Raw genomic sequence first — 54572 nt, 5'->3', positions numbered from 1 at the left:
ACTGCACCGCGCCGCCCGGGCGCAGCGCCTGTTCGCCCAGCCGGGTCAGGCCGAGCAGGTCCTGGTTGACCGGCACGGCGCTGGACGACGCAAAGGGGTCGACCAGTTCGCGCGCGCGGCGCTGGGCAAAGGCAGGAGTGTCTTCGAGCAACTGGCGGCGCTGCGCGGCGGACAGCAGGGCCAGGCGGTTGGCCAGCAGGATCGTGCGCAGCTCGGGCAGGTCGACGTCGACGTCGACCAACGCGGATTCGAACAGGCCGCTTTGCTGCCAGCGCTGCGCCAGCAGTCGCGCCGGGGCTGCGCTGTCGCCGCCCGCGGGGGCCGCCACCAGCGCCACCAGTTGGCGGCTGAGCGGTTCCTGGATGCGGGCCTCGGCCAGTTGGCGGGTGGCGTCGGCCTGCGCCTGCGGCACCAGTTCCATCAGGTTGGCGGACACGGGCCAGCCGTTGCGGCACTGCCATGCGCCCAGGCACAGCAGCAGCAACAGCCCCAGCTTGAACAGCCGCGGCAGCCAGCGTTCAAAGGCCGAAGGCACGTTGCTCCTCGGGCGTCAGCGCGTCGGCCGCCACGGCGTCGGTCATCTGCAGCACGCTGCGGTCGCCTTGCACTTCACGCAGTTCGATGCGGTCGACCAGCTTGCCGCCGTTGATCTGGATATTTTCGAAGATCTGGCGCAGCAGCACCGAGCGCGGCAGCAGCATCAGCTGCCAGGCGTTGGCGTCGCCGGTGAGCGTCAGGTCGAAGTTCTCGCGCAGGCCGCTGGTGTCGCCAGCCAGCACTGACAGGAACAGGCGGTTTTCGCGGCCGGCGCCGGTATGCTGCGGCAACGCCTGCCAGGCGCCGTCGGGGCCGCGGCGCGCAATGCCGTCGGCGCTGATGCGCAAGTCCTGCGCGATGGGGCTGCGCAGCAGCCAAAGCAGCCCGCGGCCATTGGCCAGGGTGAAGTCCCCTCGGCTGGTCAGCGGCTGGGGCAGCGAGCGCAGGAATTTCTGCTGCACGAAGTGGCCGCGCACGATGGGGGTGGCGCGCAGTTGCTGCTGCAGGTCATCCAGCGTGAAGGCGTGGGCGGCCCAGGGCAGCATGGCCAGCGCGACGCACAGCAGCAGGCGCTGCACGATGCGGTCGGCCAGTTTGGGTAGCCGATTCGGCAACCCCCGCGGCCACAAGCGATCCGGCAGCCCGGTCGGCAAACGGTTCGGCTGGCGGTTCAGCCCGTGATGCGGCAGCGCGTTCGGGTAGCGGTTCATGCGGCGTGCTCCGAGGCATCGCTTTCAAGTTTGCGCCGCACCGCATCCACCAGGGCGGCAGGCGAGGCCAGCTGCATCTCGCGGGTCTGCATGCAGACGGCCACCTGCACGGAGCTGGCCCGGGTCAGGCGCTGGCCGGTCGTGGCCTCGCAGATGAGGTAGTTGATCTTCAAGCGGTTTTCCCATTCGACCAGCTCGGCGCGCACCACCAGGCGCTGGCCGAACTGCGCGGCGTGGGCGTAGCGCAGCTGCAGGTCGATGACCGGCCACACGTAGCCGCTGGCGCGCATGGCGTCATAGCCGTAGCCCAGGCTGTCGAGCAGTTCGCAGCGGGCTTCTTCCAGGTATTTGACGTAATGGCCGTGCCAGACGACGTTGATCGAATCGACGTCGTAGAAAGGCACCCGGATCTCGACTTGCGCGCCCAGGGCGCCGCGTTTACGCATCGTCTTTCCAGAAAGGGTAGAAGTTGAACCATTGCAGCGGCGCCTGGCGGCAGTGTGCGCCCAGGCGGTCGGCGTAACGCTGCGTCCAGTACGCGATCTGCGGCTGGCGCGTGGTGCGCGTCCATTCGATGCCGTCGCTCAAGCGTTCCATGGCCACGCGGTAGCGCGCGCCGTGCCGGGTGCAGAACAACAGGTTGACCGGGCAGCGCAGCAGGCCGGCCAGCAGCCAGGGGCCCTGCGGCAGCCGCGCGGCGCTGCCCAGCAGGTCGACCTGGGTCGTGCGGTCGCCGGCCAAGGGCACGCGGTCGCCGGCAATGGCCAGCCATTCGCCGCGATCCAGACGCTGGGCCAGGTCGAGCATGACGCCCGCATCCAGTTCGCTGACCTGGATCATGCGCAGGCCGCCGCCGGCTTCGTCGAGCAGCCGGCCGAAATGCACGGCGTGCTTGGTGTGCACCAGCACGTTCAGTTTGAGCAGGCCGGATTTTTCGGCCAGTGCGCGGCACACCTCAAGATTGCCCAGGTGCGAACCCACCAGGATCTGGCCGCGCCCCACGCCCATCTGCGCATGCAGGGCGTCGGGGTCGATGATGTCCAGGTCGGCCAGCGTGATCTTGCCCTGCCAGACGTCCAGCTTGTCCAGCAGCGCCTGGGCAAATGCCAGGTACTGGCGGTAGACGGGCAAGGACCGGGGCAGCGGCGCGGCCAGGCCGCCGGCCGCGGTCAGCCGGCGCTGGTAGGCGGTGATGGCGCGGCGCGCGCGCGGGCCGAACGCATAGAAATACAGCACCACGAGCCACACCACGGGCGCCACGGCTCGGCGGCCGATGTTGCGCGCGGCCCAGGCTGTCAGGCGCATCAGCAGGGGGCTGCCGCGTTCGGACTGGTCGGCCCAGTGGGGATCGGCGGCGGTCATGCGCGTACGCCTTTGGTCAACCGGCGCAGCAGCAGCGCGGGCGAGCGCGCCAGCATGCCGAAGAACAGGCGGGCGTGCATGCGGCTGATCAGGACGTTGTCGCGCAGCGCCTTGAAATGCGACACCCCGCCTTCGGGGTAGACCACGCGCGTGGGCAGCCAGGCCATGGGCACGCCGCGCCAATGCAGCCGCACCAGAATGGCGATGTCGAAGTCCATGCGCCGGCCGACCTGCGCGCGGTCGATGACCGGCAGCACGGCATCCAGCGGATAGACGCGGAAACCGCACATGGCGTCGGGAATATCGAGCGACAGGGTATTGATCCAGACCCACACGCGGGTCAGCCAGCGGCCGTACAGGCGGCTGCGCGGCACATCGTCGCCATACACCGGGGCGCCGCAGATGACGGCTTGCGGCTGGTTGCGCGAGGCCTGCACGAAGGCGGCGGTGTCCGTCAGGGCATGCTGGCCGTCGGCGTCGACCTGCAGTGCGTGGCTGTAGCCCAGGCGGCGCGCCGCGCGCAGGCCGTCTTGCACGGCGGCGCCCTTGCCGCCGTTCTCTGGACGGCGCACCAGGTGCGTGTCCGGCCGGGTTGCCAGGGCGTCCAGCTCCGCGGCGCAATCGGGCGCCGAGCCGTCGTCCACCAGCACGCAAGGCAGGCCCAGCGCCGCCAGTTGCGCGTGCACGGCGGCCACGGTGGCGCCATGGTTGTACACGGGGATGACCGCGCAGAGCTTATGCGGCGTCATGGCAGCTTCCGTGCAGCACGCGGCCTGACGAGCAGGGGGCGCCGTCCAGCGTGTAGGCGAAATACAGCTTCTGCTTGCCGGCATCCCAGCGCAGGGCCAGTTCGGCGACGTCGCCGGGGCGCAGCAAGCGCTGGAATTTCAGGGCTTCCATGCCGGCGAAACGCAGCCCGGGTTGCAGATCGCGCTGCGTCAGCGACAGGGCCCAGGTGATCTGCGCCACGCCGGGCACCACGGGCGCGGTCGGGAAGTGGCCGCTGAAGTAGGCCAGGTCGCAGGGAATCTCGACGCGGTAGCGGCGTTCGTCGGCGCTGTCGGCGGGCTGGCTGTCGGCCATGGGATGCAGCGGGCGCTCGCCCGCCGCGACATCGAAATCCGCCTGCGGCATCTTGCCCTGGGCATTCCAGGGCAGTTGGCGCAGCAGCCGCCAACTGCGGGGAATGGCCAGCGAATCGACGTTTGCCGCCAGGTGCAGGCGCAGCGCGTCGACCACGGCGCGGCGGCCCTGGTTGCGCAGCGCGTGCAGGCCGGCTGCGGACAGCGCCACCAGGGCCGTCAGGCGCAACGCGTCCGTGGGCCGGCCGACGCGGGCCTCGGCCACGAAGGGGTGGCGCGCCAGCGACTGTTCGATCATGGGCAGCGCGATGCGTTTTTCTTCGATCTTGACGATACGGTCCAGTCGCCCCAGCAGATGGAAGCCGCCCGCGGTGAGGTCCGCGCCGTCGGCGGTCTGCTCGTCGGCGGCCTCGACCCAGGGCGACGCCACGCGCAGCGCGCCTTGGGCATCCAGGCTGATCGCCACGCCGGGAAGAGGCTGCCACGGGGCGGCGCCGCTGCGCCAGGCCACGGCGCCGGTTTCCGAGCTGCCGTAGATTTCGGTGGGACGCAGGCCCAGCTGCTGCTCGATGGCGTCGGAGACGTCGGCGGGCAACGCGCCGCCCGACGAATAGATGCGGCCCAGGCGGCCGCGCAACTGGGCCCAGTCCAGCCGGTCACCCAGCCGGCGCAGCAGCGCGGGGCTGGCGATCCAGGTGAACGCGGCGTGGCTCAGGCTGGCCTGTTGCAGGTCTTCGGGGTAGTGGCGCTGGCGGCGGTCGATCAGTCGGCCGGCGCACAGGGGCCACAGCACGCGAAATGGCAGGCCATACATGTGCTGCGCCGACACGCTGCCCAGCACCGGGCCGATGGCTTCGGGCCATTGGCGCTGCAGGGCGTCGACTTCGCGCGCCAGCTGGCCCCAGCTTTTCAGGATGTGCTTGGGCGTGCCGCTGGAGCCGGACGTGCACAGCACCAAGGCCTGCGCCGGGTCCAGCGCGGCGGGCGGCAGGGCCGGCGCGTCTTGCAGCGTGTGCAGGCGCCAGGCCGGGCGGGTGGTGGGCGGCAGATCGGTGTCGGTCAGCCAGGCATCGACACTGGCGTCGAGCAGGGCGCAGGTGGCGGGCCTTGCATCGCCGGGCAGCACGGCGGTGATGCCGGCGCGCCAGCAGGCATACAGGGCGGTGGCCAGCTCGGCGGCGTCATCGAACCAGAGCGCGGCGCGGCCGATGGCGCGGGCCTGCAGCGCACCGGCCACCGTCAGGCATTGCGCGGCGAATGCGGCGCGCGGCAGGGGCGGGTCGTCGGCGACTGGCGCGTTGTCGGCGCGCAGCAGCAGATGCGTCAGGGGAATCCAGGCCACCGCTCAAACCGCCTTTGCCGCAGCGGGCCGCAACAGCCATTCGCCGCCCAGCAGCAGGCCCATCAGCGCATAGCTGATGGCGCCGTTGTAGGCCGTCCACCAGGTCCAGGGGGCCCAGGCCGCCAGGGCGGCCGCGATGGCGCCGTTGAGGGCGAAAAACCCGCACCAGACCTGCGTGACCTTGCGCGTGTAGCGCACGCCGGCCTCGGGCAGATCGGGGTGGCGCAGCCGCGCCAGGCGTTCGATGACCGGCCGGCCCTGGCGCAGGCTGGCGCCGAACACGGCCAGCAGCATGGCGTTGATCATCACCGGGTACCAGCGCAGCCAGTCTTGCGAATTCGATACCGCCAGCACCAGGCAGAACGCCACGGCGGCCAGCGGCAAGAGGCGCCCGCCGGGCGTGTCGGCGCCGCGCGTCAGGGCGCGCGCCAGCCACAGCAGGGCCAGCGGCAGCGCCAGCCAGGCCGCGTCGACCCGCCCCAGCGTCGCATGCACGACGAAGGGGTAGGCCAGACCGGCTACGGCCAGTGCGGGCGCCGCGCCTCGCATCATGCGGCGGCGTCCTGCTGCTTCTTGCAGATGGCCTGCACCACGTCTTCGACCGTGCGCACGCTGCGGAAGTCGTTGGCGTCGAGCTTGCGGCCCGTCTGGCGGCGCACGTGGTCGATCAGGTCGATGGCATCGATGCTGTCGATTTCCAGGTCGGTGTACAGGTTGGCCTCTGGCGTGATGCGCTCGGGTTCGATCTCGAACAGTTCGCTGAGCGCATCGCGCAGCGTGTCGAAGATTTCGTCGCGGGTGTGCATAGTCAACTCCAATGCCTTAGTTGCGGCGCTGGGCCGCGACGAATTCGGCCAGGTTGGCAATGCTGGCGAAGTGCTCGCGCATGTTGCGCGTTTCGGGGTCGATCGTGATGCCGTAGCGCTTTTGCAGCGCCAGGCCCAATTCCAGCGCATCGACGGAATCCAGCCCCAGGCCGTCGCCGAACAGATGGGCCTCGCGGTCGATGTCGTCGGGCGTGATGTCTTCCAGGCCCAGGGATTCAATGACGAGCGTCTTGAGCTCGGTTTCCAGTTGATTCATCCAGCTTGCACTCCACTTGCGGCGCGGTTCGCGCTTGTTCGTTATCAGGCGTGTTCGTTATCGGTCTTGGCGGCCGGGAAGATGGCTGCCGGCGTTGAGTCAGGCCCCGCGATGCCGCTGGACGCATCGCGCGTCAGTTCGGCTTCGAAATAGGCGTGCAGGTAGTCGTTCATCTTGCGCCCGGCGATGGGCAGCGGGTGCGCATTGGACCATGTTGCCGGATCAATGTCTTCGCCAACCTGAATGACATAGCGCATGCGGCACGGCGGGATGCGATACCAGGGTTCGCCCTTGGTCAGGCTGCGCGGATTCATGCGGATGACCACCGGCGTCACCACGCGGGCGCCGCGCAACGCGATGGCGCAGGCGCCGCGGTGAAACTGCGGCAGGCGGTCGGGCGGCGTGCGGGTGCCTTCGGGGAAGACGATCAGGGTTTCGCCGTTGCGCAGCACGTCGGCCGCGCGGTCGAACATGTCGAAGCTTTCATCGTTGGTGATGTAGCCGGCGTTGCTGATGGGGCCGCGCGTGAACGGGTTGGTCGCCAGGCCGTGCTTGACGATGCAGTTGGCGTTCTTGACATGGCCCACCAGAAACACCACGTCGAGCAGTGACGGGTGATTGGCCAGGATCATCTGGCCGGGCTTGCCCAGGCGTTCGGCGCCCTTGAATTCGACCGTCAGGATGCCCACCCGCACCATGAAGCGGATGAAGAAGCGGAACGTGCCGTTCAGGGCCCAGCGCGCGCGGCGCTGGCGGTCGGCGGCATTGCCGGGGATCAGGCGCTGCGGCGGGAACACCACCAGGCGCAGCAGCAGTCCGCCCAGGCCGAACATCGTGAAGGCCATGCCGGTGGCGATCAGGCGCCAGAGCCAGAAGTCCTGGCGTGCGACGGCGGGAGCGGGGGAAAGAGGCGAGGGCGTCATGCCGAGCGGGTCCAGAGCCATTGGCGGGCGTGGTTTGCGTGCCGCCAGGTGGGGGTGTGCAACGCCAGGTGGCGCAGCAGGTTCAGCGTATTGGGCCAGGGCTGCGACGCACCGGCGCCGGACGCATCGGTGGCAGCCTTGGCGGACAAGGCCGGGCGCGCGGCCGCTTCGAGCCGCCAATCGGTACCGGCGCGCAGGCGGAAGGCGGCCGCGTACGAGAAGGGCACGTCGTCGATCCAGGGCGCATACGGCGCGGGAGGGCGTTCTTCGGCCAGCACCACCAGCACGTCGGCGTGGCCGTCGGCCAGCAGCAGCCCGGCTTCCAGGAAAGCGTGTTCCAATCCGTCGTCTTCGACCGACAGGGCCACGGATTCGGTGGTTTCGCGGCGTATGATCGACCACTGTCCGGCGATGGCGTTGTGCACCGACAGGCCGAAGGCGGTGGGCGACAGCGGTTCGCCGGCAGCCAGGGATTGCAGCAGGCCGAAATTGCGAGTGGTCTCGCCATGGCGCGAGGCAAATACCAGCGGCATGGGGGCGTGGCCATCAGCCACCGGCCAGGCGCATTCGAACACCGAGCGCGCCATCGGGGTCAGGCGACGGCGCTGCATCGGAGGCAGGAATTCCAGGCGGGGCGGGCAGGTTTCGCCAACGGGACAATAAGGATGTTCAGCCCAATGCTTCCAGCTGCTCGCGTCTTCAATACCCGATGTCCAACCCTGCCACTGCGCGATTGAGAAGGTCAGCATAAGCGCGCGATATTACTATGATCGTAAATAGGTGAATTGTTTTTAGACGTTACTAAGATCTTGTTAACGGCACGTATTTGCCATTTTGAAATATCAATTTGTTACTAAACGGCGTGGGTAATCGGGAACTTGCCTTGTGGTGGGCCAGCCAAAGCGCCGCCCATCAATACCGGCCTGAGCAGCTATCCGCCGACGACGCTCGCCGCGCCCCAGCCATCCGCTCGGCCAAGGCCTGGCTTGACTGGCGCGTCAGCCGCGCGCTGCTGCAAGACGTGCGCGCCGCCAGCGCCGGGCCCCACGCGCTGTCGCTGAGCCATAGTGGCGGCCACGCCCTGTGCGCGCAGGCGCCGGCCGGCCAGGCCGTCGGCGCCGACCTGGAACGCCTGCGGCCACGCGATCTCGACGCCCTGGCCGGCTGGGTGTGCAGCGACACCGAACGCGCCTGGCTGCAGGACGCGGCCATGCCGTTGCGGCAGACGCGCTTCTACCTGCTCTGGACCCTGAAAGAAGCCTTCATCAAAGCCGCCGGGCTGGATTTTCCGGCGGACATGGCCTCGGTCGGCCTGGCGCCCCAGCCGGCGGGCCAACCGGCGCTGCGCCCGCCGCCCGGGCGCTGGCGGGCGGCGGTCTGGCAACTGGGCGACGATTGGGTCGCGGCTGCCGCCTGGCAGATCGCCGCGGGCGCACCGGACCCGGGTATCGACTGGCGCGCGGCGGCCGGCTGCGAGCTGCCGCCGCTGCGGCCATTGGGCCAATGGGAGGGCGGTGCCGGCTGAACCGCATCAGGCAGTTTTGCCTCGCGCATTTAAAGATGTATTATTAATGCATGTTTAAAATCGGATGTCCGGCAACCCCGCCGGATCCATCCGCAGCGCAAGGAGCAGTCGATGTTGAGCCCGCAGATCCGCGCCCTGGTCAAGGCCACGGCCCCCGTCCTGAAGACCCATGGGGTGGCGTTGACCCGCCATTTCTACGCCCGCATGTTCGACGGCAACCCCGAACTCAAGCACGTCTTCAACCAGGGGCACCAGGCCGGCGGCGAACAGCAGCAGGCGCTGGCCGGCGCGGTGGCCGCCTATGCCGAGCACATCGACGACCCGTCGGTGCTGGCGCCGGTGGTGACGCGCATCGTGCACAAGCACGTCAGCCTGGGTATCCGCCCCGAGCATTACCCGATCGTGGGCCGCCACCTGCTGGCGTCCATCCGCGAGGTGCTGGGCGAGGCCGCCACCGATGAACTGGTGGACGCCTGGGCGGCCGCCTATGGCCAGCTGGCCGACATGCTGATTGCCGAAGAGGCCCGCCTGTACGCGGATTCGGCGGCCAAGCCGGGCGGCTGGACCGGCTGGCGCGCCTTCCGCGTGGTGGGCAAACAGCCCGAAAGCGCGGACATCACCTCGTTCTACCTGGCGCCGGCCGACGGTGGCACGGTGCCCGACTACCGTCCCGGCCAATATGTGTCGGTGCGCATCTTCGTTCCCGAACTGGGCCTCATGCAGCCGCGCCAATACAGCCTGTCGGACGCGCCGGGGCAGGACCGCCTGCGCATTTCCGTCAAGCGCGAACCCGCGGGCGCAGAGACGCCTGCCGGCCGCGTTTCCAACGCGCTGCATGACCGCCTGCAGGAAGGCGGCGTGCTGGACGTGGCCCCGCCGCAGGGGGATTTCCACCTGCGCGCAGACAACGCCGCGCCGGTGGTGCTGGTCAGCGGCGGGGTGGGCCTGACGCCTATGATGTCGATGCTGAACCACCTGGTGGCCACCGACGATCCGCGCCAGATCCGCTTCGTGCACGGCTGTCGCAATGGCGCGGTGCATGCCATGAAAGACCACGTGAACGCAGTGGCCGCCGCGCGCGGCAACGTGCGCAAAGCGGTGTTCTACGAAGAAGTCGCCAGCGGCGACCAGCCGGGGCGCGACTACGACCATGCCGGCCGCGTCGACCTGCGCGCCATCCGCGACCAGGCCATCGTGCCGGACGCCGACTACTACCTGTGCGGCCCGGCCGGCTTCATGCGGGCCCAGCGTGAGACGCTGCTGGCCCTGGGGGTGGCGGCGGACCGAATCCACGCCGAGGCCTTCGGCAGTGGCGGCGCACCCGCCTGACCGGTGTATCCTGGCGCCCATGCAACTGACCCGATTCACCGACTTCGGCCTGCGCGTCCTGATGTACCTGACGCAATGCCGCGACCGGCCCGCGGCGGTCACCATTCCGGAGATCGCCGCGCGCTTTGATGTGTCGCGCAACCACCTGGTCAAGGTGGTGCACTTCATGTCGCAGCGCGGCTGGGTCAGCACGTCGCGCGGCAAGGGCGGCGGCTTGGCGCTGGCGCATCCGCCGGGGCAGTACCGGTTGGGCGACCTGGTGCGCGAACTGGAACAGCAGGGCCCCCTGATCGACTGCCGCGAGCCGCCCTGTGCGCTGGACGGCGCCTGCCGCCTGGCGGGCGTGCTGGCGCAGACGCTGCAAGCCTTCTACGAGGCGCTCAACGGCCATACGCTGGCCGACCTGGTGCGCGACCCGACGGCCGCCGCCATCATCAAGCTGCATCGCGCGGCGTAGGCCTGCGCCTGTCGCGGCGGACGGCCGGCCTTGTTGTCCGCGGGTTGTCAGTCGCTTGGGCCGGGTCGCGCCCGCCAGGCCCATGAGCCTGGGTTATGGCCACCCCGAACCTGGTGATTTGCTACCGTTCGTCTCACCCTCCAGAATAGAAAGGTTGCCAATCTTTTATTTGGATGCAGGTATGCGCGTGTGCGTAATCGGGGCCGGGGTGGTGGGCGTGACGTCGGCCTATTTCCTGGCGCGCCAGGGACATGACGTGGTGCTGGTGGACGCGCATGCCCATCCGGCCGAGGTGTCCAGCTATGCCAATGGCGGCCAGCTCAGCTACAGCTACGTGGCGCCGCTGGCCGGGCCAGGGGTGCTGCCCAGTGTGCCCGGCTGGCTGCTGCGCAACGATTCGCCGCTGCGCTTTCGCCCGCGGCTGGACCCCCACCAATGGCGTTGGAGCCTGCAATTCGCGCTGGCCTGCCGCGCGTCGGTGGCGCGCGATTCCACCGCGCAACTGCTGGCGCTGTCGTATCTGAGCCGCGACGCCATGCACACCCTGCTGGAACAGGAAAACCTGGAATTCGGCCATCTCAAGAATGGCAAGCTGATTGCCTACCGCAGCGCGGCCTTGCTGGACAAGGCGCGCGCGCTGGTGGCCTACCAGGCCGCCCACGGGTCCGACCAGCAGGTGCTGGATGCCGCCCAGACGCTGGCGCGCGAACCCGCGCTGGCCGGCATGGGCGCCAGCCTGGCGGGCGCCGTCTACACGCCCAGCGAAGAGGCGGGCGATTGCCGCCAGTTCACGCAGGCCCTGTTCGACCGCCTGCAAGGCCTGGCCAATGTGCAGTGCGCCATGTCCAACCCGGTGTCGGGCCTGCAACGGGAAGGCCGCCGCATCGTGGCCGTGCACACCCGCGACGGCGACATCGGCGCGGACGCCATCGTGCTGGCCACCGGCATCGGTACGCGCGACCTGCTGCGGCCGCTGGGCCACGACGTGCCCTTGTATCCGCTGAAGGGCTACAGCCTGACCGTGCCGCTGGCGGGCGACGACACCGTGGCGCCGCGCATCAGCGTCACCGACTACGAACGCCGCATCGTCTACGCCCGCGTCGGCGGGGTGTTGCGCATTGCCGCCATGGTCGACATCGGCAGCGGCAACGCCGACATCGACCCGGTGCGCATCGCGCTGCTCAAGCGCCAGGTGGCCGAAGCCTTTCCGGCGCTGGACCTGGGGCAGGCCATTCCCTGGGCCGGCCTGCGTCCGGCCACGCCCACGGGCAAGCCGCTGATCGGCCGCAGCCCGGCCGCGGACAACCTGTGGCTGAACATCGGCCAGGGCGCGCTGGGCTTCACCCTGGCCTGCGGCAGCGCGGCGCTGCTGACGGCGCGCATGGCGGGGTTGCAGGCGCCGCTGGACGAGGCGATGTTCCGGCCCTGACCGCGGCGCGATCCTGGCTGGCGTCGCCGCCTCGTGACGGCGGGGCTGGCGAAATGTCCATTTCAAGATAGTCTGTGCCAGTTCATCGGCAGACGGGCGCGCGGGCGCTCAATAGGATGGCGGTCATCTGCGGGTCGGGCGTGCGCCCGGCCAGCGGATGTGCCGATTCCCCTCCTGCGAGTGAACTCATCATGTCCTACCTGTTTCCATTGTTCGCCATCCTGTTCTGGGCGGGCAATGTCATCGTCTCCAAGATGGCCGCCAGCGCCATCTCGCCCACCGCCATCACCTTCTACCGGCTGATCCTGGCGCTGGCGATCATGAGTCTGTTCACGGCCGTGCCCGCCTGGCGCAACCGCAAGACCATCCTGCGTCACTGGCCCAAGCTGGCGCTGTACGGTGCGCTGTCGTCGGCCTTGTTCCAGGCCCTGTCGTACCGCGCCGCTGAAACCACCACTGCCACCAACATGGCCATCCTGACCGCGCTGATTCCGCTGCTGAGCATGCTGCTCAGCGTGGTGATCCTGCGCGATCCGCTGACGCTGGGCATGGCGGCCGGGGGCGCGCTGTCGTTCCTGGGGCTGCTCTACCTGGTGGGGCAGGGCGACATGCTCAGCGTGTTCCAGCACGGCATCCACGTGGGCGACGGCCTGATGCTGCTGGCGGCGTTTTCCTATGCGCTGTACGGCGTGCTGCTGCGCCACTGGAAGGTGCCGGTGCCGGCGTGGCAGTCCACCTTCGTGCAGTCGATCTTTGCGTTGTTGTACATGCTGCCGCTGTACCTGCGGGTGCCGGCAGCGCAGGCGGCGCTGGACATGAAGACGATTCCGTTGATCCTGTATGCCGGCATCTTCTCGTCGGTGCTGCTGTCGTTCCTGTGGATCGAAGGCGTGCATCGCCTGGGGCCCAACCGCTGCAGCATCTTCATCAACCTGCTGCCGCTGTTCACCGCGCTGGCCGCCTTCGTGTTGCTGCGCGAGCAACTGCACGGCTATCACCTGCTGGGCGGCGCGGTGACGCTGGCCGGGGTGTTGCTGGCGCAGACGGTGCAGCGGCCCTTGTTCGGCCGCGGCCGGGCGGCGGGGCTGGCCGCCGGCAAGGTCTGACGCAATCGGTTCTGGCCGCGCGGGATTCACTCCTGTTCAAGACAGGTCCGCGCGGCCCTTCCATAGTGGCGCTTTTCGCACGGAGCGCCCATGAGCCTATTCCAGAAAACCGCCATCACGCTGGCGCGCAGCCCGGGCATCGGCCGGGCCATGCGCGGCCTGGCCGCCCGGACCTCGCTGGCGCGGCGCTTCGTCGGCGGCGCCGACATCGACCAGGCCGTGCGCACCGCGGTCCGGCTGCGCGAAGCGCATGGCATCCGCGCGTCCTTGTTCTACCTGGGCGAATACGTGGCCGACCCGGCCGCCATCGAACACAACGTGGGCCAGGCGATCGAGGCGGCAACGGCCCTGGGCCAGGCGGGGCTGGATGTGCACGTCTCCATCGACCCCACCGCCATCGGCTACATGCGCGACGACGCGCTGGGCGCTGGCAATGCGCGGCGCATCGCCGACCGCGCGCGCCAGGCGGCCGGCGGCGGCCGCGATTGGGTGGTGCTGGACATGGAAGATTCGGCCATCCGCGACCGCACCTGCGCGCTGCATCGCACGCTGCTGGCGGCAGGCCTGCCCATCGGCCTGACCTTGCAGGCGCGACGCCGCCGCACCCCCGAAGACCTGGCCTGGGCGATCGGCCAGCGCACCTCGCTGCGGTTGGTGAAGGGCGCCTTTCCGGAACGCGCGCTGGACCATCCGGGCCGCGCCGCCATCGACCACGCCTATCTGGACAGCGCGTCCATCATGTTGTCGCCCGCCGCGCGCGCGGCCGGCTTTCTGCCGGTGTTCGGCACCCACGACGACCGCCTGGCCGGCGCCATCATGGCGCTGGCCCGCGAGCGCGGCTGGGCGCCCGATGCCTTTGAGTTCGAGATGCTCTACGGCGTGCGGCCCGACTGGCAACTGGCGCTGCGCCGGCTGGGCTATAACGTCAGGGTGTATCTGCCGTTCGGCGCCGACTGGTGGCCCTATGCCATCCGCCGGGTGGGCGAAAATCCCCGCAATGCCTGGCTGCTGGCGCGGTCGCTGGCGTCGCAGGCCGACTATTTCGGATAGCCGCCATCATCCTCACGGCGGTGTGCCCTGTTTTTCCTGGCGGTCTTTCGATGGCGGTTTCCCAACATATCTGGCATTGCGGCGCGGGCCTGCCCGGCGACGTGCTGATTGCCGACCTGCGCGCCTACCGCTTCGACGCCCACTTTCACGACGCCTGGTCCATCGGCGCCATCGCCCGGGGGCGCTGTACCTTCACCGTGCGCGGCGACGCCTTCGAGGCGGGCGAGGGCGACCTGGTGGTGATCGCACCCGGGCAGGTGCATACCGGCGGCACCTCGGCGGGCTTGCTGGCGTACCGCATGGCGTATATCGAGCCGGCCTGGTTTCGGGACCATGCGTGGGCCTTGCGTGAGAACGGCCTGGCGTTGCCGGGGCCGGTTATCCGCGACGCAGCGCTGTGCGATCAATGGCTGGCGGCGCTGGCGCCGGATGAAACCGACGACGCCGTGCGCCGCGGCCGCTTGTCGGCGGCGTTGTTCGCGTTGTTGGCCGCGCATGGGCAGCCGGTGGGCGAGGCGATGGACAGGGGCAAGGCAACGGGTTCGACCGAGCCGGATGTCTGTGCGCTGCTGTTCGAACGCATGCGATCCGATCCGGCCTGCGCGCCGGACCTGGAGGCGCTGGCGCGGGCCGAAGGCAAGCACCGCAGCACGCTGGTCAAGCAGTTCGCGCGGCGCTATGGCCTGCCGCCGCAGGCCTGGCTGCGCAACTGGCGAGTGGCGCGCGCCCGTGCGCTGCTGCGTGGCGGCTTGCCTTTGGCGCAGGCCGCGGCGGCGGTCGGGTTCGCGGACCAGGCCCATCTGACGCGGGTATTCAAGCAGGTCTACGGCAGTCCGCCGGGGGTGATGAACCGGTCGGCCGCCCGCGCAATGGGGCTATAGGCATTCCTATAAATCATGTGATGAGCAACGAATAATCGGTTGAATCGGGTGTTTTCTCCGGATTTAATCGAGTTGTTCGCCAGGTTTCTTTGCTTGATCGATTGATAGAAAGGAATGTGAAAATGGAAGCTCAACGCATCACCTTGAGCGCCGCGGACGGGGTGGCGCTGGGCGGCTATATGTGGCGCCATGCGGATGCGGCCGCGAGCGGTGCCGATCCAGAGGCGGCCGGGTTCGACGCCATCCGGCCTGATGAAGATCAGCCTGATGACGCTGAACCTGGGGTAGCCCGGCGGCCCGTCGTCGTCATCAACGCGGCCACTTCCGTGCGCTGCCGCTACTACGCCCGCTTCGCCGCCTACCTGTACCAGCACGGCTTTGACGTCGTCACCTACGACTACCGCGGCATCGGCGAGTCGCGTCCGGACTCCTTGCGCGGCTTCCAGGCCTCGTGGATGGACTGGGGCGAGCAGGACTTCGAAGCGGTGCTGCGCTTTGTCGCGGCGCATTTTCCAGGCCAGCCCGTGGACGTGGTGGCGCACAGCATCGGCGGCTTCGTCACGGGCCTGGCGCCGTCCGCGCAGGGCTTGCGCCGCATCTTCACCATGGGTGCGCAATACGCCTACTGGCGCGATTACGCCGCAGGGCATCGCCTGCGCATGCTGGCCAAATGGCACGTGGCCATGCCGCTGCTGGCCGCCAGCCTGGGCTACTTCCCGGGACGCCGGCTGGGCTGGCTGGAAGACACGCCGCGCGGCGTGGTGCGGGACTGGAGCTTCATGGGCCCGCGCTTCGAGACGCGCGGCGGGCCGGCGGGCGCACGCCGCGTAGCCGCGATGGCGGCGGTCACGGCGCCCATCCTGGCGTTGAGCGTGACCGACGACGAATTCGGCACCGAAGCCGCCATCGGCCGGCTGCTGGGCTATTTCACGGGTAGCGCGCGCACCCATCTGCGGCTGGCCCCCGCCTCGCTGGGGCTGGACGGCATCGGCCATTTCGCCTTCTTCCACGAACGTTTCCGCGACTCGCTCTGGCCCATCGCCCTGGGGTGGCTTACGCGGGGCGAGCGTCGTCTGGCGGGGGCGACCCCCATACGTTGCGACTGCGTGGCGTCTCTAACCGGTAGTCCGAGTATTTCCGCGTGAAGAACTCGGCGCCCAGGGTTTCGGCGGCCTGCAGCGGGCGGCGCGGGTCTGCCGCGATCTCGCCGCGGCTGTTGCCCGACCCGTGCACGCAGCCGACGAAGTCCGCGTGCGTGTAGCGGGCAAATTCCTGCAACTGGTGCACCACGCCTAGCACCGCGCCAGGATAGGTCTCTTCCGACGCCACAGCCAGGCCCAGGCGCTTGCCGGCCATGGCGGCCTTGACCCGTTCCGGTTCCGGGCCAGTGCCGGCGTAATGCGTGAACGAGCGGTCAAAGAACGCCTTGGTCTGGGCCGACATGCCATACCAGTACAGCGGCGTGCAGAACAACACGCCGTCGGCGGGCAGGTAGTGGTCCAGGAACAATTCGGCATAGCGGTCATCGGGCGCCGACGCGCGGCGCAGGTCGGGCAGAAAGCCCTGGATGTAGTCGTCCAGGAACAGCAGCGTGGCGGACGTGCCCGCCGCTTGCGCGCCGCGTCGGGCGGCGGCGCCCAGGGCGGCGCTGTTGCCGTCCCGGCGCGGGCTGCCTGCCAGGATCAACAACTTCAACTGATGATTTGAATTCATGTTCAGTGCCTCGAATGAAGGAAAGGTGGGCGGGCCGGCAAAGCCACCCCGACCGTGGACTAAATGTAGGCACCTGCCCGGGCCGCGACAAACGAGCATTTCTCGCCTACGATGAATTGAATTCATCTACGAGGGCCTCCTCATGTTTGCCTCGTTGCCCGTCACGGCGCTGCGCACGTTCGAAGCCGCCGCGCGACTGCGCAGCTTCAAGCTGGCCGCAGCCGAGCTGTCCGTCACGCCCACGGCGGTGTCGCACCAGATCAAGGCGCTGGAGCGCCATGCGGGGGTGGCGTTGTTCGACCGCGTGCCGCAGGGCGTGCGACTGACCGACAGCGGCGCGCGCCTGTTCGCCAGCGCGCACGGCGCCTTGCTCGATATTGCGCAGACGCTTGACGCCCTGCGCCCGGCCAGCGCGGCGGGGACGCTGACGCTGTCCACCACCCATTCCTTCGCGGCGTTGTGGCTGGTGCCGCGGCTGGGGCGCTTCTACCAGGCGTATCCGCAGTACCAATTGCGCCTGTCGGCCCAGGCCGAAACCATCGACCTGCTGCAGGACGCCAGCGTCGACGTGGCGATCCGCTACAGCAGCCGGCGCTATCCGGCGCTGCACGCGGCCTGCGCATTGCAGGAATGGTTTGGCGTCTATGGCGCGCCGGCGGTGGTGGCGCAGGCGCAGCGCGCGGGCCGAACCCGGCCCGCGCTGGTGACCGTGCGCTGGCGCGACTCCGCGCTGTATGAAGACGGCTGGCAGCAATGGTGCGCGGCGGCCGGGCTGCCGGCGTGGCGCAAGCCGGCAGCGGTACACGCCTATGAGGAAGAACACTACGCGCTACAGGCCGCCATTGCAGGGCAGGGGCTGGTGCTGGCCAGCTCGGTGATGGTGTCCGACAGCGTCAAGGCCGGCACGCTGGTGCCGTTGCTGCCCCAGGTCAGCGTGCCGGGGGCCGCCTACACCGCCCTGTGCGCGCCGGGGCGGGAACGGCATCCGCCGGTCAAGGCGTTCCTGGCATGGTTGCGGCAGGAATTCAAGGGCTAAGGTCCGGAGGGCAGATCTCGCGCCGACGCTCCAAGAGCGCGTGCATGTGTGGCCCGGGCAGGTCGGTATGGGTGGTCGTCGTTCAAGCCCGCGCCGTTCGTGGCAGCAGCGGCAGCGCCGCCAGCATCAACCCGCCTGCCACCCCCCACGCCAGCGGCCAGGACGCCGCCGCCACCAGGTGCGGCAGCGCCAGCGGCGTCAGGAACAGCCCCAGATAGACGCACGTATTGGCCAGCCCCAGCGCGGTGCCGGCGCGCTGCGCGCCGGCCAGCGTAGCCAGTTCGGTATAGGCCACGCCATGCCAGGCCGATACGCAGATGCCCGCCACCGCCAGCAGCACGGCCACCGCCGCCACGGCGGCGGGATCGGTCGCCGTGTCACGCACGGCCCACGCCACGCCGGCCAAGGCGACGAACAACGCGAAACCCAGCCAGATGCAGCCGCGCAGATAGGCGCGGCGGTTGCCGCGGCGGTCGGTCCAGCGGCCGCTGGCGATGCGCGCCACCATCGCACCCACCTGCACCGCCACCATCACCGCGGTCAGCGTGGCGATGCCCGCGCCGCTGTAGTCGTGCAGGAACACGGTGGCGAACGTCAGCACCGCGAATTGCGGGCTGCACAACAGGCCGATGGCCAGCGCGGCCCGCCAGACGCGGGCATCGCGCAGCGGGCTGGAGGGCGCCGGGTGGGCCGGGTGCGAGGCAGAGCGCGTGTCGGACGATGGGGCTTGGACGCGGGTCGCACCAGCAGGAGGGGCGCCGCTGAACGTCCGGCCAGCAATCGTGGCGCGAGCCGGTGTGGCCGACGCCCGATCCGGCTCTCGCAGCCATCCCAACGTCAACAGCGCAGCCCCCGCGCACAGCCCGCCCAGCAGCCCGAACACCGCCGCAAAGCCGACCTGCGAGGCCAGCCACGGTAGCACCAGTGCGCCCAGCCCGCCGCCCAGCGGCACGGCGGTCTGGCGGATGCTCATGGCCAGGCCGCGCTCGCCCTCGTCGAACCACGCCATCACCGCGCGGCCGCTGGCGCCGTTGACGCTGCCGCCCATCACGCCCACCAGCAGCAGGCCCAGCGCCAGCAGCCACAAGGCCGGCGCGGCGCCGTGCACGGGGGCGGCAAACACGCTCATCCAGGCCAGCGCCACCGCTGTAGCGCCCAGGCCGCCCAGCAGCACGGGCCGGTCGCCCCAGCGGTCGGCCAGCATGCCCCAAGGCAGTTCGAACAGCGCCACGCCCAGCCCCATCAGGCCAAGCGCCAGGCCCAACTGGTCGTTGTCCAGGCGATAGCCCGAGCGCATGAAGACCGCCGTGGCGGGCAGCCCGGCCGCGGCGGCCGAAAACGCCGCATTGGCGGCCACGCCCACCGCCAACACCTTCCAGCGATGGGTCGGGCGAAGGGGGGATGAGGCGGGCAGGGCGGCCGAGGCGGACAGGGTGGACAGGGACATGGCGCGTTCCAGGCAGGATTGACGCGTTTCAGTCTGCGCTCGTAAGATGGTTCTGAAAATCAGGAAATTTTCAACTAAAGGTTTTGAAAAACAGGACGATCATGCGATCGATCACTTTTGACCTGGACGTGCTGCGCAGCTTCGTGGCCGGCGTCGAACTGGGCAGCTTCGGCCGCGCGGCCGACCGGCTTGGGCGATCCACGTCCGCCGTCAGCGCGCAGTTGAAAAAGCTGGAAGACCAGGCCGGGGTGCCGCTGCTGCGCAAGGCCGGCCGCGGCCTGGCGCTGACCGACGCGGGCGAGACCATGCTGGCCTACGCGCGCCGGTTGCTCGAATTGAACGACCAGGCCGCCGTGGCGGTGCGCGGCGCGCAGTTGCAGGGCCAGGTGCGCCTGGGCCTGCAAGAGGACTTCGGTGAAATCCTGCTGCCGCAGGTACTGGGCCAGTTTGCGCGCGCGCACCCGCAGGTCCGCATCGAAGCGCGCGTGGCGCGCAATGCCGACCTGCTCGAACGTATCGCCGCGGGCGAACTGGATCTGGCGTTGGCGTGGGATGTCGATGCGTCGCAGCCGCACGCAACGCGGTTGGCGGAACTGCCGATGTGCTGGATCGGGCCGGTCGCCTCTGGCCTGGCCTGGGCGGGCGCGGCCAATGCCTTGCCGCTGGTGGCCTTCGAGGCGCCATGCCTTTTTCGCAGCCGCGCCACCGACGCGCTGGACCGCGCCGGCATCGCCTGGACGTCGGCGTTCATCAGCCCCAGCCTGGCGGGCCTGTGGGCGGCGGTCAGCGCGGGCCTGGGCCTGATGGTGCGAACCCCGCTTGGCCTGCCCGCCAGCCTGCGCGTGCTGGCGCCGGGCGAACTGGGCCTGCCGCCATTGCCCAGCCTCACGCTGTCGCTGTACGGCGCTCAGCGTCAACCCGGCCCTGTCGCCGCGGCCCTGGCTGACATCGTGCGCCAATGCGTGCGCGACAGCGTCGCCGCCTTGCCCGCCACGCCCGGCCTGCCGGCCAGCAATGTCTCGTCCGCACCCCAGCCACGGGCCCTCTCGGCCTGACTGGCCGCTACGCCATCACGGAGGCACGACGCCTTGAACCGATTCCAAGAAATGAGCGTGTTCCTGGCCGTGGCCGAAGCCCGCAGCTTTGCCGCCGCCGCCCGCCGCCTGGCCATGTCGGCCCCCGCCGTCACCCGCAGCGTTTCCGCGCTGGAACGCCGGCTGGGCGCGCTGCTGCTGGTGCGCACCACCCGCAGCCTGCGCTTGACCGAAGCCGGCGAACGCTACGCCCAGGACTGCCGCCGCATTCTCGAAGACGTCGACCAGGCCGACGACGCGGCCGCCGGCGCCATGGCCGCGCCGCGCGGGTCATTGCACATCACCGCGCCATCCCTGTTTGGCGAGTTGCACGTCATGCCTGCCGTGCTGGGCTACCTGCGCGAACATCGCGAGGTCTCGGTGCGCGCCTTGCTGGTGGACCGCGTGGTGAACCTGCTGGATGAAGGCGTGGACGTGGCCGTGCGCATCGGCGCGCTGCCCGACTCGTCGCTGACCGCCATCGCGGTGGGGCACGTGCGGCGCGTCGTCTGCGCCTCGCCCGCTTTCCTGCAGCGTTTCGGCAAGCCGGACACGCCCGACGCGCTGGCGCAGTTCTGCACCATCACGGCCGCCATGGAAGGCCGCGGGCCGCAATGGCGTTTCCTGCAGGACGGCCAGCCGCGGCGCCTGCCGATGGCCTCGCAACTGACGGTCACCTCGTTCCAGGGGGCGATCAAGGCAGCCTGCGAAGACTGGGGCCTGACGCAGGTCGTGTCCTATCAAGTGGCCCGTCACCTTGCCAGCGGCGCACTGCAAGTAGTGCTGCGCGACTACGAACTGCCCCCGATACCGGTACACGTCGTCTACCCCGAAGGCCGCAAAAGCTCGGCCAAGGTCCGCAGCTTCGTCGATTTCTGCGTTGACGCGTTGCGGCGAGACCTGGCGGCGCTGCCGGGTTGATTGCCGATACCCACTTTTTTTCGCAATAGTGTCTTGCGCCCGCTGGCGGTTCTCTGGCGGGCCGGGCCGGTTCAAGATGGAAGCCCGTTTCCATTCTTGAGATTGCGCCATGTCCTCCGCTTCCCTGACGTTCTACAGCTTTCCCCTGTCTGGCCACGCCCACCGCGTTGCGCTGATGCTGTCCCTGTTGCAGGTGCCGCACCGCGTGGTCGAGGTGGACTTGCGCAGTGGCGCGCAGAAGCAGCCTGACTTCCTGACGCTGAATGCGTTCGGCCAGGTGCCGGTCATCGACGACGATGGCGTGGTGGTGGCGGATTCGACCGCCATCCTGGTGTACCTGTGCAAGCGCTACAACGGCCAGGCCTGGCTGCCCGAAGACGCCGTGGGCGCGGCCGCGGTGCAGCGCTGGCTGTCGGCGGCGTCCGGTCCGTTGGCCGGCGGCCCGGCCGCGGCGCGCCTGGTCACTGTGTTCGGCGCGCCCTATGACGTGCCGGCCACGCTGACGCGGGCCCACGCGCTGCTGGCCGTGATGGAACACGAGCTGGCTGCCACCGGCTACCTGGCGGGCGCCACGCCCACCATTGCCGATGTGGCCTGCTATGCCTATGTGGCGCATGCGCCCGAAGGCAATGTGTCGCTGGCGGCGTATCCGCAGGTGCGCGCCTGGCTGGCGCGGATCGAGGCCTTGCCGGGCTTCGTGCCGATGGTGACCACGCCCGTCGGGCTGCTGGCAGCCTGATGCCGCGGCCAAGCGTGTGACACCGCCAAGGAACCCACCATGAACGCTACCATCACAGACCCGGCCCCCGCCGCGCCCTGGCATGCCGGCGAACGCCAATTGCAGGCCCATATCGGCATGGCCGAGCGCATGGCGCAGGTCGGCGCCAAGGTGATTCGCGACTACATGCCCGACCAGCACCGGACCTTCTTCGAGCAGTTGCCCTTCGTGGTGGCCGGCGCGGTCGACGCGCAGGGCGATCCGTGGGCCGGCGTGCTGGAAGGAGAGCCGGGCTTTCTGCGTTCGCCAGACCCGACGACGCTGCGCGTGGCGGCCGTGCCCGACGCCGATGATCCGCTGTCCGCGGGCCTGGGGGCAGGGCAGGCCATCGCCTTGCTGGGCATCGAGCTGCACTCGCGCCGCCGCAACCGCATGAACGGACAGATCAGTGCCTGGGACGGCAAGCGCTTCGATATCTCGGTGGGCGAGTCCTTCGGCAACTGCCCGCAATACATCCAGGCGCGCGAATTCTTTTTCTCGCGTTCGCCCGCGCTGCGCTTTCCCGGCGTGGGGCATGAGCGTGCAGCATTGAACGAGGCCGACCGCGCGCTCATCGCGCAAGCCGACACCCTGTTCGTGACCAGCTACGCCGACACCGAGCCCGCCGGGCGCCGCGTCGATGTGTCCCATCGCGGCGGCAAGCCGGGCTTTGTGCGGGTCGATGGCAATACGCTGACGGTTCCGGATTTCTCTGGAAACCGCTTCTTCAACACGCTGGGCAACCTGGTGATCAATCCGCGCGCCGGCCTGCTGTTCATCGACTTCGAACGCGGCGACGTGCTGCAGCTGTCGGGCCGCGCCGAAGTGGTGTTGGACAGCCCGGAGATCGCTGCCTTCGAAGGCGCGGAGCGCCTGTGGCGGGTGCATGTGCAGCGGGTGCGCGCGCGGCCCGGGGCGTTGGCCCTGCGCTGGCGCTTCAACAGCTATTCGCCGACCGCCCTGGCGACGGGACACTGGCCGGGCGCGGTAGCGGCGTAGCCGAGTGTGCATTGCGCCCGCATTGCATCCAGGCGATCAGTTGTCGACCTTCTGCACCAGCGTGTCGTCCGGCCCCAGCAAGCGGCCATCCTGGGCGCGGATTTCCAGCCGCTTGACGGGCTGGCCGCGCTTGCGGTCGATCAGTTGGGAATGGGCTTCGGCGGGGCCGTAGTAGTGGTCTTCGCCCCATTGGCGCAGGCCGACGATGACGGGAAACAGCGCCTGGCCTTTTTCCGTCAGCACGTATTCCTGGTAGGCGCTGCCGTCCGAGGCCGGCACCGTGGCCAGGATGCCGTGCGCGGCCAGCGTGCGCAGGCGGTCGCTGAGGATGTTCTTGGCCACGCCCAGGCTTTTCTGGAATTCGCCAAAGCGCCGCAGGCCGTCGAACGCATCGCGCACGATCAACAGCGACCACCAGTCGCCAATGGCGTCGAGCGAGCGCGCCACCGGACAGGAAGCGCCTTCAAGGCTGGTGCGTTTGACCATGTCGTGCGGACCTTTGCCGGCCGATGCGGCACTGGGGAAGGGCGTGCGGCCCTTCGGTTGGACGTCAACGTGAATCGCGAATTTGTAGTTGCATTATAAAACCTTAAGGCCTAGCATTCTGGTTTTGTTATGAAACCAATTGAGGCTCCCATGCCAGAACGATCCGACCCCCCGTCCGCCGCCCGCCTGCCCACCGCCGTGGTGCTGCTCCTGGCCGTGGCCTGTGCCCTGAGCGTGGCCAACGTGTATTACGCCCAGCCCTTGCTGGACGCCATGGGCCGTGAATTCGGCCTGGATGAAGGGGCGGTGGGCATCGTGGTCACCGCCACGCAGGTGGGCTGCGCCCTTGCGCTGCTGCTGGTGGTGCCGTTGGGCGATCTGCTGGACCGGCGCCGCCTGATGCTCGGGCAACTGGGCCTGCTGGTGCTGGCGTTGGCGGCGGTGGCCGGGGCGACGAATTCCCCCTGGCTACTGGCCGGCATGCTGGCGCTGGGCCTGCTCGGCACGGCCATGACGCAGGGCCTGCTGGCGCTGTCGGCCGCCCTGGCCGCTCCGGCCGAACGGGGCCGGGTGGTCGGGGCGGCGCAGGGTGGGGTGGTGATCGGCCTGCTGCTGGCGCGCACGCTGGCCGGCGCCGTTGCCGACCTCTGGGGGTGGCGCGCCGTGTACCTGGTGTCCGCCGTGTTGGCCGCCGCCTTGGCGCTGGTGCTGGCGCGCTGGCTGCCGCGCCGTGAGTTGCCGACGGCCGGCCTGCGCTACGGCGCGCTGCTGCGCTCGCTGTTCACGTTGCTGGCGACCGAGCGCGTGCTGCAGGTGCGCGGTGTGATCGCGCTGCTGATGTTCGCCAGCTTCAGCGCTTTCTGGACGGCGCTGGTGCTGCCCCTGAGCGCGCCGCCGCATTCCCTGACGCATACCGCGGTGGGCGCCTTCGGGCTGGTGGGCGTGGCCGGCGTGCTGGTGGCGGCGCGCGCCGGTCGACTGGCCGACCGTGGCCTGGGCCAGCGCACCACCGGGGCGGGGCTGGCGCTGCTGTGCCTGGCCTGGATACCCATTGCGTTCCTGGACCAGAGCCTGTGGGCGCTGGCGCTGGGCGTGCTGCTGCTGGACATTGCCGCGCAGGCCTTGCACGTCACCAACCAGACCATGATCTTCAGCATCGGCGCGCAGGCGCACAGCCGGCTGGTGGGCGGCTACATGATGTTCTATGCGGTGGGCAGCGGCCTGGGGTCGATTGCGTCGACCTATGTCTACGCGCACGCCGGCTGGCTGGGCGTATGCGCGCTGGGCGCGGGGCTGGGCCTGGTGGCCGCCGTGTTCTGGGCCGTGACCTTGCCGCGCAAGGCGGCCATGCCGGCGGCCTGCGCGACGTCTCGCGGGTGAATCGCGCTTTATTCGGGCTTGAATCGCACTTTGGTCGCGCTTGAATCACGCAGGCGGCGAGCGGGCCGGCCTGTGCCGGCGCCGCCGTTCAGTGGTGTTCCAGCGTATGCGAGATCGCCGCCACCTGCCGCGCAAACGCCGGGTCGGCGCGGTCGCGCGGGCGGGGCAGGTCGATGGCGTAGTTGCCCGCGATGTTGGCCGGGCGGCCGCCCAGCACCACGACCTTGTCGGCCAGGAACACGGCTTCTTCGATGTCGTGCGTCACGAACAGTACGGCCGCGCCCGACGCCTGCCACACCCGGATCAGCTCTTGCTGCAGGTTGCGGCGGGTAATGGCGTCGACCGCGCTGAAGGGTTCGTCCATCAGCAGCAGGTCGGGCTTGACCGCCAGCGCGCGGGCGATGCCCACGCGTTGCGCCTGCCCGCCAGACAGCTGGTGCGGCCAGCGGCGGCCGTAGTCGGCCAGGCCGGTCAGTTGCAGCGCCGCGTCGACACGGCGCTGGCGTTCCGCGCGATCCAGGCCCAGGCCTTCCAGCCCATAGCCGACATTGCCGCCCACGGTGCGCCAGGGCATCAGGCGGCTGTCCTGGAACACCACCGCGCGGCTGCGGCGTCCGGGCCGCGCCGGCGCCTGAAAGCGCACTTCGCCCGAAGCGGGCTCGGCCAGCCCGGCCGCGGCGCGCAGCAGCGTCGACTTGCCCACGCCCGATCCGCCCACCACCGCCACGAAGCTGCCGGCCTCGATATCCAGCGACAGGCCCTGGATGACGGGCGCGGCGGCGCCGGGGTGCTGGTAGGACAGCTTGGAAAACTCGATTACGGACGCCATTGCAGCACCTTGCCTTCGACAGCGGAAAACGCCAGGTCGCAGATCGTGTAGACCAGCGAGATGATCAGCATGTACACCACCACCGCGTCGTAGGCGCCCACGCCCGCGGCGGCGTTCATTTCCTGGCCCATGCCGGGCACGCCCAGCAGTTCGGCGGCGATCAGCGTCATCCAGGCCTGGCCGATGCCGGTGCGCACGCCCGACAGCGCGCCGGGGGCAATGGCGGGCAGCGTCACGGTCAGCGCGCGCGCCACGTAACCGCCGTGGCCGAAGGCGCGCGCCAGTTCATAGAAGCGCGGGTCCACGTTGCGCACTGCGCTGTAGGTCGCGAAGTAGTTCACCCAGAACACGCCGATGGCGATCACGAACGCGGCCCCGGCATGGCTGACCTTGAACCAGGCGATGGCGAACACCACCCAGGCCAGCGGCGGAATCGGCCGCAGGATGCGCGCCAGGTAGGCCTGCATCAGATCAAAGCGCGGCAACGTCGCGGCGGCCAGGCCGACGGCAAAGCCCAGCGCCGTGCCCGCCGCCAGGCCCCAGAAATAATGCACCAGGCTCGAACCGATGGCGGGCAGCAAGCGGCCCGACTGCCATTCCTGCATCAGCGTGGCCGGCAGCGCGAACGGGTCGGGCAGGGTGCCCGGGGGCGCCCACTGCCAGATCAGCGCGGCCTTCCAGATGCCGATGAAGATCGCCAGCCCTGCAATGCCGTAGGCGGCGCGGCGCGCGGCGGCATGCCACGGCGGCGTTTCGCCGCGCGGGCGCTCCGCCGGGGCGGCATAGGCCTGGGCGGTCTGGCTCATGGCTTGGCGGCCTTGTCGAAGAAGCGCGTGTCGAACAATTGCTTCACGTCCACCGGCGGCGCCTCGACCGTGCCCAGGCTGGCCTGGAAGGTCTGCAGCTCGGCGGTGGCGTTGACGATGGCGTGCGGGTCCGCCACGAACTGGTCGTGCGAACTGCGGATGGCCTTTTCCACCAGGGCGCGGTCCAGGCGGCCGCCGCCCACATATTTCTGCACGTGGCCGGCGGCGCGCGCCGGGTCGTTCTTGAGCAGGGCCGTGGCGGACAACTGGGCGTTGACCAGCTGCTGCACCACCTCGGGGTGATCGGCGATCAGCTTGTCGCGCACCAGCAGCACGGCGCCGGGCTGGTTCGGAAACAGTTGCGAGCCGCGCGCCACCACGCGCGAATCCGGCGCACGCGTCAGCACCGTGGTCACGGTGGGCTCCAGAATGGCCGCGCCGTCGATGGCGCCCGTCAACAGCGACTGCTGGATCTGCGCCTCGCCCTGGTAGATCAGGTCCAGGCTGGCCGGATCGGCCTTGATCTGCTTGCGCAGCCAGTATTGCAGCGCGGCTTCGGGCACCGCGCCCTTGGGGTAGCTGGCGATGACGGGCTTTCTGCCCTTGTCCTTGGCAAAGCGTGCAAAGGCGGTGGCCGGATCGCCCGACGCGAAATACGGCGCCAGCGCACCCAGCGCCACCACGTTCACCTGTTCCACGATGTTGGACGCCACCACCTTGATGCCGGCGCCCTTGGCGCTGGCCACCAGCGCCGGGCCGATGCCGACGTAGGCCACGTCCAGCTGGCCGGCCAAAAGCGCCTGCGTCAGCGCGGGGCCGCTCTGGAACTGCACCAGCTTGGGGGCGGGGGCGCCCTGGGCCTGCAAGGTGCCTTCTTCCAGCGCCACGAACAACTGCGCGTCCGGCAGGATCGGCAGGTAGCCGATTTCCAGCGCGGGCGGCGCGGCATGGGCGGGGGCAACGGCGAAAGCGGTGGCGATGAGGGCGGCGGAAAACAGCTTGCGAAGCATGGGGAAGGGTCCTGTACTACGCCTTGATACGGCTGGCGTCTTGCCTGCGGGCAGTGTCCGCTTAATAATTTTAGATATGTTTATTTCTTTTCTTTATTCTTTTTGGTTATATGTTTAACCGCGCCGTCCCCCATGAAAAAAGACCGCCTTGGCGGTCTTTGAGGGGAGACGATCGGGGCGATTCAGGGCTGGACCGCGTACTCGATCGACCCCGCCACCACCGCCGCCAGTCCCGGCGCCTGCGTCAGCTTGTGCAGTGCGTAGGTCTGGGCCGTGGCGATCTTGGCCTGGTGAAAGGCCGGGTCTTCGGCCTGGTGGTCCAGCGACGCCAAGAGCGCGCGCGCCATCTGCCAGCCCGCCAGCACGGTGCCGGCCAGCAGCAGGTAGGGCACGGCCGAGCCGAACACGGCATTGGGATGCGCGGCGGCATTGGCCACCACGAAATCCACCGTGTTGGCCAGCGCCAGGCGGCCCTGGCGCAGCGGCGTCAGCACCAGCCGGGCGGCCGGTTCGCTGCGCGCTTGCAGCGCTTCTTCCGTCTTGCGGATCTCTTCGATCAGGGCCTGCGCCACCGCGCCGCCATCGCGCAGCGTCTTGCGGCCGACCAGGTCGTTGGCCTGGATGGCGGTGGTGCCTTCGTAGATGGTCAGGATGCGGGCGTCGCGGTAATACTGCGCGGCGCCGGTCTCTTCGATGAAGCCCATGCCGCCGTGCACCTGCACGCCCAGGCTGGCCACGTCGATGGACGCCTCGGTGCACCAGCCCTTGACGATCGGCACCAGGAATTCCTGCACCGCCAGGTGGCGGGCGCGGGCGGCCGGGTCGGCGCTGGCGTGGGCCAGGTCGGCGTGGCCGGCGGTGTAGTAGGCCAGCGCGCGGCCGGCTTCGGTCAGCGCACGCATCGTGCCCAGCATGCGGCGCACGTCGGGGTGATGGATGATGGTCACGGATTCGCGCGACGACCCGTCCACCGGGCGGCTCTGCACGCGATCTGCGGCATACGCCAGCGCGTGCTGGTAGGCGCGGTCGGCCACCGCGATGCCCTGCACGCCCACCGCAAAGCGGGCCGCGTTCATCATGATGAACATGGCGTCCAGCCCGCGGTTTTCCTGGCCTACCAGGTAGCCGATGGCGCCGCCCGCATCGCCGAACTGCAGCGTCGCGGTGGGGCTGGCCTTGATGCCCAGCTTGTGCTCGATCGACACGCAGGTCACATCATTGCGCGCGCCCAGCGTGCCGTCTTCGTTCACCAGGAACTTGGGCACCAGGAACAGTGAAATACCTTTCACGCCCTCGGGCGCATCGGGCAGGCGCGCCAGCACCAGGTGCACGATGTTCTCGGCCAGGTCATGTTCGCCGTAGGTAATGAAGATCTTGGTGCCCGAAATCCGGTAGCTGCCGTCGCCCACCGGCTGCGCGCGGCTGCGCAGCAAGGCCAGGTCGGAACCTGCCTGCGGTTCGGTCAGGTTCATCGTGCCGGTCCATTGGCCTGAGATCATCGGGCCGATGTAGCGCTCACGCAGCTCGGGCGAACCGGCCGTCAGCAGCGCTTCGATCGCGCCGTTGGTCAGCAAGGGGCACAGCGCGAACGACAGGTTGGCCGCGTTCAGCATTTCGGCGCAGGGCGCGCCCAACAGGCCCGGCAGGCCCTGGCCGCCATATTGCTCGGGATGCGTCATGCCCTGCCAGCCAGCCTCGGCGTACTGGCGAAATGCTTGCTTGAAGCCCGGCGCCGTCGTCACCGCGCCGTCTTTCCAGGCGCTGGGTTCGCGGTCGGCAGGGTGGTTCAGCGGCGCCAGCACATCGGCGGCAAAGGTCGCGGCCTCTTCCAGCACTGCCTGGGCAGTGTCCGGCGTGGCTTCGGCGTATTCGGGCAGCGCCGCCACCTGCGGCAGGCCCGCAAGGTGGTTCAGCACGAACAGCATGTCTTTCACGGGGGCTTGGTACGTCATGGCGTAGCGCTCCTGGCGTGTGGAAGGGGAATCAGGTGGCATCGATCGCGCGGGTGGAACCCACCGCCGCGCGCAGTTCAAACTTCTGGATCTTGCCCGTGGACGTCTTGGGCAGCTCGCCAAAGCGCACCGCGCGCGGCACCTTGAAGCCGGGCAGCAGCAGCTTGCAGTGGGCGATGATCTCGGCCTCGGTCGCACTGTGCCCGGGTTTGAGTTCGACAAAGGCGCAGGGCGTTTCGCCCCATTTCGGGTCCGGCATCGCCACCACCGCCACCGCGGCCACGGCGGGATGGCGGTACAGCGCGTCCTCGACCTCGATGCTGGAGATATTCTCGCCGCCCGAGATGATGATGTCCTTGCTGCGGTCCTTGATGCGGATATACCCGTCCGGCGTCATCACGCCCAGGTCGCCCGTATGAAACCAGCCGCCGCTGAACGCGTCTTCGGTGGCGCGTTCGTTCTTCAGGTAGCCCTTCATGCAGATATTGCCGCGGAACATGATCTCGCCCACGGTCTGCTCGTCGGCCGGCACTTCCTGCATGGTTTCCGGGTCGCGCACCGAGACCCCGGCCTGCAGGTGGTAGCGCACCCCCTGGCGGGCGGTCAGCGCAGCCAGTTGCTCGTCTTCGAGCGCATCCCAGGCTTCCTGGCGGGCGCAGACGGCGGCCGGGCCGTAGACCTCGGTCAGCCCATACACGTGCGTCAGTTCAAAGCCGATTTCCTTCATCTTTGCGATCACCGCGGGCGCCGGGGCCGCGCCGGCCACCATCGTGCGCACCGTGTGGTCGATGCCCGCCCGCATCTCGGCCGGCGCATTGGCCAGCGCGCTTTGCACGATGGGCGCACCGCAGTAGTGCGTCACGCCTTCGCTGCGGATCAGGTCGAACACCGTCTTCGGATCGAACTTGCGCAGGCAGACATTGACCCCCGCGCGCGCCGCCACCGTCCAGGCGAAGCACCAGCCATTGCAGTGAAACAGCGGCAGCGTCCACAGATACACCGGGTGCTTGGGCATATCCCATTCCAGGATATTGCTCACCGCGTTCAGGTAAGCGCCGCGGTAGTGGTAGACCACGCCCTTCGGATCGCCCGTCGTGCCTGACGTGTAGTTCAGCGCAATCGCATCCCACTCGTCCGCCGGCGGCTGCCAGTCGAAGCGGGCAGGGGCCGCCGCCAGGAAATCCTCGTAATCCGTCGCGCCCGGCAACGTGGCCGGCGCGCTGTCCAGGTCGTGCACCGAAATCACCGTCAGGTGCGGGAATTCCGCGCGGGCGCGCTGCGCCACGTCGGCGTATTCGGTGTCCACGATCAGCGCCCGGGCCTCGCCGTGGCCCAGCATGAACAGCACGCTGGGGGTGTCCAGCCGGGTATTCAGCGTGTTGAGCACCGCGCCCAGCATGGGCACCCCGAAATGCGCCTCGACCATGGCGGGAATATTGGGCAGCATCACCGCCACCGTGTCGCCGCGGCCAATGCCGGCCGCCGCCAGCGCCCCGGCCAGGCGCTGCACCCGTTCATAGGTCTGGGCCCAGGTGCGCCGCACCTTGCCGTGCACCACCGCCAGGCGCTGGCCGTACACTTGCGCCGCTCGGGCAATGAAATCCACCGGGGTCAGCGGCTCATAGTTGGCGTCCCGGCGCGCCAGGCCGTGTTCGAACATGCTGCTCATCGTTGTCTCCTGTCGGGCGCGGGGCGCGCCCGGATAGCCTGTGTGCGGAAAGCGTGATCGGAATCGCGGATCTTGCTGTCCGCGTGGGTCCGTTCTTTTGCTGTGTCCCGTTGCCGTATCCCGCTGCTTGCGAGTAGCGTATCCGTCGCCGGAGAAACCTGTCTGTCGCCTGCATGACAGACCTTCCGCGCACGTGCCAACTGCTAGTTTTACACGGTTCTTTCCATGTCCGATGTTTCAAACGCTGTTTCCGCCAACGCGCTTGCCGAGCTGTTCGGCGCCTGTGCCTGGTTCGGCGCGCTGGACGCCCCGCATCAAGCCCTGGTCCTGGCCACGTCGCATGCCGACCACGTCGCCAGCGGCGCCTGGATCGCGCGCCGCAACGCGCCGTCGGACTACTGGCTGGGCGTGCACGCCGGCCTGCTGAAGCTGGCCATCTATAACGAATCCGGGCGCAGTTGCACGTTCTCCGGCGTGCCGCCGGGCGGCTGGTTCGGCGAGGGCAGCGTCATCAAGCGCGAACTGCGCAAATACGATGTGGTCGCCCTCCAACCGTCGCTGGTCCTGCGGGTGCCGGTCGATACCTTCCACGCGCTGCTGTCGGCCAGCCTGCCGTTCTCGCACTTCGTGATCGGGCAATTGAACAACCGGATGGGCGAATTCATCGCCTCGATCCAGAATCATCGGCTGCTGGACGCCGATGCCCGCGTGGCGCAGTCCCTGGCGCAGCTGTTCAATCCGCAGCTGTATCCGTCCACCGACCTGACGCTGGCGATCTCGCAGGAAGAACTGGGATACCTGACAGGCCTGTCGCGCCAGCGGGTGAACCAGGCGTTGCAGACGCTGGCGGACCAGGGAATCCTGGGGCTGGCCTACAACCAGATCCAGGTGCTGGACCTGGGGCGGTTAAGGCTGTTCGGGGCGGATCAGCTTTGAGCGTAGCGCCACTGCGCCGGCAGCGAACGGGCCTTGAACCTGGATGCCGCTACAGGAATTTCTTGATCATGAAACCCACCAGCAGCGACAGGCCCGCGCACAGCCCAAGCGTGCCGGCATAGCAGATCAGCCAGATCCGTTGCGCTTCATCACGCGGGTCGCGGGCGTCCTGTCGCTTCGCGGACCGGCCGAGCCGTTGAATCAGCGCCACCAGCCCGCCCACCAGCACAAAGCCGCCAACCAGGGCAAGCAGCATCAGCAATTCGACAAGGCGGAACGACACGGCGCCGAAACCGCTGGCTTGCAGCCAGGTAGACAGCCGGGTCAGGTGCGACAGCGGCCCGAACACCAACACCAGCAACGCGGCGCCTGCCACGAGCAGAAACAGGCGAACCAGGGCTACCGCCCGCGCGGGCCTGGGCGGGGGCTCGTCCGGCTTCCCGGTAGGCGTCTCGCTCGTCGATTTGAATTGAAGGCCATATTGATGGCGAAAGCTGCGGAGTTGAATCCAGGGCAGGGCGACGCAGGCAACGCCCAGGACCATCAGCTGATTCAACACGTCCTCGGCCGTAAACCCGGCGTCGGGCCAATAGCGGTTGACCAGGATCAGGGCCCCCAGGAAAAGCCCCAGGAAAAGGGCCACGATCACGGGGACGACGCATAGCGCAAACAGCATTGCCCGGGTTTGGGGTTTGATCATGTTGATCGGTCCGATGCAGATGCCATCACCGAATCCAGCGTGATCGACTGCAAGAAGCCGTGAAGGCGATCAAGCCGGGCGGTGGTAGACCGCCTCGACGTTGTAGCCGTCGGGGTCCAGGATGAAGGCGCCGTAATAATGCGGGTGATACTGCGGACGAAGGCCGGGCGCGCCGTTGTCCGTGCCGCCGGCTTCCAGCGCCGCCCGATGAAAGGCATCGACCTCGGCCCGGCTGCGGGCCCGAAAGGCCACATGCACGCGCGGGGTGCTGGGCGTGCCGGGATGAATCCAGAATTCACCGCCCGGGGCGCCGGACTCGTCCGGCTCGCCCACGCCAAAGCCCATGCCGGTAGGCAATGCCTTGCGTGGCACATATCCGATCGCCGCAAGCGCGCTCAGGTAAAACGCCCGACTGCGCTCGAAGTCGCTCACGTTGATTTCGACATGGTCCAGCATTCGCAGCTCCTTGAGAGAGTGTGGGGAAACCCCGGCCGGTCAGCATAGGCTAACGAGCTGAACAGGAACGCTTCGATTTGCAACGCGCGGGCGGGGCCAGGCTAGGGTTCCACCAACGGCCAAACCTCAACCACCCCCTGCGCCACAGCACACGGCGTGCGCGACACCAGCGCTATCGCCTCGGCCAGGTCGGCCGCCTCGATGATGGCAAAGCCCGCCACCGGCAAGGCTGATGCCATGTAGGGCGCCGCGGTCGTTTCCACCCCCGACGCGTCGTGATTGCGCACCTGCACCGGGGCGCCGGCAATACCCATCAAGACGCCTTGGCGCCGCAAATCGGCATCGTGCGCGTGGGCGGCATCGCGCAAGGGGGCGGCGGTGCGGTCGTAGCCGGCCTGGTCTCCGTAGCCGATCGTGATGAACTTGGGCATGCGGGTCTCCTGAAAATGCGGGAGGCCGGCCTGGCAGCTAGCGCGCCGTGCTCTCCCATTGCACATGTTCAATGCGGTTGCGGCCGTTGTTCTTGGCCACATACAACTGTTGGTCCACGGTCTTGATGAAGGCATCCCGCGTGCCGTTGCCGTCAGGAATCAGGGTGCCCGCGCCCATGCTCACCGTGACGCGCCGGCCGTGGGGCGACAGCGCATGCATGATGGCTTTCTTTTCCAGCAGCCGCTGGCAGCGTTCGGCCACTTTCAGGGCGGTCGCGGCATCGGCCTCGGGCAGCAGCACGACGAATTCCTCACCGCCGTAGCGCGCCACGAGATCGCGCGGGCCATCAAGCGCCAGGCTCAGCGTCTGGGCGATATCCACCAGGCATTTGTCACCCTGGGTGTGGCCGTACAAGTCGTTGTACTGCTTGAAGAAGTCCACGTCGAGCAGCAAGATGGACAGGGGTTGGCGTTCTTTGCCGGCCCGTTCCCATTCCAGTTCGAAACTGCTGTCAAAGCGGCGCCGGTTGGCAATATTGGTCAAGCCGTCCTTGAACGACAGGGCTTCCAGCTCTTTTTGCAGGCTCAGCAACTGTTCTTCGGTCTTCTTGCGTTCGGTAATGTCGAACATGAAGCCGATCAGCGCCTGCACTTCGCCTTGCTCATTGCGCATCACATGGACGACGTCGCGAATCCAGACGTAGCCGTTGTCTTTGGTCAGGGCGCGGTAGTCGGCTTCATGGTCGACGCCCGCCTGGGATTGCGAAACGCAGAAATTGACCACGTATTCGCGGTCTTCGGGGTGCATGCGCATGGCCCAGTCTTCGACGCTGACCCAGCTGTCGACGCTCCAGCCCAGCAATGCCTCGATCTGCGGGCCGATATAGGCGAATTTCATGGACGCCCAATCGATTTTCCAGGGAATCGCCTTGGTCGACTCCAGCAAGGTCTTGTATACCGCGTTGTCATTCAAAAGCGTGCTTGCGTCGGCCATGCCCCATCCGTCCTCGATCCACGTGAACAATCACTGTAGCCTGAAGCCCGTTCGCGCGGATTAGAATCCGGCGATTCCATTCCTGTTTTTCCGCGCCATGCCGCTACCTCCGGAACCGTACGCCCCTCGCCACATTGCTCATCTGGACACTTGGCACAGCGAGAGCCATGCGACCAAGATCTACACCATTCACTGCGACTCGGACAACGCCGGCCCAATCCTGTCCGACTCGGTCATTGCGTCGGTGCGCGTCGCCGTGGACGCCGTCCTGGCCGAGCAGGCCGCTGACCCGCGTAGCCATGGCCTGGGCTTCTGCATCGCCCACGTCGGCGAAGAAGCCGTCTGGCTGCTGCTGGATTGGTGGATTTCGGGCGGTATCGTATGCCAGCGCATGCTGTCGGCGCCGCTGGCCGATCCCGGCCGCTTCACGCCTGTCACGGCGCCCGCGCTGGCCTGCGTCTGGGAACTGGTGGTCACCGCGCACGAGCGCGATGCGTGGGTGCGGCACATGTTGACCGCCCGGCCTGATGCCCAGGCCTATCTGGATGACATCCTTGCGGCTGGGCGGTATTGACGCCGCCTTGGGGCATGCGCCTCTTCATGCTCGCCTCAAGACTCGCAGACCCAGCCCAAGGGCTCGTGTTGCGCGGAAAACTGCAGCGACGGCCAGTAGCCGTCCATGAACCAGGCATCGTCAAGCGGCGCCAGGTGCAGGACATAGCCGCCATCAGCGGCCAGCACCAGGTCGGACGGCGCGAAGCCTTGCAGGAAGGTGTCCGGCGGCGCGTCCGGGTCGGCGGGTTCGCGGCCGGCTTCCCATAGGTAGCGCAGGGCCGCGTCGGTGCGCACGGGCAGGGTATCGGCCATGCGCACGGCCTGTTCGAGCAGCGACGCCGCCGATTGCGGGTCTGGCGCCAGCAGCACCAATCTAAGGCGGCCGCCGTGGGCCGCCGCGCAGTCCCGCCAGGTTTCCTGGGCGGCAATGCCGTCGTGCGTGCAGGGCTGCATGGCCGTCTGGCCGGCGTTCGAGCGATCGGTGTCCGTCATCGGGTTGTTCCTGTAAGGTCAGGGCGCCAGCCCGAATTCCTGCCTGCGGTCGAACAGGAACAGGCCTTCTTCATCCCACCCGGACGACCAGCCGCCCAGCCACAAGCGCATGGCGGCCACGGTGGGGTCATCGGCCGGCGCGGTCAGGCGGCTGCACAGCGGCCAGACGATCCAGCTGGAAACGTCATAGGTGGTGGCCAGGCGGTATAGCGGCTCGGAGAGAAAGTAGTACGCCGCGGCCCCCGCCTCGCCCGATTCGTTTTCCGCCATGTCATCCATCGCATCGCGCACGTCGACAAAGGGCGATTCGGCACGGGAATAGGCGTCGTTCAAGGACACCGCCGGGCGGGCCAGTATGCGCACCGGGCCGGCAGGGTCGGGCGTCTCGAAACCCGCCCGCCGGGTGATATCCACGCCCTGGCGCAAGATCGTCGTGGCCTGGTCGGCATCGATGGCCTGGGCCGGGGTCGAGAGATACGCTTCGATGCGGGCCAGCAGTTGATCTGCGCGGGGCAGGATCGCAAAGGCCCGCTTGCGCGCGTCCGCACCGCTGGGCCAGTCGCCCGACCAGAAATTGAACAGCAGGCGAAAGTCATGGTCCAGGTCCGGCAGGGGATCAGGCACGCCTTTGTCATCGGCTACTTCGTCCGGGTGATCGTCGTAGGAATCCAGGATCTGATGCCAGTGACGTTGCCATGCCAGGGGATCCTGCGGGACCGGCGTGCCGGCAGGTGGCGTTTGATTCGGCTTGCCCTCAAGAGAATTCACTGCGATCTCCGCAAGATATTGTCGAGAGATTATCGCTTGCCGGCATGCGCGGCGGCTGCTGGGGCATGTCGCCAGCTTCGGCCTCGCCGAACCCGCTTGACCTTCCCAGCGTAGCCATCTTTACGCTGGCGATATTGTCTTTTTCAGAATCGCCAGGGGCGACGCCATGCCGAAAATCACCGTTCTTGCCCATCCCGACCTCGCGCCCGGCGGCGCCGTGCTGGACGTGCCAGCGGGCATCTCGCTGTGCGAGGCCCTGCTGGATCACGGCATCCCGATCGAGCACGCCTGCGAGCAAAGCCGCGCCTGCACGACGTGTCACTGCATCGTTCGCCAGGGGTTCGACACGCTCAATGCCGTGGACGAGTCCGAAGAAGACCTGCTGGACCGCGCCCGGGGCGTCGAGCCGCAGTCACGGTTGAGCTGCCAGGCCATCGTGGGGGCCGAGGACCTGACCATCGATATACCGAAGTACACGGTCAATCACGCCAGGGAGACCTGAGCGGCGCAGGCACGCACTGCAAGCGTGCGCAAAGGCAGGCGGATCGACACGCCGCGACGGCCGTGAAAAATGTTTGAAATTGTTTTCCGGCTGGGAATCAAGCGGCCTGAAATTGTAGTCTGGCAAGATATTGGCCTGCCGGCGGGTTCGCGCGGCCGAATTCATCTTGTTCGTCTTGTCCGTAGAGGAGATCTCTTAGTGGTTCTATCCGCAACGATAGTATCGATCGCTTTCCCGTTTCGCCAGTTTGCCGCCAGCGTGTGGCGGCATAGGCGAGGCAGGCCGTGGCTGGCGCTGGTGATGGCGATGATGCTCAATTGCGTGGCTTTATCCTGGCAGACCGATGCCAGGGCGGCAACGCCGCTGTTGCCGGCCGCGGCGGCCCCGGCGCCTGCCGCGACCGCTGCCCCCAGCGCGCTGTCTCCCGCCGCGCTGGCCGATCTGCTCGACAATCCCGACGCGCGCAAGGCCCTGGTGGATGCGCTGCGTGCGCAGGCGGCGGGGACGGACCCGGCCGCCTCGCGCGCGGCCTCGCAAGCGCCGCCCGCGCAGGCAACGCCCGGGTTGCAGGAGCGCATGGCCGATGATGTGCAGCGCTTCCTGACCGGCGTGGCCACTGACATGGGCCAGGGCGTGGAAGACATGGTGGCGCTGGCCTCGGGGCGCAGCCTGCGCATGGACAGCGGCACGGCGAGCCATGCCTTGATGCCGCTGCTGCTGGCGGCGGTGGCCACGATCATCGCCTTCCTTCTGTTGCGCCTGATCGCGATGCGCATCTACACGCGCATCGACCATTGGGTGGCGGAACATGGCAGCAAGCCGGCCGTCCCGCCCGCGCGCGGCGCGCCGTTGCCCATCCGTGTGCTGGGCCGGCGGGCGGGCGCGATCATCGGGGCCTTGGCGATCGACGTGGGCGTCGTGGTGCTGGCGGCGATGGCCGGCGGCGCGGCTGCCCTGTGGGGCACGCCGGGGCGCGGCTCGCTGGACACGCTGGCCGCCGTATTCCTGCGCGCCTTCGTGTCGGTCGAGATCATCAAGGTGGTGATTCGCACGGTGTTCGCGGTGCGGCACCCGCACCTGCGGCTCTTGCCGATGGCCGACGCATCCGCCAAGTACTGGAATGGCTGGCTGGTGCGCATCGTGGCGGCGGCCGGGTATGGCACGCTGCTGATCGATCCGGTGATGTCGGCCACGCTGTCGCCCGCGCTGGGCCGGCTGGCCGGCATGGTCATCATGCTGGCGGTCTATGTGTACGCCGTGCGCACCATCTGGCAGAACCGCCAGGCCGTGCGCGAGCATCTTGACCGCCGCGCCGCGGGGGCAGCCACGTTTCTGGGCGCGCGGCTGCATTTCCTGTCGCGCATATGGCATGTGCTGGGCATCGGCTACTTCACCATTCTGCTGGTGGTCAGCCAGGTCGACCCCACCAACGCGCTGCCCTTCATGGCCCGGGCCACGGCGCAGACGCTGCTGGTGATCGGCGTGAGCAGCCTTTTGATCCTGCTGTTGAACGCCTTTCTGGCCAAGCCCATCCGGCTGTCCGACGACCTGCGCCAGCGCCTGCCGCTGCTGGAAGCGCGCGTGAACGCCTACGTGCCGGCCTTGCTGAAGCTGGTCGGCTGGATCATCCGCATCGTGGCGGTGTTGCTGATTCTGGACGCGTGGCGCGCCTTTGACCTGTCGCGCTGGCTGGCGTCGGACGCCGGGGGCGCGGCGATCAAGGTGACGCTCAATATCGTCATCGTGCTGCTGATTGCGGCGCTGGCCTGGACCGTGATCGCCAGCATCATCGAACATCGCCTGAGCCAGCGCGAAGGGCGGGGCATGCCCAGCGCGCGCGAGCGCACGCTTCTGGCGCTGTTTCGCAATGCGGCGCTGATCGTCATCGTGACGATGACGCTGATGGTGCTGCTGTCGCAGATCGGCATCGACGTCGGCCCCTTGATTGCCGGTGCCGGCGTGGTGGGCCTGGCGATCGGCTTCGGCGCACAGAAGCTGGTGCAGGACATCATCACAGGGGTGTTCATCCAGCTGGAAAACGGCATGAACGAGAACGACGTGGTACAGGTCGCGGGCGTGTTCGGCACGGTCGAGAAGATGACCATCCGGTCGGTAGGCATACGGACGCTGGACGGCGGCTACCACCTGGTGCCGTTCTCGTCGGTGGACGTGGTGGCCAACCACATGCGCGACTTCTCGTACCACCTGGGCGAATACACCATTGCGCACCGCGAAAGCGTGGACGACGCCATCGAGCATCTGCGCGCGGCGTTTGCCGAGCTGATGACCGATTCGGTGCTGGGGCCCGAAATCCTGGAAGAGATGACGGTGGCCGGGGTCACGGCCGTCAACGACAAGGGCGTGACCATCCGCATCCTGATCAAGACCACGCCGGGCATGCAGTGGGCCGTGCAGCGCGGCTACAACCGCTTGCTCAAGAAGCACTTCGACGCTGCCGGCATCGAGCTGCCGTACCCGCACACGGTCGTGTACTTCGGGCAGGACAAGCGTGGCTTCGCGCCGCCGGCCAATGTGGCCGTGCAGACCGAGCGCCCCGACGAGGGCGGCAACGCCCGGGCGGCAGGACACACCCGCCGTCCCCTGGTGTCGGAATCCAGCACCGACGATTCGGCCGAGGTCCTGGGCAATGAGCTCGAAGCGCGTCAGGAAGCCGAAGACGAGGCACCGCGCACGTAGCGGTGAAGCGGACAGGAGCGGGTTTCAGGGCAGCCGTGGATGGCTTGGCTGCCAGGGAGCCCGCCACTTACGCCATGATGGCCGGTTCAGTGGGTTGGGCGGAAACGCCGTAAGGGACGTCAGCCCATTCGATCCGGTTGCGGCCCGCCGCCTTGCCGCGGTAGAGCGCGGAATCGGCTTGTCGCAGGGCGTCTTCCAGCGCCTGCACGCCATGGAAGTGCGGCGAAATCCCGATGGTGACGGTGCAGCGCAGCGATTGCTCGGATCCCGCCACCTTGATGGCCTGGCTTTCAATGTTGGCACGCAGGCGTTCGGCCAGGAACGTGACGCCTTGCGTGTCGGCATCCAGGAAGATGGCCACGAATTCCTCTCCGCCGATACGACCCGTCAGATCGCCGCGACGCACGGTGGCGCGCAACAGGTCGGCCACCTGGCAGATGACTTCATCCCCGGTCTGGTGGCCGTAGGTATCGTTGATGCGCTTGAAATGATCCACATCCAGCAATAGCAGGCAGGCCGGCGCGGCATGCCGTGCGTTGAAGTACTGCTTGAGCGCATCCACCAGCCCTCTGCGATTGAGCAGGTTCGTCATGGGGTCGCGCGCCGCAATATTGCGCAGGCTGTCGGTCAGGCGCCGCAGCACCAGCCAGACGATGGCGGGCGGCACGATGGTGGCCAGGGTGGACATGTAGATGTAGAAGATCATCTGGAAGCGGCTGTCCATGTGCAGCGCATCCAGGCCATCGTCCACGATCTTCATGAACTTCAGCGCGTTCAGGACACAGATGCCGCCGATCAGCAGCGAGAAAAAGATCATTTCTCCGTACAGGTCCTTGGCAAACGTGCGCACGCCGTAGATCACGGTCAGGGTCATGGCAAAGAACAGCACGGTCGCCATCGCCGCCAGCATGGCGTAGCGGGCGGCGGGGCCGGCGCTTGCTTGCACCCACCATTGCGCCAGGCCGTAGGCCACGGCAAAGGCGATCAATGGCCGCCACAGGGGAACCTGGCGCCCAAAGAAGCGCATGGCGCCCAGCCAGTACGCAATCGGGGCGGCGAGCGTAAGAATATGGTTGACGACGCTCATCAGGCTCCAGGCCGGCCCGCCTTCGAGCAATTGCAGGATGTAGGCCGACCCCAGCAACAGGTTGCCCACGGCAAAATAATCCATCCCCATCCGGTTGCCGGGCAAGCGACGGCTGATCAACAAGAACATGCCGGAAAAGCACAACAGGTGTGCGCACAGCATGGCAACGAGCGTAGAGGCAACCATAACGGGGAAGGGGGAGAGGGGACGCGGAATTCCGGCTGGGGCGCTAGCTGGCGGCCATGCGTTACCAGACTTTCCACCAGGGTTTGCGGGGCGAGGGCGCATCCGGGGGCGGCATATGTTCGGGCGCCGCACCGGGTTCAAAGACCCACGTGCCGGACGGGTCCGTGATGACCTGTATTTCCTGACGAAAGTCCGCCAGCTTGGCGAAGAAATCCTTCGCTTCTTCCGGAATGGGCGACGTCACGCCCAGCGGCTCGTCCGGTCTCAGTGTCGCAAGCTTGATTTCGGCTCGGCCTGCGAACGTGTAGCCGGGCAGGTCGCCGTCCGACTCGTGAAGGGGAGGAACGAATCCGATCTGCCTGAAAAGCGCGAAGGTCTGCTCGACATCGGGTTCGACAAAGCCGGCATCATCGCCGTCATCCGATAGGTGGGTCATGGGAAGTCTCGTCGATGAATGGCCAGGTCATTCGCCCTGCAACGCGCGCCGCAGCGCCGCCCGGGCCAGGATGCGGGTGGAATCAAGCGTTGGCAGCGCGCAGTTGCCGTCGTTCAGCACCAGCGGCAATTCGGTGCAGCCCAGCACGACCGCGTCGCAACCGGCGTCGCGCAGCCGCGTCACCACGCCTTGCAGCAACGCGACCGACGCCGGCCGGAAATCGCCATAGACCAGTTCGTCCATGATGATCCGCGCGAGCAGGTCGCGGTCGGATGCCGGCGGGCGCACGCATTCCAGGCCCTGGGCCGCCAGCTTGTCGGGGTAGACGGGGCTGTCCACCAGCCAGCGCGTGCCGGTGATGCCGATGCGGCGATAGCCGCGTTGGGCGGCTTCCAAGGCGACTTCTTCGGCGATGTGCAGCCAGGGCAGGGGCGATTGCGGCAGCACGTGGCCCAGCGCCTGGTGAATGGTGTTGTCGGGGCAGATCAGGAAGTCCGCACCCGCGCGCGCGAGCTTGCCGGCCGAGGACAGCATCAGCGCGCCCACGCCGGCCAGGTCGCCCTGGTTGAGGCACGCCACATAGTCGGCCAGCGAATGGGTGTGCAGCGAGACTTCGGGATGGGCATGCGGGCCCAGTGCCTGCGCGCCTTCGGCGCAGATCGTGCGATAGCACAGCGCGGCACCTTCGGCCGAACAGGCGACGATGCCGATGTGCAGGGGCGGGCGGGACGTCATGCGAGGCTTCTCCTTGCGTATGCGGGTCTGCGCCTGGCGGCGGCGCCACGATGGCGTGCCAGGCAAGCGCTGCCGCCGTGTTACTCAACCGTGCTCTTGGTCAGCGCCCGCACATGCCGGGCGATGCCGCGGAACTGTTCGGCCATGGCGTCCTGCTGCGCCTGCGGCAGCCGCGACAGGAACAGCTCGTCAATCGCCGGCCCGTAGATCTTCCACATCTTGCGTCGCAGCGCCAGGCCTTCAGGCGTGATGCGGGCGTAGGTCGCGCGGCGGTCTTCGTCGCTGCGGAACCGTTCGACCAGCCCGGCGGCTTCGATCCGGTCCATCAGCCGAGTCAGGTTGTAGCGCGCGATGACCATGCGTTCGGCCATCTCGAACATGCGGGCGGTGCCCTGCGGCGCGCGTTCCAGCGCCCACAGCGCGTCGTACCACGCGAGCGGTGGCAGGTCGGCGGCGGACAGTCTTTTTTCGATCTCTTCCACCACCAGCGCATGCGCGGTCAGAAAGAGGCTCCACGCGTCGGGCTTGCCCGTGGCCATGCGGTCGTTCCTTGTCTGGAGATTTTGCTGCCGCGATTGTAGAGGCGGCGGCCGGCAAAACCGCCAACAGTTGCACTTGCAATTGTTCGGGAACCTTCATACGATTGCAATTGCACATTATGCAAATGCAATTCACGATATGAAATGAAGGCGCCGGTGCTTTCCGTCCAGGCGCCGCTTTCCCCAAAGGAGCAAGCCATGGAAACCGAGATCGAACCTATCGACGCCGACCCCCAGGAAACCCGGGAATGGCTGGACGCCATGCAGGCCGTGCTGGCGCACGAAGGCCTGCCGCGCACGCACTACCTGCTGGACCAGCTGATCAACCAGGACCGCGAGCGCCTGGGCGGCTACGCCGCGCCGGGCGCCACGCCGTACGTGAATACCATCGGCGTGGCGGGGCAGGCGGCGTTTCCGGGCGACGTGGGCATCGAATCGCGCCTGGACGCCTACCTGCGCTGGAACGCGATGGCCATGGTGCTGCGCGCCGGCAAGACCTCGGGCGTGGGCGGGCACATCGCTACCTACGCGTCGGCAACCACCCTGTATGAAACCGGCTACCGCCATTTTTTCCGCGCGGCCACGCCGGACTACCTGGGCGACATGCTGTATATCCAGGGGCATTCGGCCCCGGGCATTTACGCGCGTGCCTACCTTGAAGGGCGCATCTCGGAAGACGAGCTGGATCGCTTCCGGCGCGAGATCGGCGGCGGCGGACTGGCCTCGTATCCGCACCCGCGCACCATGCCGGGCTTCTGGCAGTTTCCGACGGTGTCGATGGGGCTGGGGCCGCTGATGGCGGCCTACCAGGCCCGCTACATGCGCTACCTGGAAGACCGCGAACTGATCCCCGCGCAAGACCGCCGGGTGTGGGGCTTTCTGGGCGATGGCGAACAGGATCAGCCCGAAACGCTGGCGGCCGTGGCCATGGCCGGGCGCGAGAGACTGGACAACCTGATCTTCGTGGTCAATTGCAACCTGCAGCGGCTGGACGGCCCGGTGCGCGGCAACGCCAAGATCATCCAGGAACTGGAAAGCGTGTACCGCGGCGCGGGCTGGAACGTGATCAAGGTGGTGTGGGGCGGCGGCTGGGACGCGCTGCTGGCGCAGGACCACGACGGCCGGCTGCGGCGCCGCATGATGCAATGCGTGGATGGCGAATACCAGGTGTTCAAGGCGCGCGGGGGCGCCTATGTGCGCGAGCATTTCTTCGGCGCGGACCCGGTGCTGCTCGAACGCGTGGCGCACCTGTCCGACGACGAGATCGGCGCACTGAACCGGGGCGGGCACGACCCGGTCAAGGTGCATGCGGCCTACGCGCAAGCGCTGGCGCACCGCGGCCAGCCTACCGTGATCCTGGCCAAGACGGTGAAGGGCTACGGCATGGGCGCGGCGGGCGAGGCGGCCAATACCAACCACCAGCAAAAGAAGATGGCGGACCCCGCGGTGCGGGCGTTCCGGGACCGCTTCGGCATTCCGGTGGCCGACGAGCGGCTGCCCGAGATTCCGTACATCAAACCAGCGCCCGGCAGCGCTGAACAGGCCTATTTCGACGCGGGTATCCAGCGCGCGGGCGGCCATCTGCCGCGCCGGCCCGCCGGCCCGGGGCCGCAGGCCATGCCGGCGCTGGCCGCGTTTGCCTCGCACCTGAAGGGCAGCGACGGGCGCGAGTTTTCCACGACCATGGCCTTCGTGCGCATCCTGGCGCAGCTGCTGAAGGACCCGGACATCGGCGCCAAGGTGGTGCCGATCGTGCCCGACGAATCGCGCACCTTCGGCATGGACGGCATGTTCCGCCAGGTGGGCATCTATTCGCACGTGGGCCAGCTGTACACGCCGCAAGACGCCGACCAGCTCAGCGTCTATCGCGAAGACCGCCGCGGCCAGATTCTGCAGGAAGGCATCAACGAATCGGGCGCGATGTCGTCATGGATCGCGGCGGCCACGGCCTACAGCACGCACGGCGTGGCCACCATTCCGTTCTATATCTTCTATTCGATGTTCGGTTTTCAGCGCGTGGGCGACCTGGCCTGGGCGGCGGGCGATATCCGCGCGCGCGGCTTCCTGCTGGGCGCCACCTCTGGCCGCACCACGCTGGAAGGCGAAGGGCTGCAGCACGACGACGGCCACAGCCACGTGCTGGCCTCGGTGATTCCGTCGTGCATCGCCTACGACCCGGCCTATGCCTACGAGATCGCGGTGATCGTGCAGGACGGCCTGCGCCGCATGTATCAGGAAGAGGAAGACGTCTTCTACTACCTGACGCTGATCAATGAGAAGACCGCGCATCCGCCGCTGCCCGAAGGCGCCGAAACCGGCATCCTGAAAGGCATGTACCGGCTGCGCGAGGGCGGGCCGGGCGAGGTGCGCGCGCAGTTGCTGGGCAGCGGGGCGATCCTGGCCGAAACCTTGGCCGCCGCCGATCTGCTGCAACAGGACTACGGCGTGGCGGCCGACGTCTGGAGCGTCACCAGCTATTCCGAGCTGCGCCGCGACGGCCAGGAAACCGAACGCTGGAACCGCCTGCATCCGCTGGACGCGGCGCGCCGCGGTTACGCCGAAAGCTGCCTGGCCGCCGCCGCCGGGCCGGTAGTGGCCGCGACCGACTACATGAAGACGGTGGCCGAGCAGATCCGTCCCTTCGTGGCGGGGCGCCGCTATGTGACGCTGGGCACGGACGGCTTTGGCCGGTCGGATACGCGCCAGGCGCTGCGGGCGTTCTTCGAGGTGGACCGACATCACATCGTGCTGGCCACTCTGAAGGCGCTGGCCGATGACGGTGTGTTGCCGGCCGAGCAGGCGGCGGATGCGATCCGGCGCTACGGGCTGGACCCGCAAGCCGTGTCAGCGGCGCTGCCTTGAGTCGGCGCTAAGGCAGGGCAGCGTCAGGGCAGGGCGGTGTCAAGGCAGGGCGGCGGCGCGGCATGCGCTGGCCGCCCTGTTTCCTGGCAGAAACCGCGCCCTCAGGCGCGGCGCGCCAGCAAGGCCCAGATGCCCGCGGCCGACAGCAGCGCGCCGCCGCCCAGGTTGAAGCCGCGCTGCGCCCTGGGCGAGGCCAGCAGGCGGCGGGCCGAACCGGCAAACAGGGCGTAGACGGTGGCATTGATGCCGGCGCAGGCCACGAAGGTGGCCGACAGCGTCCACAGCTGACGGGTCACGTCGCCGGCCGGGTCGATGAACTGCGGCAGGAAGGCCACGAAGAAGATGATGCCCTTGGGGTTCAGCGCGGTCACCAGGTAGGTGTTGGCGAACAGCTTCCAGCGCGAACCGGCGGCATCGGCCTGCGGCAAGGTGGCCGGGGCCACGCCGGCCCGCAGCAGCTTGAAGCCCAGGTACAGCAGGTACAGTCCGCCCACGGTCTTGACCACGGTGAACCAGAACGCCGACGCCGACAGCAACGCGCCCAGGCCCAGCAGCGACAGCGCCAGCGCGGTGGAATCGCCCAGCGTCACGGCAAGCACCAGCGGCAGGCGAGCGCGCTTGCCATGGGTGATGGAATAGCTGATGACGGTCAGGATGGTGGGGCCGGGCAGCATCACCAGCAGGGCGGATGCGCCCAGGAAGGCCAGCCAGGTTTCCAGCGACATGGGTCTTGCTCCAGAGTAGGGGGCGGCGGCGTCGCCCTGGCGGCCAATGTATCGCAAGGCGTGGGGCGATGGGGCGGGTCCAGGGTCAGGTGGTGCAAAATACAGGTTTCCCGGACAGTGAACGCGGCGCCGCAAGGCGGCAGCGAAGGAAACACCATGGCATTCGATTTTGACCTGTTTGTGATCGGCGCGGGCTCGGGCGGCGTGCGCGCGGCCCGTTTTGCGGCCGGTTTCGGCGCCCGCGTGGCCGTGGCCGAAAGCCGCTACCTGGGCGGCACCTGCGTCAACGTGGGTTGCGTGCCCAAGAAGCTGCTGGTCTACGGCGCCCACTACAGCGAAGATTTCGAACAGGCGCATGGCTTTGGCTGGACCGCCGGCCAGCCCAGCTTCGACTGGGCCACGCTGATCGCCAACAAGAACCGCGAGATCCAGCGTCTTAACGGCATTTACCGCAATTTGCTGGTCAATAGCGGCGTGACGCTGCTCGAAGCCCACGCCCGCGTCAAAGATCCGCACACCGTCGAGGTCGACGGCAAGACGTACACCGCCGCGAACATCCTGGTGGCGACCGGCGGCTGGCCGCAGGTGCCGGACATTCCCGGCAAGGAACACGCCATCAGCTCGAACGAGGCCTTTTTCCTGCCGGCGCTGCCCAAGCGCGTGCTGGTGGTGGGCGGGGGTTACATCGCGGTCGAATTCGCCTCTATTTTCAATGGCATGGGCGCGCAGACGACCCAGCTGTACCGCGGCCCGCTGTTCCTGCGCGGCTTTGACGGCGCGGTGCGCGAGCACCTGCGCGACGAGCTCACCAAGAAGGGCATCGACCTGCGCTTCAATGCCGACGTCGCCCGCATCGACAAGCGCGCCGACGGCGTGCTGGCCGCCACGCTGAAAGACGGCTCGGTGATCGAGACCGACTGCGTGTTCTACGCCACCGGCCGCCGCCCGATGCTGGACAACCTGGGCCTGGAAAACACCGGCGTCAAGTTCGACGACAAGGGCTTCATCGCCGTCGACGACGAATACCGCACGGCCGAACCGTCGATACTGGCGCTGGGCGACGTCATCGGCCGGGTGCCGCTGACGCCGGTGGCGCTGGCCGAGGGCATGGCGGTGGCGCGCCGCCTGTTCCGCCCCGAGGAATACCGCAAGGTGGATTACAAGCTGATCCCCACCGCCGTGTTCAGCCTGCCCAACATCGGCACGGTGGGCATGACCACCGAAGAGGCGCGCGAGGCCGGCCACGAGATCAAGCTGTTCGAAAGCCGCTTCCGCCCGATGAAGCTGACGCTGACCGAGTCGCAGGAAAAGACGCTGATGAAGCTGATCGTCGACGTCAAGACCGATCGCGTGCTGGGCGTGCACATGGTGGGCCCGGATGCCGGCGAGATCGTGCAGGGCATCGCCATCGCGTTGAAGGCGGGCGCGACCAAGCAGGTGTTCGACGAAACGATCGGCATCCACCCGACGGCGGCCGAAGAGTTCGTGACGCTGCGCACGCCGGTGGCGAACTAGCCCGCGCCGGGTTTGGCGGTGCGGGGGCTTGGCGCGGACATCGTCCGCGCTACAGCCGTTCGATCATGGCGCGCGCCGCAGCCGGCGCGCGTTCCTTGGCGCCATTGATGAAAAATGCAAAGACGTCCTGCGGCTTCGCGCCGCCGGGGGCCTTGTGCATGCCGACGCGCGGCAGGTCGGCCGGGTCCGCACCGCGCGCCCAGGTATGCAGCCGCTCGGCCCAGGCGTCCAGCACTTTGGGCGCGTAGCCGGCCTTGAAGGCGGTGCTGGCGCGCATCAGCCGCGCATAGACGAATGCGCCGGTGCGGTCGGCCAGCGACGGGTAGTCTTCGCTATCGGTATAGACGGTGGCGGCGCCATGGCGGCGGGCCAGGTCCAGGTATTCCTCGCAGGCAAAACTGGGGTGGCGCACGTCCAGCACGTGGCGCAGCGGCAGGCCGTCGACCGCATCGGGCAGCAATGCCAGGAAGGCGCCGAAATCGTCCGGGTTGAACACCTTGGTGGGCGCGAACTGCCACACGATGGGCCCCAGCTTCGGGCCCAGCTCGGCGATGCCGCCGTGCACGAAGCGATGGATGGATTCACCCGCGCCGGCTAGTTCGCGGCGATTGGTGGCGTAGCGCGAGGCCTTCAGCGAAAACACGAAATCGTCCGGCGTCTCGTCGCGCCATTTGGCGAAGGTGGCCGGCTTCTGGCTGCTGTAATAGGTGCCGTTGATTTCGATGGCGGTGAGCTGGCGGCTGGCGTATTCGAGCTCGCGGGCGTGGGGCAGGCCTTCGGGATAGAAGGCGCCGCGCCACGGGGCGTAAGTCCAGCCGCCGATGCCGACCCGGATGGCGGCCGGCTTGTGCGCGGCGGGCGATTTGCGCAGGGGCATGGGCGGGGTCCTTTCCGATGTTGCGGGGCGTCTCTGCCACTCTATCCCTGACGGGCTGCGCATCCCATCCGTCCACATTTAAAACCGCGGATTGTCAGCGATTGTTCAGCCGGGGTGTTGCCCGGATGCCGCGTCGGGTGGGTGCAACCCGGCGGCGCAACAAAAAGCGTGCTGTTCCGATACAGATTTCAGATAACGTGCAGAGCACTCCCTTCACTGCCGTCCGGCGCGCGCCGGTTCATCATGCCTGACATTGCCAATCTTCTGACGTTCGCCCTGGTCGCCCTGGGCATGGTGCTCACGCCCGGGCCCAACATGATCTATCTGGTGTCGCGTTCGATTTCGCAGGGCCCCAAGGCCGGGCTGATTTCGTTGGGCGGCGTGGCGGTGGGGTTCGTGTTCTACGTGCTGTGCGCGGCGTTCGGCATCACGGTGCTGCTGATGGCGGTGCCATATGCCTATGATGCGCTGCGCTTTGGCGGCGCGCTGTATCTGCTGTACCTGGCCTGGCAGGCGGTGCGCCCGGGCGGACGGTCGCCGTTCCAGGTGCGCGAACTGCCGGCCAGCAGCCCGCGCACGCTGTTCTCGATGGGGCTGGTGACCAACCTGCTCAATCCCAAGGTGGCGGTGATGTACGTGTCGCTGCTGCCGCAGTTCATCCAGCCCGATCACGGCAGCGTGTTCACGCAGTCGCTGGCGCTGGGCATGACGCAGGTGGCGGTCAGCCTGTCGGTCAACGCGGTCATTGCGATCATGGCCGGGTCCATTGCCGGTTTCCTGGCCGGACGGCCGCTGTGGATGGTGGTGCAGCGCTGGCTGATGGGCACGGTGCTGGCCGGCCTGGCGCTGCGCATGGCGCTGGATTCGCGCCGTTGATGGCCGCAGCGCAATCGCAGCTGTCCGGCTGCTGCTGGCCTGGCGAGGCCTGAAAAACCGCCTTACCCGCGTGCCGCCCTCGCCAGCTTGCCCAACTGCTTGACCAGCCCCGGGAAACGATCGGCGCTGGTGTTGCCGTAGCCGATCACCAGGCCGTTGTCCTGCGGCTGCGGCGTGATGGCGAAGGTCGACAGCGCGTTGGGGTTCATGCCCAGCTTGCGGGCCTGTTCGACGATGGCGCGGTCCGGGATGTCGGGCGGCAGACGCACGGTCAGGTGCAGGCCGCTGTGGCCGCCCAGCACCTCGTGGTCCACCCCCAGGTGCTGCGCCAGCGCGTCGCGCAGTGCCGCCTGGCGGTCGCGGTACAGCCGCCGCATGCGGCCCAGGTGGCGCGAGAACTGGCCGTTTTCGATGAAGGCGGCCATGGTCAGCTGTTCCAGCCGGTGGCCGCCGCGCAGCATTTCGATGATCGACGGCATGGCCGGCCCGGCAATCGCCTGCGGCAGCACCAGAAAGCCCAGCCGCAGGGCCGGGAACATGGTCTTGCTGAAGGTACCCACATACAGCACCGGGGCGTCGGGCAGCAGGCCCTGCATGGCGGCGATGGGTTCGCCCTGGTGGCGGAATTCGCTGTCGTAGTCGTCTTCAATGATCCAGGCGCCAGCCTGGCGGGCGCGTTCCAGCAGGTCCAGCCGGCGCGCCAGCGACAGCACCGCGCCGGTCGGGTATTGGTGGGTGGGCGTGGTCTGGATCAGGCGCGGGGGCTGCTTGTCCCAGGCGTCATCCGAAATGGCGATGCCATCGGCGTCCACCCGCATGGCGACCACGTTCAGGTCGCCCGCATGAAACGAGGCCTTGGCGCCGCGGTAGCCGGGTTCTTCCAGCCAGGCGGTGTCGCCCGGATTGGTCAACAGCTGCACGCACAGGGCCAGCGCGCCTTGCGCGCCCTCGGTGATGACGATGCGGTCGGCGTCGCAGCGCACCCCGCGCGACACGCGCAGGTATTGGGCAATGGCCTCGCGCAGCGCCGGTTCGCCCACGGGCGGGCCGTAGCCCAGGGTGGCGGCGGGGGCGGCCTGCAGGGCGCGGTCTTGCGCGCGGCGCCAGGCATTGATGGGAAACTGCGTCAGCGCCGGGGTGCCGGGGGTGAGCGGCAGCGCGCCGTCGTTGGGCGCGCGGGTGGCGACGATGCGCGACAGCCGCTGGGCGGTGCGAAACGCCGGCGCCTCGGGCGCGGCGGCCTGCTTGGCGGCGCTGGCTGCTGCCGCCGACAGGGGCGCGACCCGGGTGCCCTGGCGGTCGGCGATGACATAGCCTTCGGCCGTCAATTGCTCGTAGGCGATCAGCACGGTGTTGCGGGAAATGGCCAGTTCGTCGGCCAGCACGCGCGAGGCGGGCAGTTTGCCGCCGGCCGGCAACTGGCCGGCCAGGATGGCCTGTTTCAGGCGCAGGATGAGCTGGCGCTGGCGCGGCAGCGCGCCGGGCCCGCGCGCCAGGGGGCTGGACAACAAACCGGCACCGTCTATCATGGCTCTATTAAATTCAGGAATCGTGGTGCTTTTTATCATGCCACGATTTCGCTATCGTGAGTGCATGCCAGGGCCGGTTGCCATCATGCAACGGCCCGGCTTGCGTCGCCACCGCCGGCGGCGTTTTCCAACCTGGATGAGGCCAGCAGCATGCAACCCCGCGTCAATGCTTACCAACAACCCGTCGGCCCCGACTTGCCTGACTGGACGCCGCGCCCGCGTCCGCCGGTCACGCCTATCGAAGGCCGCTACTGCCGGCTGGAACCCCTGTCGGCCGAGCGCCACACGGCCGACCTGTTCCATGCCTTCAGCCAGGCGCCGGACGGCAGCGACTGGACCTACATGACCGCGGGCCCGTTTCCCGACGAGGCCTCCTACCGCAAGTTTGCCGAACAGCACCAGGCGCAGCCGGGCAGCGATCCGCTGCACCACGCCGTCATCGATCTGGCCACGGGCCGCGCGGTCGGTTCGCTGTCGCTGATGCGCATCGACCCGAACCATGGCGTGATCGAAGTGGGCCACGTGGCGTTCTCGCGCCTGCTCAAGCGCACCCGCATCGCCACCGAGGCGCAATTCCTGCTGATGCGTCGCGCGTTCGACGAGCTGGGCTATCGCCGCTATGAATGGAAGTGCGACAGCCTGAACGCGCCGTCGCGCTCGGCCGCCGCCCGTCTGGGCTTTCAGTTCGAGGGCATATTCCGCCAGGCCATCGTGTACCGCGGCCGCAGCCGCGACACGGCCTGGTTCTCGATCATCGACAGCGAATGGCCGGCCCTGCGCGCCGCCTACGAACGCTGGCTCAGCCCCGACAACTTCGATGCCCAAGGCGGCCAGCGCCAGGGCCTGGCTGACCTGATCGCCCAGGAAAAGGCCGCGTGCGCCTGATCCCCGTGGCATTGGCCCTGTTCTGGGGCCTGAACTGGCCGGCGGTGAAGATCGTGCTGTCGATCTGCCCGCCGTTCACCCTGCGCCTGTTGGGTCTGGGCAGCGGGGCCTTGCTGCTGCTGGCGCTGGCGCGCGCCAAGCGGCTGCCCCTGCTGCCGCCGCGCGACGCGTGGCTGGGCATCGTGGTGGGCGGCATCCTGGCCGTGGCGGTGTTCAACCTGGCGGTGGCCTGGGCGCAGCTCAGCACCAGCACGTCGCGCGCGGCGGTGCTGACCTTCACCATGCCGATGATGTCGGCGCTGTTGGCCTGGGCCGTGCTGGGCGAACGCCTGGACCGCCGCCGCGGGCTGGCGTTGCTGCTGGGCGGGGCAGGGGTGGCGGTGCTGGCCTGGCCGGTGCTGCACGCCGTTTTCGCAGAACACGACCTGGCCGCCGCGCGCGGCCTGGTGTTTCCGCTCACCGCCGCCTTCGGGTGGGCCGCCGGCACGGTCTACCTGAAGCGCTGGCCGGTGAGTGGCCACCGCATCGTCATCACGGCCTGGCAGTTGGCGGTAGGCGCGGCCTGCGCCTTGGCCGGCGTGCTGCTGGCCGGCGAATCGTTTCCGGTGCAGGGGTGGGATGGCCGGGTGGCGGCGGCGCTGACCTTCCATATCGTCCTGGGCACGGCGGTGGCCTACTGGCTGTGGTTCGTGCTGAGCGAACGGGTCAGCGCGACAGTGGCGGCGCTGACCACCCTGATGGTGCCGGTGGTGGGGGTGCTGGGCGCGATGGCATTGGTGGGCGACCGCCCGGCCCCGGCCGATTGGTGGGGCTTTGCGCTGGTGCTGGCGGGGGCGGCGCTGATCGTGCTGAACCTGGGGGCAAAGAAAAGCCCGGCGCGCGCGCCGGGCTAGAAAACCGGCAAGGGTCAGGCTCAGGCGCGCGGCGGCCGCCGAAACTTCTCGCGCAGCAAGCCCGCGCCGCTGACCAGCGAAATGCCCGCCAGCACCATCACGGCGCCGACCACGAAGGCGCCGTCCAGCGGCTCATTCAGGATCAGCACGCCGAACGACACGCCGAACAGCGGCGTCATGAACGACAGGATGGACAGGCGCGAGGCGAGATAACGGCGCAGCAGCCAGAACCACGCCAGGTAGCTGGACAGCGCCACCACGACCGACTGGAACGCCACGCTGAGCACGGCCGCCTGCGTATAGCGGATGCCAGCGTTGCCGGTGGCCGCGGCATAGCCCAGCAGCAGCACCGCGGCGACCGCCATCTGGTAGAACAGGGTCTTGGCCGGCGCGGCTTCCGACAGCGCGGTGCGGCGGATTGCCACCGTGGTGGCGCCCCACAACAGCCCGGCCAGCAAGCCCAGCGCGTCGCCCAGCAGCATGTCGCTGCCGCCGGCTTGCGGTTTGCCGTTGCCCAGGAAGGCCACAGCGATGCCGCCGAACGCCACCGCCACGCCCAGCCATTGCAGCGGCGCCATGCGTTCTTCGGGCATGCGCCAGTGCAGGCCCAGCGCGGTGAAGATCGGCGCGGTGTACAGGAACACGGACATATGCGAGGCCGTGGTGTAGACCAGCCCCTGTGCGACCGCCAGGAACTCCAGTCCGAACAGCAGGCCCACCAGCAGGCCGGCACCCAGGGTGCCGTCGCGCAGCGCACGCCCGCCTTCGGCCCGCCACACCACCACCGCCAGCACCAGCGCGGCAAAGGTCGAGCGCAGCCCGACCTGCATGATGGGCGAAATGTCGGCGGCCACCAGCTTGATGGCGATCTGCTGGAACCCCCAGCAGATGCACAGCAGCAGCATCACGCTGGTGGCCAGCGTGTCCAGCGGACGGCGCAAGGGCGTCATGGCTGGCCCCGGTTCAAGGCAGTTCGGCGGGGTAGCTGTCCAGCGCCAGGCCGATCTGCTGGCGCAGGTCCCATTCGGCCAGGGTGGCTTGCACCGGGCCGAAGAACGCGCCGTCGCGCGTCACGAACATGGCGGGCAGGTGAAAGACTTCATAGCGTTCGACCAGGCCGCCGTTTTCGCCCGCATCCACCCAACAGACGCGTTCGACCGGCAATTCCAGCTTGGGCAGCTGTTCGCGGGCAATGCGGCAGGTGCCGCAGGTGCGGCTGTGGAACACCAGCAGCGACAGCCCGGGGGCGTCCAGCAGGTAGCGGTCGGCGGTGCTGTCGTTCAGTTCAATCTGTTCCATGGCGTCCGTGGGGGTCTGGGTGGCGCAAGCTTAGCGAGACAGTACTCGATCCAGTTCCAGCACCGTCTGGTACAGCACGCGTGTGCCGTCCAGCAGTTGGGCCGGTTCGATCCATTCTTCGGGGCAGTGGCTGCGGCCGTTCAGGCAGGGGATGAAGATCATGCCGATGGGGCCGGTGGGCGCCATGTAGACGGCGTCGTGGCCCGCGCCGCTGGGCAGGCGCATGCTGGCGTAGCCCAGCTGGTCGGCGGCGGCCTTCACCGCGTCCATCACCAGCGGCGCGCAGTCGGTGGGCTGGGCGCGGCTCAGCTGGGTGAAGCCGGCGGTCAGGCGCAGCGCCTTCAGGTCGTCGGCCACCGAGGCCATCAGCGTTTCGGGAAATGCGTCCAGCACCGCATTGCTGTCGCTGCGCATTTCCAGCGTCAGTTCGACACGGCCGGGCACGGCGTTGGCGGCGTTGGGCGTCATGGCCAGCTTGCCTACCGTGGCCACCACGTAATGCGGATTGCCGCTGGCGGCGCTGGCCTGGCGGCTGGCGGCGTCGATGAGGCGGGCCGCGCCCACCAGGGCATCGCGGCGGATGTCCATGGGGGTGGTGCCGGCGTGGTCGGGCTGGCCTTCGACCACGATCTGCACGCGGCGGATGCCGACGATGTTGGTGACCACGCCGATGGGCAGCTGGCGGCTTTCCAGCACGGGGCCC

58 protein-coding genes (1 of these 58 running past the window's edge) are annotated in these 54572 nt (G+C 68.4%); 23 read left to right on the top strand and 35 right to left on the bottom strand.

Annotated features, from left to right (window positions below; genetic code table 11):
* The 11 genes in view from HV798_RS09230 to HV798_RS09180 are tightly spaced (at most 44 nt apart) and all read right to left on the bottom strand, a layout consistent with a single transcriptional unit that may run on beyond the window.
* Positions 1 to 535, bottom strand: the 5' portion of a protein-coding gene (locus tag HV798_RS09230) for an MMPL family transporter (RefSeq protein WP_175192522.1). 1793 nt of this gene lie to the left of the window's left edge; the window shows 535 of its 2328 coding nt (coding positions 1-535); its start codon is at positions 533 to 535; its stop codon lies beyond the left edge, outside the window.
* Positions 519 to 1247: an outer membrane lipoprotein carrier protein LolA gene (locus HV798_RS09225; RefSeq protein ID WP_246288657.1), complete on the bottom strand. Its 729-nt coding sequence runs from the start codon at positions 1245 to 1247 to the stop codon at positions 519 to 521. Before HV798_RS09225 ends, HV798_RS09230 begins: the two co-directional genes overlap by 17 nt.
* On the bottom strand, positions 1244 to 1693 hold the full coding sequence (locus HV798_RS09220; protein ID WP_175192521.1) for an acyl-CoA thioesterase: 450 nt from the start codon (positions 1691 to 1693) through the stop codon (positions 1244 to 1246). Before HV798_RS09220 ends, HV798_RS09225 begins: the two co-directional genes overlap by 4 nt.
* Positions 1686 to 2609: a lysophospholipid acyltransferase family protein gene (locus tag HV798_RS09215; protein WP_175192520.1), complete on the bottom strand. Its 924-nt coding sequence runs from the start codon at positions 2607 to 2609 to the stop codon at positions 1686 to 1688. Before HV798_RS09215 ends, HV798_RS09220 begins: the two co-directional genes overlap by 8 nt.
* A complete protein-coding gene (locus tag HV798_RS09210) occupies positions 2606 to 3358 on the bottom strand; it encodes a glycosyltransferase family 2 protein (RefSeq protein WP_175192519.1) in 753 nt (250 codons plus the stop codon). The genes HV798_RS09215 and HV798_RS09210 overlap by 4 nt, the downstream gene beginning before the upstream one ends.
* Positions 3345 to 5033, bottom strand: a complete 1689-nt coding sequence (locus HV798_RS09205; protein WP_175192518.1) for an ApeI family dehydratase — start codon at positions 5031 to 5033, stop codon at positions 3345 to 3347. The genes HV798_RS09210 and HV798_RS09205 overlap by 14 nt, the downstream gene beginning before the upstream one ends.
* Positions 5034 to 5036: 3 nt before the next feature.
* Entirely contained in the window at positions 5037 to 5585 is a 549-nt protein-coding gene (locus tag HV798_RS09200) for a COG4648 family protein (RefSeq protein ID WP_175192517.1), read from the bottom strand.
* Entirely contained in the window at positions 5582 to 5839 is a 258-nt protein-coding gene (locus tag HV798_RS09195; RefSeq protein ID WP_025135429.1) for an acyl carrier protein, read from the bottom strand. The genes HV798_RS09200 and HV798_RS09195 overlap by 4 nt, the downstream gene beginning before the upstream one ends.
* Positions 5840 to 5855: 16 nt before the next feature.
* Positions 5856 to 6116: a phosphopantetheine-binding protein gene (locus tag HV798_RS09190; protein ID WP_025135430.1), complete on the bottom strand. Its 261-nt coding sequence runs from the start codon at positions 6114 to 6116 to the stop codon at positions 5856 to 5858.
* 44 nt (positions 6117 to 6160) lie between these two features.
* On the bottom strand, positions 6161 to 7039 hold the full coding sequence (locus HV798_RS09185; RefSeq protein ID WP_246288655.1) for a lysophospholipid acyltransferase family protein: 879 nt from the start codon (positions 7037 to 7039) through the stop codon (positions 6161 to 6163).
* On the bottom strand, positions 7036 to 7788 hold the full coding sequence (locus HV798_RS09180; RefSeq protein ID WP_175192516.1) for a beta-ketoacyl synthase chain length factor: 753 nt from the start codon (positions 7786 to 7788) through the stop codon (positions 7036 to 7038). Before HV798_RS09180 ends, HV798_RS09185 begins: the two co-directional genes overlap by 4 nt.
* 134 nt (positions 7789 to 7922) lie before the next feature.
* Here HV798_RS09180 and HV798_RS09175 point away from each other — a divergent pair, with 134 nt between their 5' ends.
* The 8 genes from HV798_RS09175 (at position 7923) to HV798_RS09140 (ending at position 15961) form a co-directional block, all read left to right on the top strand.
* A complete protein-coding gene (locus tag HV798_RS09175) occupies positions 7923 to 8564 on the top strand; it encodes a 4'-phosphopantetheinyl transferase family protein (protein WP_246288653.1) in 642 nt (213 codons plus the stop codon).
* Between the two features lie 111 nt (positions 8565 to 8675).
* The gene (gene hmpA / locus HV798_RS09170; RefSeq protein ID WP_175192514.1) at positions 8676 to 9893 is read left to right on the top strand and encodes an NO-inducible flavohemoprotein; all 1218 of its coding nucleotides are present in this window, start codon (positions 8676 to 8678) and stop codon (positions 9891 to 9893) included.
* A gap of 19 nt (positions 9894 to 9912) precedes the next feature.
* Positions 9913 to 10350, top strand: coding sequence for an Rrf2 family transcriptional regulator (locus tag HV798_RS09165; protein ID WP_175192513.1), 438 nt, complete (start codon positions 9913 to 9915; stop codon positions 10348 to 10350).
* A gap of 181 nt (positions 10351 to 10531) precedes the next feature.
* Positions 10532 to 11779: a D-amino acid dehydrogenase gene (locus HV798_RS09160; RefSeq protein ID WP_175192512.1), complete on the top strand. Its 1248-nt coding sequence runs from the start codon at positions 10532 to 10534 to the stop codon at positions 11777 to 11779.
* A gap of 191 nt (positions 11780 to 11970) precedes the next feature.
* Positions 11971 to 12885 carry a DMT family transporter gene (locus HV798_RS09155; RefSeq protein WP_175192511.1) on the top strand — a complete coding sequence of 305 codons (915 nt, stop codon included), beginning with the start codon at positions 11971 to 11973 and terminating at the stop codon, positions 12883 to 12885.
* Positions 12886 to 12975: 90 nt separating this feature from the next.
* Positions 12976 to 13935, top strand: a complete 960-nt coding sequence (locus HV798_RS09150; protein ID WP_175192510.1) for a proline dehydrogenase family protein — start codon at positions 12976 to 12978, stop codon at positions 13933 to 13935.
* A 50-nt stretch (positions 13936 to 13985) separates the two neighbouring features.
* Complete coding sequence (locus HV798_RS09145) at positions 13986 to 14816, top strand: AraC family transcriptional regulator (protein ID WP_175192509.1); 831 nt, start codon at positions 13986 to 13988, stop codon at positions 14814 to 14816.
* Positions 14817 to 14938: 122 nt separating this feature from the next.
* Entirely contained in the window at positions 14939 to 15961 is a 1023-nt protein-coding gene (locus HV798_RS09140) for an alpha/beta hydrolase family protein (RefSeq protein ID WP_175192508.1), read from the top strand.
* On the opposite strand, the gene HV798_RS09135 is transcribed toward HV798_RS09140, so the two are convergent.
* Complete coding sequence (locus tag HV798_RS09135) at positions 15870 to 16529, bottom strand: flavodoxin family protein (RefSeq protein WP_175192507.1); 660 nt, start codon at positions 16527 to 16529, stop codon at positions 15870 to 15872. The two genes, HV798_RS09140 and HV798_RS09135, sit on opposite strands and share 92 nt — an antisense overlap.
* Positions 16530 to 16671: 142 nt before the next feature.
* Here HV798_RS09135 and HV798_RS09130 point away from each other — a divergent pair, with 142 nt between their 5' ends.
* Positions 16672 to 17565 (top strand): LysR substrate-binding domain-containing protein, encoded by an 894-nt coding sequence (locus HV798_RS09130; protein ID WP_175192506.1) that lies wholly within the window; start codon positions 16672 to 16674, stop codon positions 17563 to 17565.
* Positions 17566 to 17647: 82 nt separating this feature from the next.
* Here the strand turns inward: HV798_RS09130 and HV798_RS09125 are convergent, their stop codons facing one another.
* On the bottom strand, positions 17648 to 19012 hold the full coding sequence (locus HV798_RS09125; protein ID WP_175192505.1) for an MFS transporter: 1365 nt from the start codon (positions 19010 to 19012) through the stop codon (positions 17648 to 17650).
* A 101-nt stretch (positions 19013 to 19113) separates the two neighbouring features.
* Between HV798_RS09125 and HV798_RS09120 the strand changes: the two genes are divergently transcribed.
* The 4 genes from HV798_RS09120 (at position 19114) to HV798_RS09105 (ending at position 22762) form a co-directional block, all read left to right on the top strand.
* On the top strand, positions 19114 to 20067 hold the full coding sequence (locus HV798_RS09120) for a LysR substrate-binding domain-containing protein (RefSeq protein ID WP_175192504.1): 954 nt from the start codon (positions 19114 to 19116) through the stop codon (positions 20065 to 20067).
* Positions 20068 to 20100: 33 nt separating this feature from the next.
* A complete protein-coding gene (locus HV798_RS09115; protein ID WP_175192503.1) occupies positions 20101 to 21006 on the top strand; it encodes a LysR family transcriptional regulator in 906 nt (301 codons plus the stop codon).
* 109 nt (positions 21007 to 21115) lie between these two features.
* The gene (locus tag HV798_RS09110) at positions 21116 to 21745 is read left to right on the top strand and encodes a glutathione S-transferase family protein (protein WP_025135447.1); all 630 of its coding nucleotides are present in this window, start codon (positions 21116 to 21118) and stop codon (positions 21743 to 21745) included.
* 39 nt (positions 21746 to 21784) lie between these two features.
* Positions 21785 to 22762, top strand: coding sequence for a pyridoxamine 5'-phosphate oxidase family protein (locus HV798_RS09105; RefSeq protein WP_175192502.1), 978 nt, complete (start codon positions 21785 to 21787; stop codon positions 22760 to 22762).
* Between the two features lie 36 nt (positions 22763 to 22798).
* On the opposite strand, the gene HV798_RS09100 is transcribed toward HV798_RS09105, so the two are convergent.
* Positions 22799 to 23248, bottom strand: coding sequence for a winged helix-turn-helix transcriptional regulator (locus tag HV798_RS09100; RefSeq protein ID WP_175192501.1), 450 nt, complete (start codon positions 23246 to 23248; stop codon positions 22799 to 22801).
* A 150-nt stretch (positions 23249 to 23398) separates the two neighbouring features.
* On the opposite strand from HV798_RS09100, the gene HV798_RS09095 reads away from it, so the two are divergent.
* Entirely contained in the window at positions 23399 to 24628 is a 1230-nt protein-coding gene (locus HV798_RS09095; protein WP_175192500.1) for an MFS transporter, read from the top strand.
* Between the two features lie 88 nt (positions 24629 to 24716).
* Here the strand turns inward: HV798_RS09095 and HV798_RS09090 are convergent, their stop codons facing one another.
* The 5 genes from HV798_RS09090 to HV798_RS09070 form a co-directional block, all read right to left on the bottom strand.
* Positions 24717 to 25457: an ABC transporter ATP-binding protein gene (locus tag HV798_RS09090; RefSeq protein ID WP_175192499.1), complete on the bottom strand. Its 741-nt coding sequence runs from the start codon at positions 25455 to 25457 to the stop codon at positions 24717 to 24719.
* Positions 25445 to 26263, bottom strand: a complete 819-nt coding sequence (locus HV798_RS09085) for an ABC transporter permease (RefSeq protein ID WP_246288651.1) — start codon at positions 26261 to 26263, stop codon at positions 25445 to 25447. The genes HV798_RS09090 and HV798_RS09085 overlap by 13 nt, the downstream gene beginning before the upstream one ends.
* Positions 26260 to 27273: an ABC transporter substrate-binding protein gene (locus HV798_RS09080; protein ID WP_175192498.1), complete on the bottom strand. Its 1014-nt coding sequence runs from the start codon at positions 27271 to 27273 to the stop codon at positions 26260 to 26262. The genes HV798_RS09085 and HV798_RS09080 overlap by 4 nt, the downstream gene beginning before the upstream one ends.
* Positions 27274 to 27455: 182 nt before the next feature.
* Positions 27456 to 29225: an acyl-CoA dehydrogenase gene (locus tag HV798_RS09075; RefSeq protein WP_175192497.1), complete on the bottom strand. Its 1770-nt coding sequence runs from the start codon at positions 29223 to 29225 to the stop codon at positions 27456 to 27458.
* A gap of 31 nt (positions 29226 to 29256) precedes the next feature.
* Positions 29257 to 30894 (bottom strand): acyl-CoA synthetase, encoded by a 1638-nt coding sequence (locus tag HV798_RS09070; RefSeq protein ID WP_175192496.1) that lies wholly within the window; start codon positions 30892 to 30894, stop codon positions 29257 to 29259.
* 225 nt (positions 30895 to 31119) lie between these two features.
* Between HV798_RS09070 and HV798_RS09065 the strand changes: the two genes are divergently transcribed.
* A complete protein-coding gene (locus HV798_RS09065) occupies positions 31120 to 31830 on the top strand; it encodes a Crp/Fnr family transcriptional regulator (protein WP_175192495.1) in 711 nt (236 codons plus the stop codon).
* Between the two features lie 49 nt (positions 31831 to 31879).
* Here the strand turns inward: HV798_RS09065 and HV798_RS09060 are convergent, their stop codons facing one another.
* The 4 genes from HV798_RS09060 to HV798_RS09045 form a co-directional block, all read right to left on the bottom strand.
* The gene (locus tag HV798_RS09060) at positions 31880 to 32530 is read right to left on the bottom strand and encodes a hypothetical protein (RefSeq protein ID WP_175192494.1); all 651 of its coding nucleotides are present in this window, start codon (positions 32528 to 32530) and stop codon (positions 31880 to 31882) included.
* Between the two features lie 69 nt (positions 32531 to 32599).
* Entirely contained in the window at positions 32600 to 32986 is a 387-nt protein-coding gene (locus HV798_RS09055) for a VOC family protein (protein ID WP_175192493.1), read from the bottom strand.
* 101 nt (positions 32987 to 33087) lie between these two features.
* Positions 33088 to 33417: a YciI family protein gene (locus HV798_RS09050; protein ID WP_175192492.1), complete on the bottom strand. Its 330-nt coding sequence runs from the start codon at positions 33415 to 33417 to the stop codon at positions 33088 to 33090.
* A 37-nt stretch (positions 33418 to 33454) separates the two neighbouring features.
* Complete coding sequence (locus tag HV798_RS09045; protein WP_175192491.1) at positions 33455 to 34411, bottom strand: sensor domain-containing diguanylate cyclase; 957 nt, start codon at positions 34409 to 34411, stop codon at positions 33455 to 33457.
* 97 nt (positions 34412 to 34508) lie between these two features.
* Here HV798_RS09045 and HV798_RS09040 point away from each other — a divergent pair, with 97 nt between their 5' ends.
* Positions 34509 to 34985, top strand: a complete 477-nt coding sequence (locus HV798_RS09040; protein ID WP_175192490.1) for a hypothetical protein — start codon at positions 34509 to 34511, stop codon at positions 34983 to 34985.
* Between the two features lie 35 nt (positions 34986 to 35020).
* On the opposite strand, the gene HV798_RS09035 is transcribed toward HV798_RS09040, so the two are convergent.
* Entirely contained in the window at positions 35021 to 35458 is a 438-nt protein-coding gene (locus tag HV798_RS09035; RefSeq protein WP_246288649.1) for a hypothetical protein, read from the bottom strand.
* An 18-nt stretch (positions 35459 to 35476) separates the two neighbouring features.
* Positions 35477 to 36226, bottom strand: coding sequence for a hypothetical protein (locus HV798_RS09030; RefSeq protein ID WP_175192489.1), 750 nt, complete (start codon positions 36224 to 36226; stop codon positions 35477 to 35479).
* Positions 36227 to 36392: 166 nt separating this feature from the next.
* Here HV798_RS09030 and fdx point away from each other — a divergent pair, with 166 nt between their 5' ends.
* Positions 36393 to 36728 carry an ISC system 2Fe-2S type ferredoxin gene (gene fdx / locus HV798_RS09025; protein WP_175192488.1) on the top strand — a complete coding sequence of 112 codons (336 nt, stop codon included), beginning with the start codon at positions 36393 to 36395 and terminating at the stop codon, positions 36726 to 36728.
* Positions 36729 to 37028: 300 nt separating this feature from the next.
* Entirely contained in the window at positions 37029 to 39425 is a 2397-nt protein-coding gene (locus HV798_RS09020; RefSeq protein ID WP_175192678.1) for a mechanosensitive ion channel domain-containing protein, read from the top strand.
* 67 nt (positions 39426 to 39492) lie between these two features.
* Here the strand turns inward: HV798_RS09020 and HV798_RS09015 are convergent, their stop codons facing one another.
* The 4 genes from HV798_RS09015 to HV798_RS09000 all read right to left on the bottom strand — a co-directional run bounded on the left by HV798_RS09015 (position 39493) and on the right by HV798_RS09000 (position 42408).
* Positions 39493 to 40698, bottom strand: coding sequence for a sensor domain-containing diguanylate cyclase (locus HV798_RS09015; RefSeq protein WP_175192487.1), 1206 nt, complete (start codon positions 40696 to 40698; stop codon positions 39493 to 39495).
* A gap of 61 nt (positions 40699 to 40759) precedes the next feature.
* Positions 40760 to 41134 carry a hypothetical protein gene (locus HV798_RS09010; RefSeq protein ID WP_175192486.1) on the bottom strand — a complete coding sequence of 125 codons (375 nt, stop codon included), beginning with the start codon at positions 41132 to 41134 and terminating at the stop codon, positions 40760 to 40762.
* 27 nt (positions 41135 to 41161) lie between these two features.
* Positions 41162 to 41869: an aspartate/glutamate racemase family protein gene (locus tag HV798_RS09005; RefSeq protein WP_175192485.1), complete on the bottom strand. Its 708-nt coding sequence runs from the start codon at positions 41867 to 41869 to the stop codon at positions 41162 to 41164.
* Positions 41870 to 41949: 80 nt separating this feature from the next.
* The gene (locus tag HV798_RS09000) at positions 41950 to 42408 is read right to left on the bottom strand and encodes a MarR family winged helix-turn-helix transcriptional regulator (protein WP_175192484.1); all 459 of its coding nucleotides are present in this window, start codon (positions 42406 to 42408) and stop codon (positions 41950 to 41952) included.
* Between the two features lie 198 nt (positions 42409 to 42606).
* Between HV798_RS09000 and aceE the strand changes: the two genes are divergently transcribed.
* A complete protein-coding gene (gene aceE, locus HV798_RS08995; protein WP_175192483.1) occupies positions 42607 to 45270 on the top strand; it encodes a pyruvate dehydrogenase (acetyl-transferring), homodimeric type in 2664 nt (887 codons plus the stop codon).
* 101 nt (positions 45271 to 45371) lie between these two features.
* Here aceE and HV798_RS08990 read toward each other — a convergent pair whose 3' ends face one another.
* A complete protein-coding gene (locus HV798_RS08990; protein WP_175192482.1) occupies positions 45372 to 45995 on the bottom strand; it encodes a LysE family translocator in 624 nt (207 codons plus the stop codon).
* 156 nt (positions 45996 to 46151) lie between these two features.
* On the opposite strand from HV798_RS08990, the gene gorA reads away from it, so the two are divergent.
* Positions 46152 to 47510 (top strand): glutathione-disulfide reductase, encoded by a 1359-nt coding sequence (gorA, locus tag HV798_RS08985; RefSeq protein WP_175192481.1) that lies wholly within the window; start codon positions 46152 to 46154, stop codon positions 47508 to 47510.
* A 49-nt stretch (positions 47511 to 47559) separates the two neighbouring features.
* Here the strand turns inward: gorA and HV798_RS08980 are convergent, their stop codons facing one another.
* A complete protein-coding gene (locus HV798_RS08980) occupies positions 47560 to 48387 on the bottom strand; it encodes a DUF72 domain-containing protein (protein ID WP_175192480.1) in 828 nt (275 codons plus the stop codon).
* 243 nt (positions 48388 to 48630) lie between these two features.
* Here HV798_RS08980 and HV798_RS08975 point away from each other — a divergent pair, with 243 nt between their 5' ends.
* A complete protein-coding gene (locus tag HV798_RS08975; RefSeq protein WP_025135485.1) occupies positions 48631 to 49263 on the top strand; it encodes a LysE family translocator in 633 nt (210 codons plus the stop codon).
* Between the two features lie 62 nt (positions 49264 to 49325).
* Here HV798_RS08975 and pdxR read toward each other — a convergent pair whose 3' ends face one another.
* Positions 49326 to 50831, bottom strand: a complete 1506-nt coding sequence (pdxR, locus tag HV798_RS08970) for a MocR-like pyridoxine biosynthesis transcription factor PdxR (RefSeq protein ID WP_175192479.1) — start codon at positions 50829 to 50831, stop codon at positions 49326 to 49328.
* Between the two features lie 111 nt (positions 50832 to 50942).
* Here pdxR and HV798_RS08965 point away from each other — a divergent pair, with 111 nt between their 5' ends.
* Positions 50943 to 51677, top strand: coding sequence for a GNAT family N-acetyltransferase (locus tag HV798_RS08965; protein ID WP_175192478.1), 735 nt, complete (start codon positions 50943 to 50945; stop codon positions 51675 to 51677).
* Positions 51668 to 52570: a DMT family transporter gene (locus tag HV798_RS08960; RefSeq protein ID WP_175192477.1), complete on the top strand. Its 903-nt coding sequence runs from the start codon at positions 51668 to 51670 to the stop codon at positions 52568 to 52570. Before HV798_RS08965 ends, HV798_RS08960 begins: the two co-directional genes overlap by 10 nt.
* 20 nt (positions 52571 to 52590) lie before the next feature.
* Here the strand turns inward: HV798_RS08960 and HV798_RS08955 are convergent, their stop codons facing one another.
* The 3 genes from HV798_RS08955 to HV798_RS08945 all read right to left on the bottom strand — a co-directional run.
* On the bottom strand, positions 52591 to 53520 hold the full coding sequence (locus HV798_RS08955) for a DMT family transporter (RefSeq protein ID WP_175192476.1): 930 nt from the start codon (positions 53518 to 53520) through the stop codon (positions 52591 to 52593).
* A gap of 13 nt (positions 53521 to 53533) precedes the next feature.
* Positions 53534 to 53869: a thioredoxin family protein gene (locus HV798_RS08950; RefSeq protein WP_175192475.1), complete on the bottom strand. Its 336-nt coding sequence runs from the start codon at positions 53867 to 53869 to the stop codon at positions 53534 to 53536.
* A 30-nt stretch (positions 53870 to 53899) separates the two neighbouring features.
* The coding region (locus tag HV798_RS08945) for a M20/M25/M40 family metallo-hydrolase (protein ID WP_175192474.1) at positions 53900 to 54572 on the bottom strand (673 nt) is incomplete at its 5' end.

Source organism: Achromobacter deleyi, assembly GCF_902859705.1.
GTDB classification, from domain to species: domain Bacteria; phylum Pseudomonadota; class Gammaproteobacteria; order Burkholderiales; family Burkholderiaceae_B; genus Achromobacter; species Achromobacter deleyi.
Note: the sequence above shows the minus strand (reverse complement) of the source record. Positions and strands in the feature narration are given on the sequence as shown.

Bases quoted from the DNA above. Each gene is read 5' to 3' on its own strand.
- HV798_RS09195 (WP_025135429.1), bottom strand. From the start codon at position 5,839: ATGCACACCCGCGACGAAATCTTCGACACGCTGCGCGATGCGCTCAGC.
- HV798_RS09220 (WP_175192521.1), bottom strand. From the start codon at position 1,693: ATGCGTAAACGCGGCGCCCTGGGCGCGCAAGTCGAGATCCGGGTGCCT.
- HV798_RS09190 (WP_025135430.1), bottom strand. From the start codon at position 6,116: ATGAATCAACTGGAAACCGAGCTCAAGACGCTCGTCATTGAATCCCTG.
- HV798_RS09075 (WP_175192497.1), bottom strand. From the start codon at position 29,225: ATGACGTACCAAGCCCCCGTGAAAGACATGCTGTTCGTGCTGAACCAC.
- pdxR (WP_175192479.1), bottom strand. From the start codon at position 50,831: ATGATAAAAAGCACCACGATTCCTGAATTTAATAGAGCCATGATAGAC.
- HV798_RS09165 (WP_175192513.1), top strand. From the start codon at position 9,913: ATGCAACTGACCCGATTCACCGACTTCGGCCTGCGCGTCCTGATGTAC.
- HV798_RS09060 (WP_175192494.1), bottom strand. From the start codon at position 32,530: ATGATCAAACCCCAAACCCGGGCAATGCTGTTTGCGCTATGCGTCGTC.
- hmpA (WP_175192514.1), top strand. From the start codon at position 8,676: ATGTTGAGCCCGCAGATCCGCGCCCTGGTCAAGGCCACGGCCCCCGTC.
- HV798_RS09040 (WP_175192490.1), top strand. From the start codon at position 34,509: ATGCCGCTACCTCCGGAACCGTACGCCCCTCGCCACATTGCTCATCTG.
- HV798_RS09200 (WP_175192517.1), bottom strand. From the start codon at position 5,585: ATGATGCGAGGCGCGGCGCCCGCACTGGCCGTAGCCGGTCTGGCCTAC.
- HV798_RS09090 (WP_175192499.1), bottom strand. From the start codon at position 25,457: ATGGCGTCCGTAATCGAGTTTTCCAAGCTGTCCTACCAGCACCCCGGC.
- HV798_RS09080 (WP_175192498.1), bottom strand. From the start codon at position 27,273: ATGCTTCGCAAGCTGTTTTCCGCCGCCCTCATCGCCACCGCTTTCGCC.
- HV798_RS09180 (WP_175192516.1), bottom strand. From the start codon at position 7,788: ATGCTGACCTTCTCAATCGCGCAGTGGCAGGGTTGGACATCGGGTATT.
- HV798_RS09045 (WP_175192491.1), bottom strand. From the start codon at position 34,411: ATGGCCGACGCAAGCACGCTTTTGAATGACAACGCGGTATACAAGACC.
- HV798_RS08980 (WP_175192480.1), bottom strand. From the start codon at position 48,387: ATGCCCCTGCGCAAATCGCCCGCCGCGCACAAGCCGGCCGCCATCCGG.
- HV798_RS09135 (WP_175192507.1), bottom strand. From the start codon at position 16,529: ATGAATTCAAATCATCAGTTGAAGTTGTTGATCCTGGCAGGCAGCCCG.
- HV798_RS09130 (WP_175192506.1), top strand. From the start codon at position 16,672: ATGTTTGCCTCGTTGCCCGTCACGGCGCTGCGCACGTTCGAAGCCGCC.
- HV798_RS09105 (WP_175192502.1), top strand. From the start codon at position 21,785: ATGAACGCTACCATCACAGACCCGGCCCCCGCCGCGCCCTGGCATGCC.
- HV798_RS08975 (WP_025135485.1), top strand. From the start codon at position 48,631: ATGCCTGACATTGCCAATCTTCTGACGTTCGCCCTGGTCGCCCTGGGC.
- HV798_RS09155 (WP_175192511.1), top strand. From the start codon at position 11,971: ATGTCCTACCTGTTTCCATTGTTCGCCATCCTGTTCTGGGCGGGCAAT.
- HV798_RS08965 (WP_175192478.1), top strand. From the start codon at position 50,943: ATGCAACCCCGCGTCAATGCTTACCAACAACCCGTCGGCCCCGACTTG.
- HV798_RS09140 (WP_175192508.1), top strand. From the start codon at position 14,939: ATGGAAGCTCAACGCATCACCTTGAGCGCCGCGGACGGGGTGGCGCTG.
- HV798_RS09225 (WP_246288657.1), bottom strand. From the start codon at position 1,247: ATGAACCGCTACCCGAACGCGCTGCCGCATCACGGGCTGAACCGCCAG.
- HV798_RS09005 (WP_175192485.1), bottom strand. From the start codon at position 41,869: ATGACGTCCCGCCCGCCCCTGCACATCGGCATCGTCGCCTGTTCGGCC.
- HV798_RS08950 (WP_175192475.1), bottom strand. From the start codon at position 53,869: ATGGAACAGATTGAACTGAACGACAGCACCGCCGACCGCTACCTGCTG.
- HV798_RS09095 (WP_175192500.1), top strand. From the start codon at position 23,399: ATGCCAGAACGATCCGACCCCCCGTCCGCCGCCCGCCTGCCCACCGCC.
- HV798_RS09050 (WP_175192492.1), bottom strand. From the start codon at position 33,417: ATGCCCAAGTTCATCACGATCGGCTACGGAGACCAGGCCGGCTACGAC.
- HV798_RS09015 (WP_175192487.1), bottom strand. From the start codon at position 40,698: ATGGTTGCCTCTACGCTCGTTGCCATGCTGTGCGCACACCTGTTGTGC.
- HV798_RS09070 (WP_175192496.1), bottom strand. From the start codon at position 30,894: ATGAGCAGCATGTTCGAACACGGCCTGGCGCGCCGGGACGCCAACTAT.
- HV798_RS09185 (WP_246288655.1), bottom strand. From the start codon at position 7,039: ATGACGCCCTCGCCTCTTTCCCCCGCTCCCGCCGTCGCACGCCAGGAC.
- HV798_RS09010 (WP_175192486.1), bottom strand. From the start codon at position 41,134: ATGACCCACCTATCGGATGACGGCGATGATGCCGGCTTTGTCGAACCC.
- fdx (WP_175192488.1), top strand. From the start codon at position 36,393: ATGCCGAAAATCACCGTTCTTGCCCATCCCGACCTCGCGCCCGGCGGC.
- HV798_RS09035 (WP_246288649.1), bottom strand. From the start codon at position 35,458: ATGACGGACACCGATCGCTCGAACGCCGGCCAGACGGCCATGCAGCCC.
- HV798_RS09055 (WP_175192493.1), bottom strand. From the start codon at position 32,986: ATGCTGGACCATGTCGAAATCAACGTGAGCGACTTCGAGCGCAGTCGG.
- HV798_RS09215 (WP_175192520.1), bottom strand. From the start codon at position 2,609: ATGACCGCCGCCGATCCCCACTGGGCCGACCAGTCCGAACGCGGCAGC.
- HV798_RS08990 (WP_175192482.1), bottom strand. From the start codon at position 45,995: ATGTCGCTGGAAACCTGGCTGGCCTTCCTGGGCGCATCCGCCCTGCTG.
- HV798_RS09125 (WP_175192505.1), bottom strand. From the start codon at position 19,012: ATGTCCCTGTCCACCCTGTCCGCCTCGGCCGCCCTGCCCGCCTCATCC.
- HV798_RS09000 (WP_175192484.1), bottom strand. From the start codon at position 42,408: ATGGCCACGGGCAAGCCCGACGCGTGGAGCCTCTTTCTGACCGCGCAT.
- HV798_RS09110 (WP_025135447.1), top strand. From the start codon at position 21,116: ATGTCCTCCGCTTCCCTGACGTTCTACAGCTTTCCCCTGTCTGGCCAC.
- gorA (WP_175192481.1), top strand. From the start codon at position 46,152: ATGGCATTCGATTTTGACCTGTTTGTGATCGGCGCGGGCTCGGGCGGC.
- aceE (WP_175192483.1), top strand. From the start codon at position 42,607: ATGGAAACCGAGATCGAACCTATCGACGCCGACCCCCAGGAAACCCGG.
- HV798_RS09160 (WP_175192512.1), top strand. From the start codon at position 10,532: ATGCGCGTGTGCGTAATCGGGGCCGGGGTGGTGGGCGTGACGTCGGCC.
- HV798_RS09145 (WP_175192509.1), top strand. From the start codon at position 13,986: ATGGCGGTTTCCCAACATATCTGGCATTGCGGCGCGGGCCTGCCCGGC.
- HV798_RS09065 (WP_175192495.1), top strand. From the start codon at position 31,120: ATGTCCGATGTTTCAAACGCTGTTTCCGCCAACGCGCTTGCCGAGCTG.
- HV798_RS09020 (WP_175192678.1), top strand. From the start codon at position 37,029: ATGGCGATGATGCTCAATTGCGTGGCTTTATCCTGGCAGACCGATGCC.
- HV798_RS08955 (WP_175192476.1), bottom strand. From the start codon at position 53,520: ATGACGCCCTTGCGCCGTCCGCTGGACACGCTGGCCACCAGCGTGATG.
- HV798_RS09120 (WP_175192504.1), top strand. From the start codon at position 19,114: ATGCGATCGATCACTTTTGACCTGGACGTGCTGCGCAGCTTCGTGGCC.
- HV798_RS09210 (WP_175192519.1), bottom strand. From the start codon at position 3,358: ATGACGCCGCATAAGCTCTGCGCGGTCATCCCCGTGTACAACCATGGC.
- HV798_RS09150 (WP_175192510.1), top strand. From the start codon at position 12,976: ATGAGCCTATTCCAGAAAACCGCCATCACGCTGGCGCGCAGCCCGGGC.
- HV798_RS09100 (WP_175192501.1), bottom strand. From the start codon at position 23,248: ATGGTCAAACGCACCAGCCTTGAAGGCGCTTCCTGTCCGGTGGCGCGC.
- HV798_RS09085 (WP_246288651.1), bottom strand. From the start codon at position 26,263: ATGAGCCAGACCGCCCAGGCCTATGCCGCCCCGGCGGAGCGCCCGCGC.